At 59.8% G+C, this 57,246-nt stretch carries 50 protein-coding genes and 2 pseudogenes; 22 read left to right on the top strand and 30 right to left on the bottom strand.

Annotation, left to right across the window (positions count from 1 at the left end; all coding sequences use genetic code 11):
• From HGSM_RS14605 to HGSM_RS06120, 5 genes and pseudogenes are all read right to left on the bottom strand, one after another.
• Positions 1 to 230: pseudogene (locus tag HGSM_RS14605) on the bottom strand (OB-fold nucleic acid binding domain-containing protein); the annotation flags it as partial.
• Positions 231 to 238: 8 nt separating this feature from the next.
• Positions 239 to 946, bottom strand: a complete 708-nt coding sequence (locus HGSM_RS06135) for a DUF3710 domain-containing protein (RefSeq protein ID WP_019147870.1) — start codon at positions 944 to 946, stop codon at positions 239 to 241.
• A gap of 103 nt (positions 947 to 1,049) precedes the next feature.
• On the bottom strand, positions 1,050 to 1,526 hold the full coding sequence (gene dut / locus HGSM_RS06130; RefSeq protein WP_019147869.1) for a dUTP diphosphatase: 477 nt from the start codon (positions 1,524 to 1,526) through the stop codon (positions 1,050 to 1,052).
• A 176-nt stretch (positions 1,527 to 1,702) separates the two neighbouring features.
• Positions 1,703 to 1,999, bottom strand: a complete 297-nt coding sequence (locus HGSM_RS06125; protein ID WP_019147868.1) for a DUF4193 domain-containing protein — start codon at positions 1,997 to 1,999, stop codon at positions 1,703 to 1,705.
• Positions 2,000 to 2,212: 213 nt separating this feature from the next.
• Positions 2,213 to 3,087 (bottom strand): annotated as a pseudogene (locus HGSM_RS06120) (inositol monophosphatase family protein).
• A 122-nt stretch (positions 3,088 to 3,209) separates the two neighbouring features.
• Here HGSM_RS06120 and sepH point away from each other — a divergent pair.
• Entirely contained in the window at positions 3,210 to 4,691 is a 1,482-nt protein-coding gene (sepH, locus tag HGSM_RS13670; protein ID WP_019147867.1) for a septation protein SepH, read from the top strand.
• 117 nt (positions 4,692 to 4,808) lie between these two features.
• Here the strand turns inward: sepH and HGSM_RS06110 are convergent, their stop codons facing one another.
• The 3 genes from HGSM_RS06110 to HGSM_RS06100 all read right to left on the bottom strand — a co-directional run bounded on the left by HGSM_RS06110 (position 4,809) and on the right by HGSM_RS06100 (position 9,442).
• Positions 4,809 to 6,026, bottom strand: coding sequence for an alkaline phosphatase family protein (locus tag HGSM_RS06110; RefSeq protein ID WP_081581353.1), 1,218 nt, complete (start codon positions 6,024 to 6,026; stop codon positions 4,809 to 4,811).
• Entirely contained in the window at positions 6,023 to 6,610 is a 588-nt protein-coding gene (locus HGSM_RS06105) for a DUF5998 family protein (protein ID WP_019147865.1), read from the bottom strand. The genes HGSM_RS06110 and HGSM_RS06105 overlap by 4 nt, the downstream gene beginning before the upstream one ends.
• A gap of 66 nt (positions 6,611 to 6,676) precedes the next feature.
• Positions 6,677 to 9,442: a bifunctional acetate--CoA ligase family protein/GNAT family N-acetyltransferase gene (locus HGSM_RS06100; RefSeq protein ID WP_019147864.1), complete on the bottom strand. Its 2,766-nt coding sequence runs from the start codon at positions 9,440 to 9,442 to the stop codon at positions 6,677 to 6,679.
• A gap of 268 nt (positions 9,443 to 9,710) precedes the next feature.
• Here HGSM_RS06100 and HGSM_RS06095 point away from each other — a divergent pair, with 268 nt between their 5' ends.
• On the top strand, positions 9,711 to 12,191 hold the full coding sequence (locus HGSM_RS06095; protein ID WP_019147863.1) for a DNA gyrase/topoisomerase IV subunit A: 2,481 nt from the start codon (positions 9,711 to 9,713) through the stop codon (positions 12,189 to 12,191).
• A 124-nt stretch (positions 12,192 to 12,315) separates the two neighbouring features.
• On the opposite strand, the gene HGSM_RS06090 is transcribed toward HGSM_RS06095, so the two are convergent.
• Both HGSM_RS06090 and HGSM_RS06085 read right to left on the bottom strand, forming a co-directional pair.
• Positions 12,316 to 13,362, bottom strand: a complete 1,047-nt coding sequence (locus tag HGSM_RS06090) for a GNAT family N-acetyltransferase (protein ID WP_019147862.1) — start codon at positions 13,360 to 13,362, stop codon at positions 12,316 to 12,318.
• A gap of 118 nt (positions 13,363 to 13,480) precedes the next feature.
• Complete coding sequence (locus HGSM_RS06085) at positions 13,481 to 15,610, bottom strand: DNA gyrase/topoisomerase IV subunit B (RefSeq protein WP_019147861.1); 2,130 nt, start codon at positions 15,608 to 15,610, stop codon at positions 13,481 to 13,483.
• A gap of 157 nt (positions 15,611 to 15,767) precedes the next feature.
• Between HGSM_RS06085 and HGSM_RS06080 the strand changes: the two genes are divergently transcribed.
• A complete protein-coding gene (locus HGSM_RS06080; protein ID WP_019147860.1) occupies positions 15,768 to 16,001 on the top strand; it encodes a DUF7455 domain-containing protein in 234 nt (77 codons plus the stop codon).
• Between the two features lie 215 nt (positions 16,002 to 16,216).
• Here the strand turns inward: HGSM_RS06080 and HGSM_RS06075 are convergent, their stop codons facing one another.
• The 3 genes from HGSM_RS06075 to HGSM_RS06065 form a co-directional block, all read right to left on the bottom strand.
• Positions 16,217 to 17,680 (bottom strand): RNA polymerase sigma factor, encoded by a 1,464-nt coding sequence (locus HGSM_RS06075; protein ID WP_081581379.1) that lies wholly within the window; start codon positions 17,678 to 17,680, stop codon positions 16,217 to 16,219.
• Positions 17,681 to 17,969: 289 nt separating this feature from the next.
• Positions 17,970 to 18,371 carry a universal stress protein gene (locus tag HGSM_RS06070; RefSeq protein WP_019147858.1) on the bottom strand — a complete coding sequence of 134 codons (402 nt, stop codon included), beginning with the start codon at positions 18,369 to 18,371 and terminating at the stop codon, positions 17,970 to 17,972.
• Positions 18,372 to 18,436: 65 nt separating this feature from the next.
• On the bottom strand, positions 18,437 to 19,759 hold the full coding sequence (locus tag HGSM_RS06065) for a DUF4192 domain-containing protein (protein WP_154646259.1): 1,323 nt from the start codon (positions 19,757 to 19,759) through the stop codon (positions 18,437 to 18,439).
• Positions 19,760 to 19,936: 177 nt separating this feature from the next.
• On the opposite strand from HGSM_RS06065, the gene HGSM_RS06060 reads away from it, so the two are divergent.
• Positions 19,937 to 21,100, top strand: a complete 1,164-nt coding sequence (locus HGSM_RS06060; RefSeq protein ID WP_019147856.1) for a polyprenyl synthetase family protein — start codon at positions 19,937 to 19,939, stop codon at positions 21,098 to 21,100.
• A gap of 118 nt (positions 21,101 to 21,218) precedes the next feature.
• Here the strand turns inward: HGSM_RS06060 and HGSM_RS06055 are convergent, their stop codons facing one another.
• On the bottom strand, positions 21,219 to 21,644 hold the full coding sequence (locus HGSM_RS06055) for an Rv2175c family DNA-binding protein (protein WP_019147855.1): 426 nt from the start codon (positions 21,642 to 21,644) through the stop codon (positions 21,219 to 21,221).
• Between the two features lie 140 nt (positions 21,645 to 21,784).
• Between HGSM_RS06055 and HGSM_RS06050 the strand changes: the two genes are divergently transcribed.
• Entirely contained in the window at positions 21,785 to 24,121 is a 2,337-nt protein-coding gene (locus tag HGSM_RS06050) for a Stk1 family PASTA domain-containing Ser/Thr kinase (RefSeq protein ID WP_019147854.1), read from the top strand.
• Positions 24,122 to 24,228: 107 nt separating this feature from the next.
• Here the strand turns inward: HGSM_RS06050 and HGSM_RS06045 are convergent, their stop codons facing one another.
• The 3 genes from HGSM_RS06045 to HGSM_RS06035 form a co-directional block, all read right to left on the bottom strand.
• Positions 24,229 to 25,599 carry a class II 3-deoxy-7-phosphoheptulonate synthase gene (locus HGSM_RS06045; protein WP_019147853.1) on the bottom strand — a complete coding sequence of 457 codons (1,371 nt, stop codon included), beginning with the start codon at positions 25,597 to 25,599 and terminating at the stop codon, positions 24,229 to 24,231.
• A 1-nt stretch (position 25,600) separates the two neighbouring features.
• The gene (locus HGSM_RS06040; protein ID WP_019147852.1) at positions 25,601 to 26,812 is read right to left on the bottom strand and encodes a pyrophosphate--fructose-6-phosphate 1-phosphotransferase; all 1,212 of its coding nucleotides are present in this window, start codon (positions 26,810 to 26,812) and stop codon (positions 25,601 to 25,603) included.
• A gap of 162 nt (positions 26,813 to 26,974) precedes the next feature.
• Entirely contained in the window at positions 26,975 to 27,751 is a 777-nt protein-coding gene (locus HGSM_RS06035; protein ID WP_040594690.1) for a lysophospholipid acyltransferase family protein, read from the bottom strand.
• A 73-nt stretch (positions 27,752 to 27,824) separates the two neighbouring features.
• Between HGSM_RS06035 and HGSM_RS06030 the strand changes: the two genes are divergently transcribed.
• Positions 27,825 to 28,385, top strand: coding sequence for a hypothetical protein (locus HGSM_RS06030; RefSeq protein ID WP_019147850.1), 561 nt, complete (start codon positions 27,825 to 27,827; stop codon positions 28,383 to 28,385).
• Positions 28,386 to 28,545: 160 nt separating this feature from the next.
• Here HGSM_RS06030 and HGSM_RS06025 read toward each other — a convergent pair whose 3' ends face one another.
• Positions 28,546 to 29,490, bottom strand: coding sequence for an ROK family glucokinase (locus HGSM_RS06025; protein WP_019147849.1), 945 nt, complete (start codon positions 29,488 to 29,490; stop codon positions 28,546 to 28,548).
• Positions 29,491 to 29,679: 189 nt separating this feature from the next.
• On the opposite strand from HGSM_RS06025, the gene HGSM_RS06020 reads away from it, so the two are divergent.
• A complete protein-coding gene (locus tag HGSM_RS06020) occupies positions 29,680 to 31,491 on the top strand; it encodes an AMP-dependent synthetase/ligase (protein ID WP_019147848.1) in 1,812 nt (603 codons plus the stop codon).
• A gap of 113 nt (positions 31,492 to 31,604) precedes the next feature.
• Positions 31,605 to 31,880 carry an Lrp/AsnC family transcriptional regulator gene (locus tag HGSM_RS06015; RefSeq protein ID WP_019147847.1) on the top strand — a complete coding sequence of 92 codons (276 nt, stop codon included), beginning with the start codon at positions 31,605 to 31,607 and terminating at the stop codon, positions 31,878 to 31,880.
• A 75-nt stretch (positions 31,881 to 31,955) separates the two neighbouring features.
• On the opposite strand, the gene trpD is transcribed toward HGSM_RS06015, so the two are convergent.
• Together trpD and HGSM_RS06005 are read right to left on the bottom strand one after the other, a co-directional pair.
• The gene (gene trpD, locus HGSM_RS06010; RefSeq protein ID WP_040594689.1) at positions 31,956 to 33,026 is read right to left on the bottom strand and encodes an anthranilate phosphoribosyltransferase; all 1,071 of its coding nucleotides are present in this window, start codon (positions 33,024 to 33,026) and stop codon (positions 31,956 to 31,958) included.
• Positions 33,023 to 33,493 (bottom strand): response regulator, encoded by a 471-nt coding sequence (locus tag HGSM_RS06005; protein ID WP_313278299.1) that lies wholly within the window; start codon positions 33,491 to 33,493, stop codon positions 33,023 to 33,025. Before HGSM_RS06005 ends, trpD begins: the two co-directional genes overlap by 4 nt.
• 196 nt (positions 33,494 to 33,689) lie before the next feature.
• On the opposite strand from HGSM_RS06005, the gene ctaE reads away from it, so the two are divergent.
• The 5 genes from ctaE to HGSM_RS05980 all read left to right on the top strand — a co-directional run bounded on the left by ctaE (position 33,690) and on the right by HGSM_RS05980 (position 38,657).
• On the top strand, positions 33,690 to 34,331 hold the full coding sequence (ctaE, locus tag HGSM_RS06000; RefSeq protein ID WP_040594688.1) for an aa3-type cytochrome oxidase subunit III: 642 nt from the start codon (positions 33,690 to 33,692) through the stop codon (positions 34,329 to 34,331).
• 86 nt (positions 34,332 to 34,417) lie between these two features.
• Complete coding sequence (qcrC, locus tag HGSM_RS05995; protein ID WP_019147843.1) at positions 34,418 to 35,197, top strand: cytochrome bc1 complex diheme cytochrome c subunit; 780 nt, start codon at positions 34,418 to 34,420, stop codon at positions 35,195 to 35,197.
• Complete coding sequence (qcrA, locus tag HGSM_RS05990; RefSeq protein ID WP_019147842.1) at positions 35,194 to 36,222, top strand: cytochrome bc1 complex Rieske iron-sulfur subunit; 1,029 nt, start codon at positions 35,194 to 35,196, stop codon at positions 36,220 to 36,222. The genes qcrC and qcrA overlap by 4 nt, the downstream gene beginning before the upstream one ends.
• The gene (qcrB, locus tag HGSM_RS05985; RefSeq protein WP_019147841.1) at positions 36,219 to 37,859 is read left to right on the top strand and encodes a cytochrome bc1 complex cytochrome b subunit; all 1,641 of its coding nucleotides are present in this window, start codon (positions 36,219 to 36,221) and stop codon (positions 37,857 to 37,859) included. Before qcrA ends, qcrB begins: the two co-directional genes overlap by 4 nt.
• Before the next feature lie 174 nt (positions 37,860 to 38,033).
• Entirely contained in the window at positions 38,034 to 38,657 is a 624-nt protein-coding gene (locus HGSM_RS05980; protein WP_019147840.1) for a superoxide dismutase, read from the top strand.
• 870 nt (positions 38,658 to 39,527) lie between these two features.
• Here the strand turns inward: HGSM_RS05980 and HGSM_RS05975 are convergent.
• From HGSM_RS05975 to ctaC, 3 genes are read right to left on the bottom strand one after another with little or no spacing between them, the layout of a single operon-like run.
• Positions 39,528 to 39,929, bottom strand: a complete 402-nt coding sequence (locus HGSM_RS05975) for a cytochrome c oxidase subunit 4 (protein WP_019147839.1) — start codon at positions 39,927 to 39,929, stop codon at positions 39,528 to 39,530.
• Positions 39,926 to 41,611, bottom strand: a complete 1,686-nt coding sequence (gene ctaD / locus HGSM_RS05970; protein WP_019147838.1) for an aa3-type cytochrome oxidase subunit I — start codon at positions 41,609 to 41,611, stop codon at positions 39,926 to 39,928. Before ctaD ends, HGSM_RS05975 begins: the two co-directional genes overlap by 4 nt.
• Positions 41,611 to 42,507: an aa3-type cytochrome oxidase subunit II gene (gene ctaC, locus HGSM_RS05965; protein WP_040594687.1), complete on the bottom strand. Its 897-nt coding sequence runs from the start codon at positions 42,505 to 42,507 to the stop codon at positions 41,611 to 41,613. Before ctaC ends, ctaD begins: the two co-directional genes overlap by 1 nt.
• Positions 42,508 to 42,763: 256 nt before the next feature.
• On the opposite strand from ctaC, the gene HGSM_RS05960 reads away from it, so the two are divergent.
• Together HGSM_RS05960 and HGSM_RS14600 are read left to right on the top strand one after the other, a co-directional pair.
• Positions 42,764 to 43,942 (top strand): cysteine desulfurase family protein, encoded by a 1,179-nt coding sequence (locus tag HGSM_RS05960; RefSeq protein WP_019147836.1) that lies wholly within the window; start codon positions 42,764 to 42,766, stop codon positions 43,940 to 43,942.
• On the top strand, positions 43,939 to 44,193 hold the full coding sequence (locus HGSM_RS14600; protein ID WP_019147835.1) for a sulfurtransferase TusA family protein: 255 nt from the start codon (positions 43,939 to 43,941) through the stop codon (positions 44,191 to 44,193). The genes HGSM_RS05960 and HGSM_RS14600 overlap by 4 nt, the downstream gene beginning before the upstream one ends.
• Positions 44,194 to 44,355: 162 nt before the next feature.
• Here HGSM_RS14600 and HGSM_RS05950 read toward each other — a convergent pair whose 3' ends face one another.
• Both HGSM_RS05950 and HGSM_RS05945 read right to left on the bottom strand, forming a co-directional pair.
• Positions 44,356 to 44,706 carry a HesB/IscA family protein gene (locus tag HGSM_RS05950; RefSeq protein ID WP_019147834.1) on the bottom strand — a complete coding sequence of 117 codons (351 nt, stop codon included), beginning with the start codon at positions 44,704 to 44,706 and terminating at the stop codon, positions 44,356 to 44,358.
• 197 nt (positions 44,707 to 44,903) lie between these two features.
• Positions 44,904 to 45,992: a glycerate kinase gene (locus HGSM_RS05945; RefSeq protein ID WP_019147833.1), complete on the bottom strand. Its 1,089-nt coding sequence runs from the start codon at positions 45,990 to 45,992 to the stop codon at positions 44,904 to 44,906.
• Positions 45,993 to 46,037: 45 nt separating this feature from the next.
• Here HGSM_RS05945 and nadA point away from each other — a divergent pair, with 45 nt between their 5' ends.
• Positions 46,038 to 47,255 (top strand): quinolinate synthase NadA, encoded by a 1,218-nt coding sequence (nadA, locus tag HGSM_RS05940; protein ID WP_051009740.1) that lies wholly within the window; start codon positions 46,038 to 46,040, stop codon positions 47,253 to 47,255.
• Between the two features lie 94 nt (positions 47,256 to 47,349).
• A complete protein-coding gene (locus HGSM_RS05935; RefSeq protein ID WP_040594792.1) occupies positions 47,350 to 47,886 on the top strand; it encodes an acyl-CoA thioesterase in 537 nt (178 codons plus the stop codon).
• 106 nt (positions 47,887 to 47,992) lie between these two features.
• On the opposite strand, the gene HGSM_RS05930 is transcribed toward HGSM_RS05935, so the two are convergent.
• On the bottom strand, positions 47,993 to 49,333 hold the full coding sequence (locus HGSM_RS05930) for a dipeptidase (protein ID WP_040594686.1): 1,341 nt from the start codon (positions 49,331 to 49,333) through the stop codon (positions 47,993 to 47,995).
• Between the two features lie 85 nt (positions 49,334 to 49,418).
• Between HGSM_RS05930 and HGSM_RS05925 the strand changes: the two genes are divergently transcribed.
• A complete protein-coding gene (locus tag HGSM_RS05925; protein WP_019147829.1) occupies positions 49,419 to 50,036 on the top strand; it encodes a DUF3043 domain-containing protein in 618 nt (205 codons plus the stop codon).
• Between the two features lie 93 nt (positions 50,037 to 50,129).
• Positions 50,130 to 51,131 (top strand): aldo/keto reductase family protein, encoded by a 1,002-nt coding sequence (locus HGSM_RS05920; RefSeq protein WP_019147828.1) that lies wholly within the window; start codon positions 50,130 to 50,132, stop codon positions 51,129 to 51,131.
• Between the two features lie 147 nt (positions 51,132 to 51,278).
• Here HGSM_RS05920 and HGSM_RS05915 read toward each other — a convergent pair whose 3' ends face one another.
• From HGSM_RS05915 to HGSM_RS05905, 3 genes are all read right to left on the bottom strand, one after another.
• Entirely contained in the window at positions 51,279 to 52,310 is a 1,032-nt protein-coding gene (locus tag HGSM_RS05915) for a quinone-dependent dihydroorotate dehydrogenase (RefSeq protein ID WP_040594790.1), read from the bottom strand.
• Positions 52,311 to 52,356: 46 nt separating this feature from the next.
• Complete coding sequence (locus HGSM_RS05910; protein ID WP_019147826.1) at positions 52,357 to 52,854, bottom strand: hypothetical protein; 498 nt, start codon at positions 52,852 to 52,854, stop codon at positions 52,357 to 52,359.
• Between the two features lie 76 nt (positions 52,855 to 52,930).
• On the bottom strand, positions 52,931 to 53,284 hold the full coding sequence (locus tag HGSM_RS05905; RefSeq protein WP_019147825.1) for a hypothetical protein: 354 nt from the start codon (positions 53,282 to 53,284) through the stop codon (positions 52,931 to 52,933).
• A gap of 60 nt (positions 53,285 to 53,344) precedes the next feature.
• On the opposite strand from HGSM_RS05905, the gene HGSM_RS05900 reads away from it, so the two are divergent.
• Positions 53,345 to 54,820, top strand: coding sequence for a leucyl aminopeptidase (locus HGSM_RS05900; protein WP_019147824.1), 1,476 nt, complete (start codon positions 53,345 to 53,347; stop codon positions 54,818 to 54,820).
• 109 nt (positions 54,821 to 54,929) lie between these two features.
• Here HGSM_RS05900 and HGSM_RS05895 read toward each other — a convergent pair whose 3' ends face one another.
• A complete protein-coding gene (locus HGSM_RS05895; protein ID WP_230197504.1) occupies positions 54,930 to 55,250 on the bottom strand; it encodes an oxidoreductase in 321 nt (106 codons plus the stop codon).
• Positions 55,251 to 55,505: 255 nt separating this feature from the next.
• Between HGSM_RS05895 and lpdA the strand changes: the two genes are divergently transcribed.
• A complete protein-coding gene (gene lpdA, locus HGSM_RS05890) occupies positions 55,506 to 56,891 on the top strand; it encodes a dihydrolipoyl dehydrogenase (RefSeq protein WP_019147822.1) in 1,386 nt (461 codons plus the stop codon).
• Positions 56,892 to 56,925: 34 nt separating this feature from the next.
• Positions 56,926 to 57,246: biotin/lipoyl-containing protein (locus HGSM_RS05885; RefSeq protein ID WP_040594685.1), on the top strand; the 321-nt coding region annotated here is incomplete at its 3' end.

The following is a 57,246-nucleotide window of genomic DNA, read 5'->3' as shown; positions in this document are numbered from 1 at the left end:
ATGGAACCCGTGCCATCGTAGAGCTCAGCTTCGAGCACAGTGCGGTGACGTGAGGGATCAAATACTACTGATCGAATGATGCCGGAGTAGGTACCGCGCTGGCGGTCCTCTGCATTCTCAATGAGCAGGCCACGGCGTTCTCGGACGTTCTGGTCGCGCTCTTCGTTGGCGGCAATCTGCTCAGCCGAAGCAAACACGTCCTTAAGCCGGGACGCCAGTGACCTACTCATGGAATGCCTCAGCCGATCTGCGTGATCTCAGGGCCGCGTTGAAGCGGGTTGAGCTCTGGCTGCGTGGGTGCAACTGGGTTCGGAAGTGAAGGAACCTGTCCTGGCAGCGTAAGCGCAAGGAGGTCGCGTGGCGGCCGGGCTTCGGTGCCACGGATTACCACAACGTTGCGGTAGAGGTCTTCAAGGTCCTTTGCAGCTTCCTTATCAAAGGCGGCACGGCCCGAGAACACCCCACGCAGGAACCAACGGGGCCCATCGAAACCGACGAATCGCGCAGGCTGGACCGCGGGAGTTCCATCCTTGAGCTTGACTGGTAACTTGACCAGAAGTTCGCGTCCCATCGTTCCCGGGACGTCGTCTGCAGCTCCACCCTGAGACTTGATGGACTCTGCGATCTCCGCACGAATCTCATCCCAAATGCCTGTGGTCTTTGGTGCTGCGAATGCCTGAAGCTGAAGAATCGATCCATTGAGAGCGATGGCGACACCGGTGACGCGCTGGGTGTTGTTGTCGACCTCCATGCGCAGTTCCGCGCCCTGCTTACCGGGCAACCAGATTGCGCCAAGGTCGAGCCTGTCGCCCCGTTCACTCACCTGAGTCGAGTCAAATGGACCGACCTCGGGGATCACGGGTTGTTCTTCTTGGACCTCAGGCGCACCGAGCTCGTCCGCAGCCACTGCTGCTTCTTGGTTTCGCCCACGTCGAAAGAACGCCACTGAATCTCTCCTTTGGAAAATTGACGGGGCGCTAAACCCCGTCGGCACACTTTAGCCTAGTCGGTGCCGTGACCAAATCGTAATAGACAACCGACTATTCGAACTAATTGTTCACGGACCGCTGACTTCCGTCCCATCCACCACTCGAACCAAAACCGCCTTCTCCTCGGTCAGAGCCTGGTAGCACCTCTGCTTGGTAGAAGGTAGCCACAGCGACCTTTTGGATGACGAGTTGGGCAACTCTGTCCCCCGCCTTGAGGGAAATGGCCTGCTGCGGGTCACTGTTGTAGAGGGCAACCTTGATCTCTCCGCGATACCCAGCATCTACGGTTCCAGGCGCGTTGACGATGGTCAGCCCGTGCTTTGCTGCGAGGCCCGAGCGAGGGTGCACGAACGCCGCGTACCCGTTGGGCAGTGCGATTGCGATACCAGTGCCCACTAGTTTGCGCTCAAAGGGAGCAAGCACAACGTCCTCAGTGGTTACGAGATCCGCGCCGGCGTCACCAGGGTGCGCATAGGCGGGAACAGGGGCAATGGGGTTGAGTACCTGGATGAGCACTTCTGGCTGGTCAAGAGTCACGGGGTCTACTCTAACTTCCTTTTGAATCGGAGCGGCGCACGCAGTCACGCAAACTGGGAAGGTTTATGCGCTGCGCCCCACGCCCCGCATGCAAAGTGGCCTGGAAACCACTGAAGGGCCCCGCAGGGCCCTCCAAGGTCAATCAGTGTGCGTTGCGGCCACCGCCGCCGTGCACGTCACGCGCACTCGGTGCAGACCTGCTGCCCGTTCTTCTCGTATGCAAGCTGCGAACGGTGGTGCACCAAGAAACACACGCTACAAGTGAACTCGTCAGCCTGGCGTGGGAGCACTCGAACAGCGAGTTCCTCTCCCGACAAGTCCGCGCCAGGCAGCTCATACCCCTCGGCTGCCTCAGTCTCGTCCTCGTCTACGACACCAGAACTCTTGTCTGAACGACGAGCCTTCAGCTCCTCAAGGGAGTCCTCGCTGATGTCTTCTTCATTCTTACGAGGGGCATCGTAGTCAGTTGCCATATGCGGATTCACGCTCCGTAGAAGTTGTCTTTTTTGCCCCGTCGAACGAGGCGCTCTGCCGAAGAACTACAAATTTGCGAGCAATTTTATTCCACCGCGCCGCGAAGTGGTAGCGATGGGATTCTCCATTATTTTTCGGGGTGTTGCACTATTAACACGAGGTGATTTACGGCACCCCTCTGCGTTGGCCGCTAGAACCAGCGGTTTACGCCGTCAGCGAACGTCGTTGATGTCTGCCGCGGCGCCTGTCTTTCGCAGAATTTCCGCGAGTTCAAGCACAAGACTGCTCGGTCCAGCCACCGTCATCGTCTTCGACGGTGGAGCGCCCTCGTGGTCGATCGTGAGCGCCCCTGCTTCCCGCGCAATCAGGGTCCCTGCGGCCATGTCCCAGGGGCTCAAGCCGCGTTCGAAATAGAGATCCAGCGAGCCTTCCGCGAGCGAGCAGAGATCAACCGCAGCTGAGCCAACGCGTCGAATATCCCGCACCGCGGGAAGCACCTCTAGAAGCACCCGTGCCTGCAGAGCACGAAGCCTCGCGTCATACCCAAACCCGGTACCAGTCAGGCACGCACCAAGTGACACAGGATTATTGATGGCGAGCGCTGTTTCGCCTCGAAACGCACCAATCCCCCGGCCCGCCCACCAGGTTGCCATGTCAGAGACCCGAACGACTGCGCCGGCCACTTGAACCCACGTTGCTGGATCTGGAGCGCCCCACACCACCGCAACAGAAACGGAGTACCCGGGCAGTCCATAAAGGTAGTTCACGGTCCCATCAATGGGATCGACCACCCAGTAAAACCGCTCGTCGATGCCTTGGAGGAGCCTTCCTCACCCAGCAGGCCATCATCTGGCCGGAGTTGGACGATTCTGCCACGCAGTTGTGCCTCAATGTCCCGGTCCATCTGGGTGACTACGTCAGTAGGAGTCGATTTGGTGTCTGCCACCGACTCACGAGGAGGCCGATGAGAGGCAATGAACTGGGCGGCGTCGTGCGCGAGGGTTCGACACAGGATTGCAAGTTCGCGGACCTGCTCCGGAGTGATCTCGAGTGGGGTGCTGAATCGGTGAGTCTCGGGTTGTGGCATGACTCAATCCTCGCATTGCGGGTGCTTGTGGGTCTCCTAACGCGGCACACCGAGCTCAATTGCACGGGGTTTCGGCCAAAACAAGGGAAAATGTAGGGGTTGCAATGTCATTGGAGGGACACATGTCCAACAGATTCACTGCCGATTTGAAGTTCGTCGGACTCAGTGAGGACGGCGAACACCTCATCGTTGAAGGTCCGCAAGGATCCGCGTTTCGCCTACGAGTCACGCCAATGGTGCGCGCCGCTGTCCGACTAGATCGCCCCGCCATGGAGCATCACAAGGCTGAGATTGACGGCTCGCTTCCACCCCGCGAAATACAGGCCCGCATTCGTTCAGGGATGTCCGCCCATGAGATCTCCCAGAAGACGGGTGTCTCGCTAGAGCACATTGCACGCTATGAAGGACCCGTTCTTGCAGAGCGAGAGTTCATCGCCGAGCGGGCTCGCACATCACCGATTGCTAGTGAGCCAGACTCGCCCACCCTGGGTGAGATTGTCACCGACCGACTGGCAACTCGCGGCGTCAACATCCTCGATCTGGAGTGGGACGCCTTCAAAAGCGATGGCCACGGCTGGCTCGTGTCAGTTTCCTACATCCAGGACCAGGAAGTGCTCACAGCCAAGTGGGCCTTCAAGCAGTCCTCTAGAACGCTGAATGCTCTCGACTCAGAGGCTCGCTCTCTCTCCGAGACCCAGATCAGCGACCAGCCCATTCCTCCGCGCCACCTTTCTGCGGTACGCAACGCTGTCTTTGACTTCGAGGCAATGCCGGTCACGGGGTCAACTCCGGCCGTTTCCGCATCCCCCTCGGCTGGATCTCCAACACGAGAGACAGAAGAGCTCGTTGACCGCCTCAATCGCATGCGCGGGACTCGGCACACTTCAGGCGAGTCGCAAGGGTCGAGGTCTGCCTCGGTCTCCCCTGTTCCTAACAACGTGTTCCAGTTCTCCTCGACCAGTTCAGAGTCCTCGCCTCCGGCAGGTCCGTCGGTGGAGGGTTCTGCGTCTACGGGCGTCTCGGCGGGCTCGGCTGGGAGTGCCCGCACGCCAAGCGCAGAGAGTTCGTCCGACCCTGTAGGCCATTCAGGCTACGGACCCACCTCAGGCTCCGGGTCCTCTTCACACTCTGCCCCCACCGCAATCAGCGCTCACGAGCCTCGTGACCTTGTCTTTGATGCACCGATCGACACTCGTCCTCCACACACGGGGCTCGTGCCAATAATTTCGCCCCGCTCCCCTGAAACGGGGCTGCACACGGCTGTCTCCCCAGCGCACCCCGGCCCGCAGTTCGAGCGGCCTGAGTACACGAACACCGAGACCTCCGCGATTGCACGGCTCATGGGCCGCAAGAACAAGGCTGCCGGACCAGCGACTGGCGCGCTTCGGACGGGCACGGTTCCTAGCGTTCCCGCGGGCTCCGCACCAACTGGGGCAGTTCCAACCGGTGTCAACCCGACCACCGGTGAGCACCGTACCACCGTGGACCCACGCCAAGAGGGCGCTGGTGACCACGATCGACAGGGCGGAAAGAAGTCCAAGGGCCGTCAGCGCAGCCCGATGCCCTCGTGGGACGAGATCATGTTTGGGTCAAAGCCCGAATAGATTGCGCATCTCCGCGCGGATCCGTACCAGGGCCAAGCACGCCGAGGTTCACCAGAATTTGGTTACAGCACGATCCTTGACGGTTACAACAGGATCTACAGCCGTATCCTCGGCTGGTTACAGCACGATCCTCGGCACAATAACTTCGGCGGGCATCAGCGAGCCGTGGACGCCCTTGAGCCCAAGTGCCATCTTGCTTGCCGTGCTGGAGTCCACCAAGGTCCAGTTTCCTGCCATTATGACCACCAGATCACCGATCCACGGCTCAACGTGTGGTGCAACGTGTCCGTATAGCCCGGACTCCACTACCTCGCTGCGGGTCAGGACGATTCCCTTTCCACGCAGTCCCTTGACCCAGCGTTCGTGCGCCTCTTGCGCATACTTGGGCGAGTTGAAGTAGATCTGGGGGCAGCGCGGCTCCCCGGCAACGGCGCGGACTCCGCGCGATAGACCGTAGTCGTCAGCGATGTCAATCCGTTGGCCAAGGTCTACGTTCACCATTCCGTGGTCGGCGGTGACGATGATTCTGGCGTCCTCGGGTTTGGCCGCGATGAGTCGTTCCAGCCCCGCGTCGAACTCCCTCAGCTCCCTGCGCCACTGCGAGGAACCAACGCCGTACACGTGTCCAGTCTTGTCTACGCCACCCCAGTAGGTATACGTGAGGCCAGGATCCGTAAACGCCTTGCGGGCGCTCGCTATCGTGTCCCGCAGAGAGTCAGCCGCCACGAAGTTGGCCCCGCGAAGAGCCGCCTGGGTCATTCCGGAGTCCTCAAAGTGCGACATACCGATCGACGTTACTCGTATTCCTGCCTGAGCTATCGACTCAAACAACACGGATTCCCGCTGGACTGACTCAGGTGAGTCCATGTTGCGCCAGGACACAAAGTTCCCGACCATTCCGGTGCTCGGGCTGAGCGCACTGTAGCCGATCATGCCCGTCTTGCCTGGGCTGGTTCCCGTTCCAAGCTGCGACATTGAGGCCGCTGTGGTGGACGGGAAACCCGAGGATGCAGTGCCACCCTGAGCAAGAAGCGAGTCAAGGAATGGCGCGTCCTTTGCGTGCTCTCGAATGTTATGAGCACCAAGTCCATCGACCAAAACCACGCAGATGTTCGCGGAGTCTTCGATCCCCCACGCGGACTGCGCTGCGGACGCACGCACTACCCCACCGGGGAGTTGCCCCCTTGACTCGAGGGTTTCCGCCACCCCGAGTGCGGATGCAACCGCCGGGAGCAGGGTCGCAAGCGACGCGCCGCCATAGGTGGGACCCACCATGCCCGACTTCTTTAGAGCGGCTGTGAGACCAGCGTCAAGCGGAGGAAAAAGATCGGTCATGAGCTCTGACCCGTGCGGACCGAAAGTTCGCGAGCAAACGCCACGGCGTCTTTGACCGCTTGCGCCCCGTCCGCCTCGGCGCTCACACGCAGCATTACGTCGTCGCTCGTCATCGCGCCCGTGTAGCCGTGGTCGGCCTCGCAGTTCGGGTCAGGGCACACGGCAGGCTCCATGTCGACGCGGGTGACGGAGCCCCAGCCGATCGCGAGGTTCAGTTCGAGGGGAGGTTCCCCAACTTCATACGTGGCTGGTTCCGCAACGACATGTGTCAGTACGACCGAGCGAATCGTCGATAGTTTGACTGTCTCCGTGGTTGCAGCCGCGCGCGATTCCATGACGCCGGTCTCGTTCGGGCCCGACTGGTCATCCACGTGTGCCAAGACCAAACGAGTAGGTGTCAGAACAAGGACCGTTACGTGTCGACGCACCTCGGCAGTCGCAAAGGTGGTCTCCATGTGGACGAGGTGCCCCACAACGGGCTCGTCCGCGAGCGCGACATTGAGCACGCTGGTCACCAACTGTGGATAGTATCCGGAGCGCTCGAGAGATTCGGTCAGGGCACGTGATTGGTCAGTTGTCTGCACCCCACTAGTCTACGTGGGAACACTGACACTACAGCCCGTGGCGCTACGCGCCACTTGCTCGTTCGGTCACAACGGGAGCGCCCTACGCATCCCGTCCTTCCGCTGCGCGGGAGCAACCACTATTTTGGCTGAGATTGCTGCGCACCCTTCGGGTCCCACGATGACAGGGTAGAGCTCGAGGGATTGGATCTGCGGGTGATCGTCAGAGAAGAGCGAGACACGCGCAATAAGGTTTTCGAGGGCCTCCGTGTCCACTGGCGGAAGCCCCTTGTAACCGAACAGCTTGGGCGCCGCCTTGATGCTGCGCACCATCTCGGAGACGTCGTTAAACGTGACCGGTGGGACCCTGTAGGAGATGTCTCCCAACAGGTCCACGGCGTCTCCTGAGAGGCCAAATGAGATCACGGGGCCGTACAGGGGGTCCTCCTGGCTGCGCACGACGACCGCCACGCCTGTGGGCGCCATCTTTTGGACCTCGAAGGTTGCCACAGCGTGGTCTGCGGAACCGCCGTCAGGAGTGTTACCCAGGTGTTTGGCCACTTCCCGGTTCATTTCGATCCAGTCCGCGCGTAGTTCGGCCGCATTCGCGATATTAAGCCGCACACCGCCGAGGTCCGCTCGGTGCCGGAGCGCCTCAGCGGAACTCTTAAGCACTACTGGGTAGCCAAGGAGTTCTGCGCTCTCGAGTGCCTCGTCGATGGACGCGACCAGGGTTGAGCCCCACACGTTAATCCCGTACGCGGCGAGCATGCGCTCCGCCGTACGCGCTGGCACGCTGCCCGGTTCTACCTCGTGCAGGATCTCCTCCACGCACCGCTTGTCAATATCCTCAAAGTGCACACGTTCGCTCTGTTCCGAACGAGACCAGTTGGCATAGTCGACCACGTTCTTGAGAGTGCGGACTGCATCTTCAGGGGTGGAATATGCGGGCACAGAGACCTCTTTGCCGTCCTGAGCCCAAGTGAACTCGGGTGTTACTCCGTGGAGACCATAAACGCTGACCAGCGTTGGCTTGCTGGTGCGATGCGCTTCGCGTGCGATGACCTGGGCAACGTCGGCCGGAAAATCGCCAATCGTTGGGACGTGTGCGATCAGGACAACGTCGCATGCGTCGGGAGAATAGACCTGCTTCAGCACGCCGCGGGCCTCAGATTCAAGGTCCATGGACCGAATCACGTGTACGTGCTCCGTCACGGTCAGCCCCGCAGCAAAGCTTGCCTCGGCGGCGATCGCCGCGAGCGCCTCCGAACTCGCGATGATTCCAACCCGGGGGCCGGCGGGGAGTGGCTGCGTTTCAAAGAACTGCAGGGTGTCAACGAGCTCGTGTGTGTTCTGAGCTCTTATGACACCGCTCTGGCGGAACATCTGATCGAGCGCTTGGCGTGGCGCGTTCGTTGGAGAAACAGCGTGCCCTCGCGGGACCGCGTACCCAGATTGGCCAGCAGTGACAACGACCACGGGCTTCTTCTGCGAAAGCCTGCGCGCAATCCTCGCAAACTTCCGGGGGTTGCCAATCGACTCGAGGTACATTCCCACGGCCTTGGACGAGTGGTCTTCCTGCCAGAATTGCATGAGGTCATTGCCAGAAATATCCGCGCGGTTTCCTGCCGCAAGGAAAGTTGAGACGCCGAGGTTTCGCCGAAGCACCGTAGCCATGAGTGTGACAGCAATGGCCGAGGATTGGCAGAAAAGCCCAGTGGAGCCATGCCTCGGGATGTTGGGGACGAGGGAGGCGTTGAACGGCGCCGCCGCCGAGTTAGAAAAAAGGCCGTAGCTGGAAGGGCCGATAATGCGAATCCCCGCCGAATGGGCAATCCGGATGACCTCGCGTTGGAGCGCGAGCCCTGCCTCCCCCTTCTCTGCAAATCCACCCGCCAAAATGACCGCAGCGTGCACGCCGAGCGCCCGCAGCTCACGCAGCACCGGGGCCACTGCGGTGTCCGCCACCGCGAGGACCGCCAGGTCAAAGGTCTCCCCCGCCTGTGCGAGGTCGTGAAGGCGTTCGTGGTGAATGAAGTTGTCGGGCTTTCCATGCCGGTCTTGGGCATCCCTAATAGCGACTGGGCTGAGCCCGACAACATGGAGTTTTTCCTCACCGCGCACGCCAATACCTGAGGCGAGCGCCGCCTGAGCGAGGCGCATCTCTTCTGGGTTGGGCTGGTCCGTGAGCGAGCCGATGAGTAAAACGCGGTTGGGCGAGTACAGCCGCTCCATGGACTTGGATTCCGCGCGATACTCGCGCTCCGCCATCACCTGGAGCGACTGGGAAGTTGGGTCCAAGTCCACGGTTACCGTGACAACACCATCGTCAACAAACTGCGACTGCGCGTAACCCGCTTCCCTAAACACGGAGAGCATGCGGCCGTTCTGCGGCAGGACCTCTGCCGAGAACTTGCGGATACCCATCTCCCTGGCAGCAGCCGAGATGTGCTCAAGCAGGACGGATCCAAGACCACGCCCCTGGAGGTGATCGGAGATGTTGAATGCTACCTCCGCCTCGTCCCCCTCGATGCGGTCAAACCGGGCGACCCCGATGATCGCCTCTGTGCCGTCAGGCTGAATCAGAGTGGCGACAATTGCGACCCGATCGACGTTGTCGGTCTCCGTAAACCTGCTCAGGTCTCGATCGGACAGGCGAGCCATTGCGGCAAAGAACCGCATGTACGTGGAGCGCTCCGACTGGCCCATGTGGAAGGTTTGGAGCAGGTCCTTGTCACTTGGCCTGATGGGGCGAACGTGCGTGGGCGTTCCGTCGCGCAGGACAACGTCTGCTTCCCAGTGCGATGGGTATGCGGCGACCTCCGGTGAGTCACCGCTTTCCGTCTGGTTCATCTCCATCTCCCAAGACTATGCGCTGAACAGGAACAATTGCTTGCTAACAAGGCTGAATCTTGACGCAAACGTGAGTGACGGGAGCGGGCAACCACAATCGTCGAAAATCAATGCCGCGAAAGCGGCTTTTCCGGCTGCGGGCACTTGTCCACACGCCAAATCGCAGAAAAGAGACGCACACAATGCGCGCCTATGCCCTCACCATGTCCCGCACGTAGGACAATGGAGGCAGTAATCTGCCCAAAATCGCTTAGGAGTCGTCTCGTCCATGGCACGCAAGGCTGCACCCGAAGACGTGGAGAATCAGGACTACACCGAGAACATCATCGACATCGACGTCACCACGGAGATGGAAACATCGTTCCTGGAGTACGCGTACTCGGTCATCTACGCTCGCGCGCTTCCTGACGCCCGCGACGGCATGAAGCCCGTCCAGCGGCGCATCCTGTACATGATGGCGGACATGGGTCTGCGCCCCGACCGCGGGCACGTCAAGTGTTCGCGTGTGGTCGGCGAGGTCATGGGAAAGCTCCACCCACACGGTGACACCGCTATCTATGACGCGCTCGTGCGCCTCGCGCAGCCGTTCGCCCTGCGACTACCACTGGTGGACGGCCACGGAAACTTCGGTTCCCTCGACGACGGCCCCGCGGCGCCCCGGTACACGGAGGCTCGCCTCGCGTCTGCCGCGATCGCCATGACCGCGGACATTGGCGAGGACGTTGTGGACTTCGTCCCCAACTACGACAACAAGCTCATGCAGCCTGAGGTCCTGCCCGCTGCAATCCCGAACCTGCTGGTCAACGGCGCCTCGGGAATCGCCGTTGGTATGGCGACCAACCTTGCACCGCACAACCTGAACGAGGTCATCTCCGCAGCCCGCCACCTGCTCAAGCACCCCAAGGCGAGCCTCGAAGACCTCATGCGGTTCATCCCAGGCCCTGACCTTCCCACCGGTGGAAAGATCGTAGGCCTCGAGGGAATCCGGGACGCCTACCGCACCGGCCGCGGTTCCTTCAAGACCCGAGCAACCACGCGGATCGAGAACATCACGCCCCGCCGCAAGGGCATCGTGGTCACCGAACTCCCCTACATGGTCGGCCCGGAGAAGGTGATTGAGAAGATCAAGGACGGCGTACAGTCCAAGAAACTCACCGGAATCACTGCTGTCACGGACCTCACCGACCGTAGTCATGGCCTCAAGCTCGTCATCGAGATCAAGACGGGTTTCAACCCGGACGCTGTACTCGAGACCCTGTTCAAGCACACTCCGCTTGAAGACTCGTTCGGCATTAACAATGTCGCGCTCGTAGAGGGCCAACCGCAAACCATGGGCCTGCACCAGATGCTGTCCGTCTGGGTTGACCACAGAGTGTCCGTGGTCCGGAGGCGCTCCCAGTTCCGCCTCAACAAGCGCCTTGAGCGCAAGCACCTCGTTGAGGGTATGCTGCTCGCCATCGTGGACATCGACGAGGTCATCGAGGTCATCCGTTCCTCGGAGGACTCCGAGACCGCACGCGCCCGCCTCATGCAGATCTTTGAGCTGTCCGAGGCTCAGGCTGAGTACATCCTTGAACTCCGCCTGCGCAGGCTGACCAAGTTCTCCCAGATCGAGCTGGAGAAGGAGAACGAGCAGCTTGCGCTCGAGATCGCTGAGCTCCGCGAGATTCTCGAGAACGACTCCAAACTCAAGTCGCTTGTTTCCTCTGAAATGGCAGAGGTCGCCAAGGTCTACGGCACACCTCGCCGCACGATCCTGCTCGACTCCGCCGGTGGTGAGGCTACGTCCGCTGCAGAGCTGGAGATAGGCACGAGTGGGCGTCGACGCAACGCTGCGGCCCCACTCGAGATCCCCGACTCCCCCTGCTGGGCGATGCTCAGTTCCACGGGGCTCATCGCGCGCACATCCGACGACGTCGAGCCTGTCCGCGAGGGCGGGCGCGCCGCGCACGACGTGCTGCACTCGGTCATACCTACCAGCGGGCGAGCGGAGATCGGCGTCATCACGAACCGCGGCCGCTTGGTCAAGGTCTCTATGCTCGAGCTCCCCACTCTGCCCCCGACACAGGGCGCACCATCGCTCTCCGGAGGGCTCCCCATCAAGGAACTCCTCGAGCTCGGTAAGGGCGAACGCGTAGTCGGACTCGCCTCACTGTCTGAGGACGCCGCGCCGCTCTCCCTAGGAACCGCTGCGGGCGTAGTCAAGCGCGTAGCCAAGGGCGACTTTGCCAAGTCCGATGAGTGGGAAGTCATCAACTTGAAGGACGGCGACGAAGTCGTATCCGTTGCCCCTGCCGAGGACGACGATGACATCGTATTCCTCACCACCGACGCGTCCCTGCTCCGATTCAAGGCGCGCAACGTCCGCCCACAGGGCCGCTCCGCAGGAGGCATGGCTGGCATCAAGCTCGCCGCCAAGCAGTCCGTCCTGTTCTACGGCGTGGTCAAGGCGGACCAAGAGGCGGTCGTGGTGACCATTGCCGGCAACTCCGAGGCACTCTCAGGAACCGATGCTGGAAGCGCAAAGGTCTCCCCATTCGACGTCTTCCCATCAAAGGGTCGTGCCACGGGAGGTGTCCGCGCTCAGCGCTTCCTCAAGGGCGAAGACACACTCATACTCGGGTGGGCAGGCCCCGCGCCGGCTCGTGCATGCTCCGCCGGTGGCCAGCCCGTCTCGCTCCCCGAGATGGATCCTCGCCGCGATGGTTCCGGCACCTCTCTGGGTGCCCCCGTCTTCGCCGTGGGCTAGTAACATGGGCCGCGTTCCGCGGCCGCTCACTGCACACTGCTTCACGACGATTGTGGGCCAGTACCGCGTAGCGGTACTGGCCCACAATCGTTCGTTCTGGGGGGCTCAGGGCCCCAAGCGTGACCTACACGTCGAGAGCCAGCATCCTCGAACTCGAAGACTCTACGAATCCGAGATAAGAGTACAGTCCGAACGCTCCTGAGGGGTTCTCGGTGTCAACGTCCAGCTCCGCATACTCAATACCGACGCTCTGGAGCTTACGCATGGTTGCCGAAAGAAGCGCGAGACCAATACGTTGGCCGCGGTACGCGCGCCGGACTCCCAGCCTGCGAATGTATCCGCTGGAGTGGCCAGCTAGCGCCCAATCCTGCTCGTACTTTTCCAGGAGCACGTATCCGACAACGAGCGGCTCCTTTCCTCCGCCCTGCGTTTCATCAACGACCACGAGGCTCCACTCTGGTACGAACATCGAGCGCCCCTGAGCCCATTCCTCGACGGTCTGTGGCTCAGATCCCCAGTGGTCCCTGAAGGCATCGTTGTTGGCCAGCCTGACGGCCTCGTCCAGGTGTTCCCCATAGGGAATGAGTTTGAGGTGTGGCGCCAACTCAAAGTCTTCAAAGGGCAGGGAGAGATCACGTTCCAGTGCCTTGTAATAGCGCCTCGCCTCAAAGCCACGCTTCTCGTAGAGCGCCCATTGCTCCGGTACGTTGTCTTGGAGGTAAGTGGCGATCCTTCCCGGCTTGGTCGAATCGGACTCCCTCAACATGTTGCTGGCGCGTGCGACCAGCCAGTCCACAAGCGCCTGGCCGAGACCAACCTGGCGTGCGTCCGGGTGCACTCCTCCGTCAATAAGGACTCGGGTTATTGATTCGTCGCCGGGCGGCATCTCAAGCACGCCGTAGGCCACGATCTGTCCGAGTTGATTGACTCCAGCAATGGAGTCGGTGTCAAAGTTCTTCCAGGACCCCTCAAACACGTCGACGGTTTCCTCAAGCGACGTCCTGTACGGTGCCTTATCGGCGTGCTCAATCAGAGTGATGAGCTCGAAAAGGTTTGGCGCATCCTCTATCTGAAGCGGGCGCCACTGCAATCCGAGGTCGCGCGGGAGGACCGGGAGCGGCTTCTCCTCAATGCGTTGCGACATAGCGGGGAGCTGGATGTGCGTGTCCATGACCTCACTCTATGCGCAGGCAACTGAAGTAGTCGCGCGAAATACCGGGCTTCGGCCGATTGCAACACTCCGGTAATCGTGCGTAATGACCCGGTAATGTGCGCGCTGTCAGGCTCCTCTAGGCGTCGATACGAGCCCTGTCGAGCTCGGAAGCTCCCGCGACGATGAAGTCCTTGCGTGGAGCCACATCAGAGCCCATGAGGAGCTCAAACACCCGCTCCGCAGCCTGAGCATCGGATGCAGTGACACGCCTCAACGTGCGGTGACGTGGGTCCATCGTAGTCTCCGCCAACTGATCCGCATCCATTTCGCCGAGGCCCTTGTAGCGCTGAATGTCATCCTTGTAGCGTCGCCCATTCTTGCGCAGTCGAGCGAGCGTGGTGTTGAGCTCGGACTCGGAGTAAGTGTAGATGTACTCGTTCTTTCGCGATCCAGCTCCAATAACTTCAATGCGGTGAAGTGGCGGCACTGCGGCGTACACGTTGCCGGCATCCACCATGGGCCGCATATACCGGAAGAAGAGAGTGAGGAGGAGGGTACGGATGTGGGCTCCATCAACGTCAGCATCGGTCATCAGAACGACCTTGCCGTACCGAGCGGCGTCGAGGTCGAACGAGCGTCCCGATCCAGCGCCCAGCACCTGAATAATCGCAGCACACTCAACGTTGCGCAGCATATCGGTGACCGAGGCCTTCTGGACGTTAAGGATCTTTCCGCGAATCGGCAGGAGCGCCTGGAACTCCGAATTACGGGCGAGTTTTGCCGTTCCGAGAGCCGAGTCACCCTCAACGATGAAGAGTTCCGACCGCGTCACGTCATTAGTCCTGCAGTCAGCCAGCTTTGCAGGTAGAGAAGAGGTCTCGAGTGCGTTCTTACGGCGGGAGATTTCCTTCTGCTTTCGTGCAGATACTCGTGCACGCATTTCGGCCACGATTTTCTCGAGGAGAAGGGACGTTTGAGTCTTGTCGTCTCGCTTAGGAGACGCAAAGAGTGCCTTGAACCCATCCTCGACCACGCGCGACACAATTGCCCGCACAGGGGCAGTGCCGAGGACTTCCTTGGTCTGCCCCTCGAACTGCGGCTCAGCCAGACGAACAGTTACCACGGCGGTAAGACCGGCGAGAATGTCGTCCTTCTCAATTCGCTCTGCGCCATCCTTGGCTGAGATCTTAAGCTTCCGAGCGTTCGTTTCCACGGCCTTGCGCATGAACTTGACCAGGCCCGCCTCGAATCCCGCAAGGTGCGACCCACCCTTGGGGGTCGAGATGATGTTGACGAACGTGCGAACGTTCGTTTCGTAGCCGGCACCCCATCGCAGCGCGATATCAACGGCGCATTCACGTTCGACTTCCTGGGACACCAGGTGTCCCTTGTCGTCGAGGACAGGAACCGTCTCCTTGAATTTCCCGGAGCCCTCAAATTTCCACGTGGACGTTGCCGGGGCATCGGGTGCGAGAAAGTCTACAAAGTCGACGGAGCCTCCGGTGTGAACGAAGGTTTCCTCGTGAGGACCGTTCTCGCCTTCAGTACCGGGCAGACCCCGTTCGTCCCGCAACGTGATCTCGAGGCCCGGAACCAGGAATGTGGTCTGGCGGGCGCGGGCCACAAGTTCCTCGTAGGAGAACTTTGCGTTCTTAGGGAAGATTTGACGGTCAGCCCAGTAGCGAACCCGAGTACCCGTCACTCCCCTCTTGGCTTTGCCCACAATCGAGAGCGCGGAGTTCTGAACAAACGGCACGAACTCCGCCTCCGGCGAGGGAACGGCCTCTGCGTCATGGAAGACTCCTGGCTCACCACGCCTGAAGGACATCGCGTGGACCTTAGATGAACGCGTGACCTCTACATCTAGGCGTGACGAGAGTGCGTTCACAACGGATCCACCAACACCATGCAGACCACCAGACGCGGTATATGAACCGCCACCGAACTTTCCACCCGCGTGCAGCTTGGTGTAGACGACCTCGACACCGGTCAAACCCGTCTTGGGCTCGATGTCAACGGGGATACCTCGACCATTGTCCGAGACGGAAACAGACGAGTCCGCGTACAGCACGACCGAGATCTTGTCGCAGTATCCAGCCAACGCCTCATCAACGGAGTTGTCGATGATCTCCCACAGGCAGTGCATGAGGCCCCGCGAGTCCGTGGAGCCGATGTACATTCCCGGTCGCTTACGGACCGCCTCAAGCCCCTCAAGGACTGAGAGGTGGCGGGCAGAGTACGAGGAGTCTGGAGTAGGTGTGGTCACAGCTAGCAATCTTAGCCGTCACCACTGACAAGGCAGGGATCCTTGCCGCAAGATACGTGATTATCTGGCAGTGTGACGTTCACCGAAGTTCTACGCCAGCGGCGAACCTAGCGCAATTAGGGAACACAAGCGAGGTGCAAAATGGTTTGATGTTGACATGGAAGAAACTCTTAGTGCACCAACAAAGGCAACGCTGACTGCTGCGGACCGGTGCGACCGCTGCGGAGCACAGGCTTACGTGCGCGTTGTTCTTGGCGCCGGTGAACTGCTCTTCTGCGCTCACCACGCCCGCGCACACGCTGACAAGTTCGCACAGGTAGCGACCGAGATCCATGACGAAACCGAGCGACTCTTCGAGGAACACGGTTCCGGCGCAAAGGCTGCCGTCTAACTCCTCCCTAACTCGCACGTGGGCCCGAACGCAGAAGCGTTCGGGCCCACGTTTGTTTCCGACCCTAGTCAAGGTTCACCGTTCAGGTACCACGCCTATGAGTGCAATTGAGCAGCCAATGCGGGTACATTAAACAGACGAAGGGCGCCCCACCACACGGTGGAGCGCCCTTCGTCTTGCCTGTGAACCTCAACGGCCCTCAGGACTGGTTTGTCTTAGTCGAGGTAGTCGCGCAGAACCTGCGAACGGCTCGGGTGGCGAAGCTTGGACATGGTCTTCGACTCGATCTGACGAATACGCTCACGCGTGACTCCGTAGACCTTACCGATCTCATCAAGCGTCTTTGGCTGTCCATCGGTCAGACCGAAGCGCATGGAGACAACGCCTGCCTCACGCTCGGAGAGCGTGTCCAGCACCTGGTGGAGCTGTTCTTGAAGGAGCGTAAAGGAGACTGCATCAGCAGGAACGACGGCCTCAGAGTCCTCAATCAGGTCACCAAACTCGGAGTCACCATCCTCACCGAGTGGCGTGTGGAGCGAAATAGGCTCGCGACCGTATTTCTGCACCTCGACGACCTTTTCAGGCGTCATGTCGAGTTCCTTGGCAAGCTCTTCCGGAGTTGGCTCACGCCCGAGGTCCTGCAGCATCTGACGTTGAACACGGGCGAGCTTGTTGATGACCTCGACCATGTGCACTGGAATACGAATCGTACGCGCCTGGTCGGCCATCGCACGGGTGATTGCCTGACGGATCCACCAGGTTGCGTAGGTCGAGAACTTGTAGCCCTTGGTGTAGTCAAACTTCTCAACCGCACGGATGAGGCCGAGGTTACCTTCCTGAATGAGGTCAAGGAAGAGCATTCCACGACCCGTGTAGCGCTTTGCAAGCGAGACGACGAGTCGAAGGTTTGCCTCAAGGAGGTGGTTCTTTGCACGACGACCATCATGCGAAATCTGCTTCAGCTCGCGCTCGTACTTGCGGTCGAACTCCTCGCCCGAGTTCAGCAGATCATCCGCGAACAGACCCGCTTCAATGCGCTTTGCGAGCTCGACTTCCTGCTCAGCGTTCAGCAGCGCGACCTTACCGATTTGCTTGAGGTAGTCCTTGACTGGGTCGGCCGTTGCACCTGCGGTTACAACCTGCTGCGCTGGGGCGTCGTCATCATCTGCGTCGGAGTACACAAACCCGGCGGACTCTTCCGCCTCCTCGGCAGGCTTGGCCTTGTCGGCTTCGTTCGTTCCCGCAGTGTCATCTGCGGACTCGTCGTCCGCGTCGTCCTGCTCGACTACCGGCTCGTCGTCGAAGTCCTCGTCGGCCTTTTTCTTACGTCCGCGCTTTGCAGGGGCCTTTGCTGCGGGAGCAGCAGCCTTCTTGGCGGTGCTACGCGCTGGCTGCGCGTCCTCGGTAGCCGGTTCTCCGGCAGCATCCTTAACCTCGACCGCGGCAGCCTTCTTGGCCTTGGGTGCTCGTGCTGTTGCGCTCGTGGAACGTGCAGACGTTGCCGCCGCTACCTTTGCGCCGGCAGTCGACATTTCAACTTCAACCCCAGCCAACACTAGAGCCTTAAAAACCGCCTTGAGGCGCTTGGGTTCGTTGATCTCAGCCTGCTCGCAGGCTGCGCGGAACACCTCCGCGTCGACCTTTCCCGTTGCAGCACCAGCCGTGAGGACGGCCTGCATGGATGGGTGTTCGAATTCGCGAGGAAGTGCATTGTTTATCGAGGTGAGCGCCACGAAAGACCTTTCGGCATCTTGGACAGGCGGTTACGAGGGTCTGCCACGGGAGCGGAGCCTGCAAACCTATATTGTACTTGCAGTTCGAGCATTGGGGCGCAACTTGGCCCCCAATTTGCCCGGTATTCCTGTGATCTTGCATGCGAATCGTGCGAGCAAGCAAGATCGCGTTCGGAAGTTGACCGGCAAGAATCTCAAACGTCCAAACGGCCCAAAAGATTCCCGCTGAGCGAAACTACCTTGCTCGTTCCGTTTTCACGGCGAGAACGGGACACGGCGCGTCGAGGAGAATGCGTTGGGCATTCGACCCGAGAATTAGCTTGCCCACTGGGGAACGGCGACGAAGTCCAATGACGATCAGTTCGGCATTTGTCTCTTGGGCAACCGCTACAAGGTCTTCAGCGACATCGTGTCGCTGAGACAGTACCTGAACATCCACCTCCACCCCTCGGCGAGTTGCATCGCTGGAAATGACCTCAAGTTCGGAATCTCGTTCCGTCCGCGCCTCGTCTGTGAGTCCAGCGGCCTTCTCGCTCACCACGATCGTCAGTGCGGTCTTCCTCCGCGCTGCCTCATCTACTGCACTCGCGATGCCCTGCCGACCTTCACGGGTTGCGAGGTATCCAACGACGATCATTTCTCATCCTTCGCTTGGGTACGTTTTCACTAACAATAGCGCCTCTTTGGCCCCACACCTCTGGGTCAAATGGCCTCCATAGAGGTGGCGAACCCTCCGAGGATCTGTTCCCTGCGTCGCCAGCCAGGAGCCAGGCCGTTCTCCAGCGCGGATCGCACAAGCCCAAGAAGCCCATAGTTAGGATCATGTTTCAGCCCCTCCGCAACGTGGCGGTGCGCTACGGCGCTGTTGCCCCTCCACCATTCACTGAGCGCCGCGAGCGCCCGGGGCGCGCTATGAGTGTTTACAGGTGCGGCGCTCAGGAGCGCTGTGAGTAGCTCAAGTGCTGCGTTGAGCGTGCACTCGTGTGGAGTCATTGCTAGGGCTGGATCAACAATCACCCCCACCGCGTTTCTGGCCAGCATGTCGACCTCTTCCTCCAGCACCTCGCGGGCAACTAACTCACCCTCGAACGAGATCACCTCGCCCCCGTAAGTTCCACAGTTCAGGGCCTCGCGTCGTAGGGCGTTCGCAAGCATGATGTGCCTTCGTGCGCCGGCGTTCCCGAGCGAAGAAATCAAGATGATGAACGAGTCACGGATTGCTAGATCTTCCAGGCCGGCCGCGATCCGTCCAATGTCCTTGGGCGTCAACGGTGGGCGTGCAGTTTTCGCCCGAATGCCCTCGCACGAACATCCATCTTCAAGACCGACCTGTGCGATAAGCAGTTCGATGGTTTCAGAGCGGTACTGTGCAAACTCGCTGTGCGTAGTGTTGTGGCGTGCAGCTTGGGTCTCGCGGAGATACGAGTCAAACACAGCCTTTCGAACACTCGGTGAGGCTTCTTCGATGATGCCGACTTGGTCTCGGCTCCTTGCAAAGTTCTTTCCTTCAAGAACCATGTGAGCGCTGATTTGGGAGTTCCTAAAGTCGTCAGTAGTGCCTGCATGCGCAGTGCAGGTGGTTCCACGGACTCCACCCACAGCGGGGACACACGTACTCGAGGCGTGCACTCCTGGAAAGATCCAGTGGGAGTGCTGTCCCGCCGTAACGACCCACGCTTCAGTGATGTCGAGGTTTCCTTCCGTGCCTCGGGACGTCAGGTCAAGAACCTCTCGAACCGTTGCCTGCGCCGCACTGTCTTGTGCAAAGTCTCCTGTGCACTCGACATAGATTGCGACAACAACGGACGATGCTCCGTCTCGCAGAGCGTGATCTACGAGCGCTTCGATGACTGGGGATCCCGGATCGAGGACGTCGTCAAGGTTCGCTCGGGCTATGAGTCCAACCTTGTTCCGTTCCCCGCGAAGTGAGATAAGAACGAGGGAGTTTTCGGGTTCGAAACCGAGCTGGTAGGGAACCAACGAGAGAATTTCGCTTGCGTGACTTACGCGAAGTGTTTTTGTCATGTCCACAAGAGTGCTACCAGTCGGGAGTCTTGTGGCGGGCACAGGGAAAATCAGTGGATAGGAACAGTTGCAAGGCCCTGTGGAATCACTGTGACTGGCACCATCACCTTGCGGAGCACAGCAAAAACATAACTACACGTAGGATGGAGAAACGGCCCTCAACACCAAGGACTTTCGATGAGTGACACTCCTGCAGCAATCCCAACGAACGCGAGCGCGGCCCATGCGCCCCAACTCGTCGAGCGGGAAAATGTGCGAGCAGGCGTCAACGCCAGGCTCCAGAACATCCTCGTCGAGCAGCGGGAGTTTCTACGCTCACTCGGCGATGACACCGACCTCCTCATCGACGCGTGGGACACGCTCGTGAGTGGAGGCAAGCGCCTCCGCGCCGCGTTCGCATACTGGGGGTTCCGCGCAGCTGAGGCCCTCGACGCGCAGAACCCCGACGGGTCTTCCCCCCACGCTCAAGAACTCCTTAACGTTGGTGCAGCGCTGGAACTCTTCCAAGCCGCCGCGCTGTTCCACGACGACGTCATGGACCGCTCAGATTCCCGGCGCGGCAAGCCAACCGCGCACAAAACTTTTGAAGCTCTGCACATCCAAGACGGTTACGTTGGCGACGCGGATAACTACGGCACCTCCGTTGCCATCCTGCTTGGCGACCTCTCGCTCGTTGCGTCTGAAACCGAGTTTCGCAAGGCAGTTGCGGGCTTCCCGGCAGAAAACCGTGTCCGCGCTCTCGAGTACTTTGACGCCATGCGCTCCGTGGTCACCGTTGGGCAGTTCCTCGACATCCATGCACAGGTCGCTCCGTGGGACCAAGACCTTGACGCCGCACAGAAGCGCGCTTTCAACGTCATTCGCACCAAAACCTCGAGCTACTCAGTGACCTATCCGATCCTCATCGGTGCCGCACTCGCTGGCGCCACCGAAGAGACTATCGGCCTGCTGACAAAGTTCGCCCTCCCCGTTGGCATCGCATACCAGCTCATCGACGACCTCCTCGGCGCGTTCGGCGATGCTGAAACCACGGGTAAGCCGACTGGAGATGATCTGCGCGAGGGTAAGCGCACCGTCCTCGTCATCGAGGCACTCAAGCGCCTTGACGATCAGGATGCAGACTTTGTGCGAAGCAGCCTTGGGCGCCACGACCTCTCTGATTCTGATGTCTCCCTGCTGCTCAAACTCATCGACGAATCTGGTGCCGCCGCACGCACCCGCCAGATGGTGGAAGAACATGCCGCCGAGGGTCTCGGCTTCCTCGCGCAAGCCGACCTCAACACGGAGGGCAAGGCCATGCTTACGGCCCTCGCGCAGTACGCGCTCAAGCGCGACTTCTAGTCAGCTTCCACTGGGAAAATAGCGCTACTCCACGGAAGAGAAAGCGACGGGGCCAGACACAAACGTGTCTGGCCCCGTCGCTGTGAGTTCAGGGAATCGTCGCTAATTCAAAGGACGACTAGAAGAGTTGCTGTGCAGCGCGGCGGACGGCGCTCTTGTTGCCTGAGCGGAGGGCGTCGATTGGGCGCATGCCCAGCGACTCTTCCTGCGTGAAGATCCACGTCAGGATTTCTTCCTCGGACATCCGCATGTCACTGAGCTGAACCACAGTGCCGCGAAGCGAAGGCAGGATGATGAGCTTCCCCGAGCCGTCGTCTTCCTTCACGTCGGCGGGGTTCGCCATGTGAGCGGGCACGAGGAACTCAGCGGGAATGCACAGAACCTTTGGGTTTCCGCGTTTGATTCCGATGATTCGCTGGTCCCGCAGCGCAGAACGAACTGCCTTTGGGTCCGTGCCCAGACGGACGGCGAACTCAGGCTGGGTCAGCCACTCGCCAACGAGTTCTTCAAGTGGATTGGTGGTGCCGGTTTGTTGATCAGTCACAGGACAACTGTAACGCTTAACTGCGATTCTCCCGCGATTCCATGACCCGTCCCACTTCACGCGGGTGGATTTTGTGTGCATGAGGCGTTGAGGTTTCATCAAAGACAAGGTTTGCAGGACCTTGCACCTACAATTGAGCCGTGGTTACCTCCGTACATGACTCGCTGATCGGCCAACTTGTTGACGGCCGATACCTGGTGCAAGAACGAATCGCACTAGGCGGAATGGCGACCGTGTATCGCGCCACCGACAAGCGCCTAGACCGTTCCGTAGCGCTCAAGATCATGCACCCCCACCTTGCCAAAGGCACGAGCGGGCAGTCATTTGTCTCCCGCTTCCGCAGGGAAGCTCGTGCCGCAGCACGCCTCACCCACCCTGGGTTAGTTGCCGTGTACGACCAAGGTGTCGACGGTGAGATCAGCTACCTGACCCTTGAGTTCGTTGAGGGCACCGATCTTCGGCACATCCTCGACACCCGCGGCACGCTCAGCGTTGGCAAGGCTCTGGCAATCACTGAGGACACTCTTGATGCGCTTGCTGCCGCCCACCGCAGCAGTCTCGTGCACAGGGACGTCAAGCCTGAGAACATCCTCATTAGCAACGCGCACGAGGTCAAGATCACCGACTTCGGACTCGCGCGTGCAGTCACTGAAGTTACATCCACAACCACAGGAACTCTCCTAGGAACCGTGGCCTACCTCGCTCCAGAGGTCGTAACAACGGGCGTCGGTGACACCCGTACAGACGTGTACTCGGTGGGCATCATGCTGTTTGAGATGCTGACAGGCCGCCAGCCATTTGTTGGCGAGGCCCCCATCCACGTTGCATACAAGCACGTCAATGAGGACATCCCCAAACCGTCAACGCTGGTCCACTGGATCACGCCAGAACTCGACGCGCTGGTCACCTCGTTCGCAGCGCGCAACCCCGAGGACCGGCCGCGAACCGCAAGCGAGGCACTCGAGGACCTCCGAGAGGTACTAGCCACACTCAAGCCCGCACAACTCCAAATGCGCGCCACTCCCCCACAGCCGGCCAGCGATGCCGGATCAGACAAGAACCCACAGACCGCCTCAGTGCCAGCCATTTCCGATGACAACGGCCTGCACCTCAGCGATGACACCGCGGCATTCGTGCTGCTGGACGAGGACCTTGAGCCAGCCGAAGACTCAGACGATGCAGTCCTTGTGGGCGAGCCAGAGAACATGCGTGACGACGCCGCTGACACGCGTGAAGCAAACCAAACGGTTCCGCTGTATGTAAGAAACACACAGTCCACAATCTCGCTGCCCATCAGCCCAAATGGGCAACCGTCGTCTTCGAGCTCACCAGTTGCGCAGTCCTCCGCGAGCTCACCCCACGCAGCAACCACAGCAATACCTGTCATCGCGGCGGAAGCGGGCGGCCGCCCCTTCGAGCCTGGCACTGATGCTGCGTTACCCGCTCACCCAGCGACCCCTGGCGGCGCCACATACTCGACTTCAACGGGCACCTCACCGCAGTCCGTGACGTCAGCTAAGTGGCCTCGCTCTTCCAAGACAGTCGCTGCCAGCAACGGTAAAAACCAGACAACTAAGAACCATGCCGGCCGGTGGATCATCGTGACCCTCGCATTGCTTGGGATTCTGGGTGGCGGCTACGGGGGTTACTACTGGTGGAACAATGTAGGACCTGGCGCCTACACCACCGTCCCCCTCGATATCGTTGGCGTCAGCAAGGAAGATTCTGCAGACCAATTTGCAGGCTCATCCCTGACACCAAAATTCTCCGAAAGCTTCCATGACACGGTGCCTGCGGGAGAGGTCATTGAGGCCACACCCGATGAGGGTGAACGCGTCCGCAAGGAATCCTCCGTCGCAATCCTCGTCTCCAAGGGCATTGAGATGCACACCGTCCCCAAGGGACTCGTGGGCAAGCAGTTCGACGTGGTTCAGGCGGATCTCGTGAGTACAGGGTTCTCCAATGTGAAGGAAACCCTTAAGTACTCGACGAACAAGAAGAAGGGCACCGTCCTCGAGCTCAGTGAGAAGGAAGGCGCAACCATTCCCCACAACACCGAACTCATGGTGACCGTCTCGAACGGCCCCGAGCCGATTTCGATCCAGCAGGTAGTTGGCGAGACCGAAGAGTCCGCCAAGAAACTCCTTGAAGGGTGGGAACTCAAGGTCAAGGTCAAGACCAAACACGATGACACTGTGCCCAAGGGTTCTGTGATCTCGCAGAAGCCGAAGCAGGGTACAAATGGCTTCCGTGGAGACACCGTCACCATCACGGTCTCACTCGGTCCGGAACTTGTGGACGTACCAAACGTAGTAGGTAAGCGCACCGCCGAAGCAACCAAGATCCTCGAAGACCGGGGCTTTGACGTCAAGGTCAATAAGTACCTAGATGGCTTCTTTGACTCTGTTCGCTTCCAAGACGCCAAGGCCGGCACACAGTTGCCAAAGGGCAGCACCATCTCGTTGACAGTGTTCTAAGGCGCCACGTTGCTCTCGAAACACGTATGAGATGGCCCCGGTAGGAAACCTACCGGGGCCATCTCATAGAAGCTTCAAACGGCACCAGCACAGTGCATCCGTGCGTACTACGAGGCCCTTGACTCCCCAAACTTCTGCAGCATCTCCGCCACATGGAAGGCCATCTCGAGGGACTGCTGGTGATTCAACCGAGGATCTACGAGAGTCTCATAACGCAAGGCGAGGGTATCGTCGAAAATCTCTTCCGAACCTCCCAAGACCTCGGTGACATCGTCACCGGTCAGTTCGCAGTGAAGACCACCAGGGATCGAACCGACCGCCTCGTGGACCTCGAAAAAGCCTTGAACCTCGTCCAAGACGTCGTCAAAGCGGCGGGTCTTGTACCCGGAGGCAGACGTGATCGTGTTGCCGTGCATGGGGTCCGTCACCCACGTGACAGGTGAGCCTTCACGCGTGACCTTCTCCGCGAGTGCTGGCAACGCCGAGCGGATCTTGCCGGCACCCATGCGGGTAATGAACGTGAGGCGACCCTCGATGCCCTGAGGGTTCAACTTCTCTTGGAGACGCAGTGCATCATCCGGAGTCGTGGTCGGGCCAAGCTTGACGCCGATAGGGTTAGACACCCGCGACAGGAAGTCAACGTGGGCACCATCGATCTTGCGAGTGCGCTCACCAATCCATAGAAAGTGCCCCGAGGAATCGTAAGGGAGACCCGAGATCGGGTTCATTCGCACCATCGCGCGCTCGTAGTCGAGCAGCAGCGCCTCGTGCGACACAAAGAACTCAACGGTCCGGAGCTGATCAAAGTCAGCGCCACACGCATCCATGAAGCGGATCGCGCGGTCGATCTCGGCAGCGGTTGACTCGTACCGCTTGTAAGCGGGGTTCTCCATGAACCCGCGGTTCCACTCGTGCACCTGGCGCAGGTCGGCATAGCCGCCCTGCGTGTACGCACGAACAATGTTCGCAGTCGCCGCAGCGATGTTATATCCCTGCACCAGACGTTGTGGATCCGGGATGCGCGAAGCCTCGCTGAACTCGAACTGGTTGACCATGTCACCGCGATACACGGGAAGAGTCACGCCATCTCGGGTCTCCTCATTCGAGGAGCGAGGCTTCGCGTACTGCCCAGCCATACGACCCATCTTGACGATGGGCATAGAGGCGCCGTGCGTGAGCACGACAGCCATCTGGAGAATCGTGCGGATCTTGTTCCGAATGCGGTCGGCGTTGGCCTCAGCAAAAGTTTCGGCACAGTCTCCACCCTGCAACAGGAACGCCTTACCGCGCCCTGCCGCTGCCAGGCGCTGGGTAAGGGTTTCCGTTTCTTGCGGAATGACGAGCGGCGCAACCCCGCCCAGCGTGTCAACAGCGGCAGCAAGCTTGCCAGCGTCCGGCCACACCGGCTGCTGGTCCGCTTGAAGCGTCCTAAAGTTGTCTAGCCCTGCGCGGAAGGCGTCGTCATTCACTGAGGTCATGTCAGGCAGTGACCTTGGACTGGCCGATGCCACCGAGGAGCTCGTCGAACCACTCCTGGTTGACGTCGAATGGCTTGCCACCGGCGATGCGTGGGAACTCGATCGCGCGCAGAACGTCGTTCTGTTCCTCGTCATGTCCGATAACACCGGACTCGCCACGCAGTGCGCACTCAACGGCGAGATCAGTCATCGACTTAATGAGGCGAAGGTCTTCTGCGTTAGCTGCAGCCGCACGGGAGTAGTAACCCGACTTCTGAACCATGACCTTCTCAGCGCCAAGCTTCTCTGCGAACTGCTTTGCAAACCACTGGCCTGGGTTGATGGTGTCCAGCTTGACGTGACCGAACGGGTCGCGCTCAACGGTGCCACCCTCGGACTCGATCTGCTCAACGATCTCGTGCATGCCTGCACCCTCCGAAAGGAAGATGTTGACGTTCCCCTTCTCGTCCATGACGGCCTTGAGGCGCTGAGCCTCAGCCTCGATGTCGACCTTGAGCTCTGGGATGAAGACGGCGTCCACGTCCCAACGTTCCTTGGTCAGGCCGAGTGCTGGTGCCCACTCCAGGGTGTTGAGGTGCTTACGGTACTCGGCAGCCGCAGCTGCGGTGAGCCAGCCACAGTGGCGACCCATAACCTCGTGCACGATCAGCATGCGAGGGCCAGAACGGTGCTCGCCGATGACGTTGAACGCAAACTGTGCGGCTTCTTCGGCTGCAGTCCATGCGCCGAGCGACTGACGAATTGGAATAACGTCGTTGTCAATGGTCTTGGGCAGTCCAACTACGGTCAGACCGTAGTCGTTCTCTGCGAGATAAGCGGCAAGGTCAGCCGCGGTGGTGTTGGTGTCGTCTCCACCAATGGTGTGGAGTACGTCGATGCCGTCAGACTTGAGCTGCTCGGCAGCAACAGTCAGAGGGTTCTCGCCCTCCTTGACGAGTCCACGCTTCACGCAGTCCGCTGCGTTCGTGAGCTTAACTCGGGAGTTTCCGATTGGGGAACCACCAAAGCGGTGCAGGATTCCAGCCTGCTTGCGCGCTTCTGGGGTGATCTCAATCTTGGTGCCGGTCAGCAGGCCGTGGTAGCCGTACTGGTAGGCGATGATCTCAACCTCTGGAGCGATCTCGGTGTAGCGCTCAATGAGGCCACCTACTGCGGACGAAAGACAAGGTGCGAAACCACCAGCGGTAAGCAACGCAACGCGACGGACCGTCATCGTGACAACCTCTTCCTGATGTCGCCCACCCGTGTGTAGCGACGTATTTTCCTGTGCCAGAACTCCAGCGATTGTTCGCTAGGCAGAGAAGTACATTTCACTGCCGTGGGAGCCTTCTCAAAGCGTGCAGCGTTGTGCCGCGACGCCCCGAATTTCCAGAACTCAGTCTACTTTGGCATCGCCTTCTTGCGCCGGTGGTTCCGGTACCTGAACTTGGGGAACAGGTCGACCACCTGGCGCGGCGGCGCCCTTTGGTTCTGAATCTCTTGGCACACCTGCCGCGATACGCGCCTTTGCCGTCGCTGCGTAGATGTCCACATACTCTTGTCCAGACAAGCTCATGAGTGAGTACATGATCTCGTCCGTTACTGAACGCAAAATGAAGCGGTCGGACTCCATGCCCTGGTAGCGGGAGAAGTCCAGCGGCTCACCAATGATCACGCCGAGTCGCATGATCTTTGGGATGCGCTTGCCGATTGGCTGTGCGAGGTTCGTTCCAACCATGGCCACGGGAACCACGGGAGCGCCAGACTCGAGGGCGAGCCTTGCAACGCCGGTCTTGCCGCGATACAAGCGGGCATCGGGCGATCGGGTGCCCTCTGGGTAAATGCCGAAGAGTTCGCCATCCTGCAATCGCTGAAGGCCGGTCCGGAGCGCCGCCTCGGAGGCCTTACCTCCGGAACGGTCCACTGGAATTGTTCCTACGCCACGCATGAACTTTGCGGTCAGTTTGCCTTTGATGCCTTTTCCGGTGAAGTACTCAGACTTACCAATGAACACGATCTCGCGATCGATAACCAAAGGCAACACAAAGGAGTCGATAACAGCCAAGTGGTTGCTAGCGATGATCGCGGCGCCCTCAGCTGGAATATTCTCGAGCCCTTTGACCCAGGGACGGAACATCAGCTTGAGGATTGGCCCCACGAAAACTCGTTTCATCAACCAGTAAAACAAACGGCCTCCTCAGACGTGCGTGTTTCGCGCGTCCCAAACCAACTCTAAAGTATTAGGCATGACGCCTCCCGAGCCCAACTCACCGAACGAGCCGAATGCGGAAGAACCATCGGAACGAGAGTCCCAACAACCAGACTACTTGACTGATCCAGCTGCTACTGAGCAAGCTTTCCAGCAAATAGTCTCCGAACTATCTGATCTTTCCACGAATGATCCAAATGACGAAACCAAGCGCGCTGTTTCTGGTCAATCCGATGCGCCAACCTTTGACTTCCCATCGGCACCGTGGGTAGATCGACCAACTGCCGCGTCCAAACGATCGACGCCCGGCCGAGGTCCACGAGACTGGGATGATGACGTCGACGCGCTCGAACAGATCGACGCATTTGTGGAACCCGATCCCAAATTTGAACTCTCGCACGACCCCGTCCGAAACCTTGGATGGTTCTTGGTGACGATCTCACTCGTTGGGATGCTCCTGACCGCGCTCTTCACCCGACCGCAGCATGGTCCGACGCTACTCATCCTTGGTGCGATGTTTATCGTCGGCGCTGGCCTGCTCGTGTGGCGCATGCCCAACAATCCGTTGAATGGGAGTGGTGGCGGGGCCCAGGTGTGACTCAACTGATTTTCGACGATTCACCGAGTAGCCGGTCCAGTCACCAACTCAGCACCTCGCGACGCACTTGTGCCAGCCCCGTCTCAGGTGCGGCTCTCTGCGGGCCTCAGGTGCGGCTCCCTATAGGAGCCGCACCTAGTTAAGTCCGCGTTGAGACCGGCTAGCGTCGGGCAAGGTCGGCTGCGCCGACCATTCCCGCTTCATTACCCATCCGTGCGATTGCGAACTGCGCCTCAGTGCGGTGACCACGGGCAGGCAAGGCCTCGAGGAAAGCTTCCTGGGCAGGCAGCAGAAGAAGATCATTTGCCGCAGCTACTCCCCCACCAATCACGATGATCTCGGGGTCGAGTAGCGCCGCAACGGAGGCGGCGCCTTCACCAATCCAACGGCCCAGTTCTGCTAGCAGCTCGATGGCGAGAGGGTCACCATCCTGCGCCGCGAGCGTCACGAGTGGACCCGTGATTCCCTTAACAGAGCCACCGGCAGCGTCGATAAGGGTCTGCGCCCGTTCTGGCTGGGTTATTGCCGCCGCACGCGCCTCTCGAACCAGCGCTGATCCTGAAGAGTACTGCTCCCAGCAGCCGTCGTGGCCGCAGCCGCAGACGTGGCCATTTGGTACGACCCGCATGTGACCGACTTCGCCTCCGACACCGAAGCCACCACGGACAAGTTTGTTATCAATGACGATCGCTCCACCAAGACCTGTCCCAATGGTCAACGTGAGCATGTTGGATGCTTCGCGTGCAACTCCGTACTGGAACTCGGCCCATCCCGCGGCATTCGCATCATTTTCCACGACGATGGGGACATCTGTACCAAGAAGCTCGCGCACATTCCGGGCAATTGGGTAATTGCGCCAGTTAATGTTGGGAGCGAAGAGCACACTTGAACGGTCAGGGCTGCAGAATCCTGCAGCAGCAAGGCCGATTGCACCAATCTCAAAGTCGGCGCTCAGCTGCTTGCACACCTCGGCAATTGACGCATCGATGCTTGCAGGATCGTCGGCCTTTGTGGCTACACGAGTCTTGGCAAGGATCTTGCCTTCCTCGTCTACCACACCCGCTGCAATTTTCGTACCACCGATGTCAACGCCAATGGCGTACATAAAGATCTTCCCTAACTGTGTAGTGCCAACACCAAAGTGTCGAAGTTATAGTGATGGCCGGTGTGCTTTTGTTTTGCAAGGTCGGATGTAGACATCCGAGTCAAAGCCTACTCAGAATCCACCTCTTCCCGCACATTCGTATTACGTTGTACGCTCTGTTCGTACTCGCCCGCTGCCATAGGAGTCAGAATGGACGAAATCTTTACCCCGCCGCTCGTCACGGTGGACCCCGAGAGAAACCTCAACGATCTACTTGCCAAGCGCGTTTCCGCATCGCCGACCGGCACACTTATGGAACGGCAATCCGCTTCCGGTGAATGGGTCAAGATCAGCGCCCAGCAGTTCAACGAGGAGGTTGAGAGCGCCGCTAAGGGCCTCATCGCGAGTGGAATCAACGCGGGCGACCGTGTTGGAATCATGTCCCGCACAAGCTACGAGTGGAGCCTCCTGGACTGGGCTATCTGGGCTGCAGGAGCAGTCTCAGTTCCACTCTATGAGACCTCCAGTGCCGAGCAGGTCGAGTGGATCGTCAACGACTCCGGCGCTCAGCTGGTATTGGCCGAGACGCCTGAACTCGAGAGCACCATTCTCGAAGCCAAGCCCAACACGCCTTCTCTCAACGAAATCCTCGTGATCTCCAATGGTGCACTAGCTGAACTGGCTCAACGCGGGACTGACGTCCCGGATTCTGAACTCGCCGCGCGTCGTGCGAGCGCAAACCTCGAGTCGCTCGCAACGATCATCTACACGTCTGGCACAACCGGGCGTCCAAAGGGCGCTGAACTGGTCCATGCGAACTTCTACCTGCTCGCTGAGAATGCCGCGGCGCAAATGCACGAGGTCATTGAGTACGGCAGCCGCCGCACTTTGATGTTCATGCCGCTCGCCCACGTGTTTGCGCGCTTCATTCACGTACTCGTGGTTCCGGCCGGCTCTGTCTTAGGGCACGTTTCCGACCTGAAGGAACTGCTCCCTGCTATGGCTTCCTTCAAGCCGTCCTATCTACTCTCGGTACCCCGCGTCTTCGAGAAGGTCTACAACTCCTCCGAGCAGAAGGCGATCGCTGGCGGAAAGGGAAAGATCTTCCACTGGGCCGCCCGTGTCGCAATCTCGTACTCGCGCGCACTAGACGAGCCTTCGGGACCATCATTCGGCCTCAAGGCTCAGCACAAGATTGCGGATGGGCTCGTCCTCAAGAAGATCCGAGCAGCACTCGGCGGGGACGCAAAGTACGCAATCTCCGGCGGCGCGGCACTCGGTGAGCGTCTGGGACATTTCTTCCGCGGAGTCGGGCTCATCGTCCTCGAGGGCTACGGGCTTACCGAGACAACGGCTCCAATTTCCGTCAACCTCCCCGGAAACTCGAAGATTGGCACAGTCGGGCCACCACTACCAGGCTGTGGCATACGCATTGCAGAAGACGGCGAGATCCTAACAAAGGGTGTCAATGTGTTCCGCAGGTATCGCGGAAACCAAGAGGCAACGAACGCAGCCTTCAACGGCGAGTGGTTCCACACCGGAGACCTTGGATCGATCGATCACGAGGGTTACCTGCGCATCACCGGCCGTAAGAAGGAAATCATTGTGACTGCTGGCGGCAAGAACGTTGCACCAGCCGCTCTTGAGGACCGTGTCCGCGCTCACCCACTCGTGAGCCAGGTCGTTGTTGTCGGTGACGCCCAACCGTTCATCGGGGCGCTGCTCACTCTTGATCAAGAGGCACTTCCTTCGTGGCTTGAAGCACGTGGCAAGGCGCAACTTACACTCGCCCAGGCCAAGAACGATCCGGACGTACTCGAGGCCCTCGACCAGGCAGTCCAGCGCGGCAACAAGGCCGTGTCTCGTGCGGAGTCGATTAGGAAGTTCTCGATTCTCGACACCGACTTCACCATCGAGAACGGATACCTAACTCCATCGATGAAGGTAAAGCGATCACTGGTCCTTTCGGACTTCAAACACGCGATTGATGACCTCTACAAGGACGTCAAGCGGATCGACTGACCTCAATCCATGATGAACCTCGCCCGTGCCGGCTTGCGCATTGTGTCGCAAGCCGGCACGGGCCATTTTGGGTCTAGAGTTATTGAGGAATCCGGTACTCGCAAAGGAGAGAAATGCCCACAGCTATCGTCATGATTGACACAGAACCAGCGCTCATACCTGAAGTTGCTTCAGAGATCGCCGAAGTGGGTGGAGTCGCTGAGGTCTACTCGGTGACAGGCGAGATTGACCTCATCGCAATCGTGCGCGTTTCAGACCACAAGGACTTTGCGGACGTCATTGCTGACAAAATCTCAAAGATCCATGGGGTGCGACGCACACAGACCTACCTAGCCTTCCGCGAGTTCTCAACAAAGGACCTCGACGAGGCCTTTGACATCGGCATCTAGGCTAAGACTCAAAGTATCGATAAGGGGCCCTTCCACTGGAAAGCGGAAGGGCCCCTTTGTCACTTGTGTGGCAACTCAAGCAGCGCGTGTTGCCTCTGTCCGCCACGAATCGAGAATGGCGAGTGCACGTCCACTGTCGACTGCGTCCTCTGCGTGCCTTATGGCCGCCCTAAACGAGTCCACAAGGGAGTCCTGGCGGGTTCCTTCGAGGGACCCATCAGCGATCAGAGCCGCTGCTGCGTTGAGAACGACTGTGTCGCGGACGGGACCAGCTTTGCCGCCAAGGAAGTCGAGTGCGACCTGTGCATTGAACTCGGCTGAGGCTCCTCGGATATCTTCAACCGTGATCGCTGGCAATCCAAGGTCCGCCACAGGATCGAGAACCTGTCGCGTGATCGAGCCGCCAAACACTGTCCACACGTCGACCGTCCCGATCGCTGCGAGCTCGTCAAGCCCCAAAGCACCTCGAAAGACCAACGCGTCGGTACCCCGCTTTGCAAACACTCCAGCAACCAAGGGTGCCATCGCTTCGTCCGCTACACCCACGGCAGTTGCGTGAGGGTAACCGGGGTTCGTGATCGGTCCTAGGAAGTTGAAGGCCGTTGGCAAGCCAAGGTCCTTTCGAACTGGACCCGCATATCGCATTGCAGGGTGGAAAGTCTGGGCAAAGCAGAAGGTAATTCCCACCGCTCGACCAATCTCCGCTATGCGAGCAGGCTTGTGGTCCAGCGGAATACCCAACGCCTCAAGTACGTCAGCGGAGCCGCTCGTCGACGAGGACGAGCGGTTTCCATGCTTGACCACAGGTATGCCGCATCCAGCGATAACAAGTGATGCCATCGTCGAGATGTTTACCGTGTTCAGCCGGTCGCCGCCTGACCCCACAATGTCCACTGCTTTGCGTGAGCTCTCGAGGTCTGGGTACTCAACGGCGTGCGCAAGCATTGCCGTTGCCAGACCAGAAAGCTCCTCCACCGTCTCCCCCTTGGCGCGCAGCGCTACGAGGAACCCGGCCAGTTGCACTGGGGAGGCTTGCCCGGTCATCATCGAACTCATTGCCCACGCGGCCGCGTCCTCGGCGAGGTCTTCGCCTCGGATGAGCGTTGCCGTTATGTCAGGCCAATTAAAACTTGCGGGTGAAGTCATTCTTGTCCCGGGACGAGGTCTTTGTTAGTTAGGAGACGCGCGACGGCACTCTGCAGCTCGAACGCGTCAAGTGGACGAGGGACTGCCTCGTCTGCAAGTGACCATGATGCGAGCCAAGCGTCCTGTGCGCGACCCGTGAGAACGAGAATCGGCGGGCAATCGTAGACGGCGTTCTTCAGCTCGCGCGCGATTCCCATACCGCCCACCTTGTGGGCTTCTCCGTCGAGAATAATGAGATCGTAGCGGTTCTTCTTCACGAGTTCATCCAGGGCAGCTGAAGTTGCCACGTCCTGCCATCGGACTGCGACGTCCTCAACGAGTTCTCCCACCGCTGAGCGCACCTCAGCGCGAACGTCAACGTTGTCGGAGTAAAGGAGTACCTCGTATGGGCTCTTGGTCCCATCCGTGCTGGTCATTGCAACCTCACATCTGCTGTACGGAGTGTGGGCGACAGTCTTTGTCGCCACACACATGAGTATCTCAAAAGAGTTGAGTCGGCAAGGAACAACGCCCGCAGACCGGACTAGTTTTCATGACAGTTAACTTTGATCCGTCACCGAATGCACACAATATTGAAGATTCATAGCCCATTGTGAGATTCAACCTCGCAAATTCGTGGGTCTTTGGGCCCAAGGATTGCGCAACATCAGCCATAATGGACTTGTGTCGACTGTAACGGCTGCTCCAAAAGCACAACACCACGTAAGCGTGAACCGCCCGAACCCTGTGTCGGTCGGGACCATCGTTTGGCTCTCGAGTGAACTCATGTTCTTCGCGGGTCTCTTTGCGATGTACTTCACCATCCGCGCCTCAATTCCGGCTGAACAGTGGAACGAGGGCACGAGTCACCTCAACCTGACTTTCGCTGCCATCAACACCACTGTCCTCGTCCTCTCCTCGGTCACCTGCCAAATGGGTGTCCTTGCGGCAGAGCGATTCCAGCCGGTTCGCACTGGTTCGATCTTCCAGATCAACAAGTGGGGCATGAATGAGTGGATGACCCTGACCTTCCTGATGGGATCGTTCTTCGTAGCCGGCCAGGTATACGAATACGCTGAGCTAGTTGAAAATGGCCTGACGATTTCGTCAAGCCCATACGGCTCTGTATTCTTCCTTGCCACCGGATTCCACGGACTCCACGTCCTCGGCGGACTGATCGCGTTCCTCTTCCTTCTTGGTCGTTCGTTCTCTGCGAAGAAGTTCGGACACCATGAAGCAACCACCGGCATTGTCGTGTCCTACTACTGGCACTTCGTCGATGTCGTGTGGATCGGCCTCTTCGCGGCCATCTACCTCCTGAAGTAATTCAGGGCTAGCACTGGAACGCGTCGTCGCGTTCCAGTGCTTACGCATTACTTACTAACCCCCTTAAGCGAGACGAGGATCGATTCGTGAAGGCACTCGCTGCCCGCCGACACCACCGGTTTACCCCAGTGGTGATCGTGATGTTCGCGCTGCTTGTTGTAGGTGGCATTTACGCCGCCTTTGCGCCAAGTTCTGCACAAGCGGACACTGCGACTAATCAAGATATTCAAGAAGGCGAAAAGCTCTTCTTGGCAAACTGCGCTACCTGTCACGGCGCCAACGCTGAAGGTTCGGACATCTATCCGTCCCTCATCGGCGTAGGTGCTGCAGCTGTCGACTTCCAGGTCGGCACTGGCCGTATGCCTATGCAGGCTTCCGGTCCACAGGCTCCAGCAAAGCCAGCCCAGATGAACGAGACCCAGACGAAGCAACTTTCCGCGTACGTTGCATCGCTCGGTCCTGGACCATCAATTCCAAGCGCTGAGCAGGTAGATCCTGAAAAGGGTGACATCGCAAACGGTGCTGCCATCTTCCGGACGAACTGCGCAATGTGCCACAACGCTGTCGGCGCAGGTGGCGCGCTGTCCGAAGGTAAGTTCGCGCCTTCTCTTTGGGAGACCACGCCAACTCACCTGTACGAAGCAATGCTCACCGGACCACAGTCCATGCCAGTCTTCAACGACGGCACCCTGACCAGCGAGGAGAAGCGCGACGTCATTGCATTCGTCGTTGACCAGCGCGAAGGCTCTGCCGGCGGACTTTCCCTTGGCTCACTGGGACCAGTCTCCGAGGGTGTATGGGTCTGGATTGTAGGTATGGGCGCACTCATCGGTGCTGCGGTTTGGATTGGAGCGAAGTCCTCATGAGCGAACTGAACAAGAACGCCTCGAACGACATCGTGGCTTCGCACGGTGACAAGTTCACCGACCCAGGCATTCCAGCGCACAAGGAGCGCATGAGCGACAAGGACCCTGCGGCTGCAAAGCGAGCAGAGCACCAGTCCGCGTTCCTCTTCACGCTCTCGATCATCGGCACAATCACAGCTGTCGTGGTCTACTTTGCGATCCGCCCAGAGGGCACCGTCACCTCAGTTCGCAATGCGAACTTGGCGCTCGGTATCGCGATCGCGTTCGCTCTCCTCGGGATTGGCCTCGGCGCCATCCACTGGGCGAAGGCACTTATGTCCGACCATGAAGTCATCGACGAGCGTCACCCGATCGTTTCCAGCGACGAAGACCGCGCAGGAGCAATCGAGGCACTCGAGGCGGGCGTCAAGGACGCTAACATCGGTCGTCGCACGGTCCTCAAGGGATCTGCGGTCACTGCGCTCGGCCTCTTCCCTTTGACGATTGCTGTTCCACTCGTCAGCTCCGTAGGTAATGACTGGGACGTATCGAAGTTCCGTCACACCCTGTGGGAGAAGGGAAAGCGCCTTACGACTGACCCAGCGGGTCGTCCAGTCAAGGCTTCTGAGATCACGGTTGGTTCCGTCGTTCACATCATCCCTGAGGTATCCGAAGAAGAGCGTGCTTCCCACGCTTGGATTAGTGAAAAGGCAAAGGCAGTTGTGCTGCTCGTTCGCCTCGACCCTAAGGACCTCAAGGAGACCGAAGAACGCAAGTCTTGGTCATACGACGGAATCGTCGCGTACTCCAAGATCTGCACCCACGTTGGCTGCCCCGTTGCTCTCTACGAGCAGCAGACTCACCACCTCCTGTGCCCATGCCACCAGTCAACGTTCGACGTTGCGGACGGCGCAAAGGTTGTGTTCGGACCGGCTAAGCGCGCGCTGCCACAGCTTCCAATTACTGTTGACGACGAGGGCTACCTCATCGCGCAGGATGACTTCAACGAGCCAATCGGCCCAAGCTACTGGGAGCGTCTCAAGTGACAACAACAACTCCTTCAAAGGTAGCTGGCGCCGCTGACTACCTCGACCAGCGGACCAGCATTGGCACCGTTGTAAAGAACTTCGCCAGGAAGGTCTTCCCAGACCACTGGTCATTCCTTCTCGGTGAGATCGCGCTCTACTCGTTCGTAGTGCTCCTTATCTCCGGATTCTTCCTCACCATGTTCTTCGTACCATCGATGGGACTGACCACCTACCACGGTCCAGTCGCGTCGATGGATGGACAGCTCATGTCGGAGGCATTCGCTTCCACCCTGCGCCTGTCTTTCGAGGTCCGCGGTGGACTCCTGATGCGTCAGGTACACCACTGGGCAGCACTGCTGTTCATGGCTGCAATCGTCACCCACATGATGCGTGTCTTCTTCACCGGTGCTTTCCGCAAGCCTCGTGAACTCAACTGGCTTATCGGCTGCCTCCTCATGATCCTCGGACTTGCAGGCGGCTTCACCGGCTACTCGTTGCCAGACGACGTCCTCTCTGGAAACGGTCTGCGCATCACCGATGGTGTGGTCAAGGCGATCCCAGTTATCGGTTCGTACATGTCGTACTTCGTCTTCGGTGGAGAGTTCCCTGGCGAGGACATCATTCCTCGTCTGTTCTCCCTCCACGTGATGGTCGTACCGGCACTCATCCTCTCGTTCGTGGGTCTGCACCTGCTCTTCGTGGTCCTCCACAAGCACACGCAGTACCCAGGCGGCGGACGCACCAACACCAACGTTGTTGGCTTCCCTCTCTTCCCTGTCTACGTAGCAAAGGCCGGCGGATTCTTCTTCGTCGTGTTCGGTGTCCTCGTACTCATGGGTGGAACTATGGCGATCAACAACGTCTGGAACTACGGTCCATACGACCCATCGCCGGTATCTGCAGGCGCCCAGCCTGACTGGTACATGCTCTTCCTCGAGGGTTCGCTTCGTTTGATGCCAGGACAAGCTGAGATCGTCATCGCGGGGTACACCCTGTCGCTGAACGTTCTGATCCCGGCGATGATCATTCCTGGACTCCTGTTCACCTTCCTCTTCGTCTACCCATTCGTTGAAGCGAAGGTAACCGGGGACAAGCGTGAGCACCACGTCCTCGACCGTCCACGAAACGTCCCTGTACGTACCGGACTCGGCGTAGCATTCCTTACCGCATTCATCGTCCTCGCTGTAGCTGGTTCTAACGACCTGGTTGCTACGCACTTCCACATGTCGCTTAACGCGATCACTTGGATCCTGCGTATTCTCCTCTTCGTTGGCCCTGTCATCGCGTTCTGGATCACCAAGCGTATTTGCCTAAGCCTTCAGCGCAAAGACCGCGAACTGGTCCTCCACGGACACGAGACCGGCAAGATCGTTCGTTTTGCTAACGGTGAGTACATTGAGGTTCACCGCCCACTGAACGAGCAGGAACGCTGGCTGCGTGTGAACTACGACGCTCACCGTCCACTCGAGATCGAACCTGCAGAAGACTCCCGCGGCGTACGCCGTAAGTCGTACAAGCAGGATCGTCGTTGGCAGAAGCTTTCGCGCTTCTTCTACGAGGACCGCGTTGAGCCTGTTCGCCCATCCGAGTTGCACGAGGTGCAAGGACACGGTGAACTTGAGGGTGGGCCTGTTGCTGCGGAACTGAATTCCTAGCACGGAGACACCTAGTATGGACGTGACCTCGACATCGTGTACACGACATTGAGGATCGCCAAAACGGCCCGCGATCCAATTCCTTCACTTTCGTGGGAATTGTTCGCGGGCCGTTTGCATTGAACTAAATAGCTCGCCATCAGGCGAGATTCTTTCTAGTTGGAGGTAATAGGCATGGCTGTCTACTCGCTGCCAGAACTGTCGTACGACTACGGCGCACTTGAGCCACACATTTCCGGCCGCATCATGGAGCTGCACCACTCCAAGCACCACCAGGCTTACGTCACTGGCGCAAACACCGCGCTGGAGCAGCTTGAAGAGGCACGCGCAAAGGGCGACTTCTCCGCGATCAACCAGATCGAGAAGAACCTCGCGTTCAACCTCGGTGGGCACGTAAACCACACCGCATTCTGGGCAAACCTCTCCCCTGAGGGTGGCGAGCCAGAGGGCGACCTCGCAGCTGCCATCGACGAGCAGTTCGGTTCCCTTGAGGCGTTTAAGAAGCACTTTGCAGCCGTCGCTGCTGGCGTTCAGGGTTCGGGCTGGGCAATCCTGGCGTGGGACTCGCTTGGTCAGAAACTCATCATCGTTCAGCTTTACGACCAGCAGGGCAATATCCCAATGGGCCTCACCCCAATCGTCCTTCTTGACGTCTGGGAGCACGCCTACTACCTCGACTACCAGAACGTCCGCGCTGACTACGTCAACGCTTGGTGGAACATCGTGAACTGGAAGGACGCAGGCGAGCGTTTCGCGCGCGCACGCACCCAGACCGCGGGACTTATCCTCCCAGCATGATTGCGGGCCTCTAAGGCCCCATAGCGATGCCTACAGCATCGCGTGTCTCCAAGTCTGCAAGCCTCTTCGGGCGCAACTGTGAGACGCTACAGAAGCTCCCCGGTCGCGGGACCTGGCCTCGCCAGGTCCCGCGACCGGGGAGCTTTTTGCATGCCAGAGTTGGCAATCCCGGCGCTACACTCCCCCACTTCATCCTCAGCAGTGAGCACTCCGCTCCCCTCGCCCCGACTTATGCCCCAAAAGCGGCCCTACCAGCGGTGTAGACGCGTTTTTGCCCTGCAGACGATCAACGCACCGGAGCTGTGCCACACGCCCCTCAGACGCGCCTACACGTGGACAAGCCGCTCTCCTGTGCCACACAGTCGAATCCGGAAGGACTCGATCGCCGCATAGCTCGGGCATCAGAAGACCGCAGTACCGCTGGTGAACCTGCCGAGACGGGCGACGCATCAAGCAGTGGCGAACCGAGTCCCCTCGCAGTATTCGAGCACCATCTCTCTCATCCTTGCTGTTCGTCGGACCATGACGAGCATGGAGAGAATCGGGATGTCGCAGGTGTCTGGGTGAGGTCTGTGCGACAAGCGAAGCTGCACAGACCGAGACAGCCGCGCACCCGCGCTCGACCCGCCCACCCCTCGCCTTGCCACGATTGCCACGATTGCCACGACAACTACGCTCGTCTGACCTACCCTCCACGTCGGCCAACAGCAATGCCGGGTTCATGCTCCAGGTGGCCGCCATGCCCGCGTTCAAGCCATACACCTGCACTGGTCGAGTGCCATCACACCCCCAGGAAACGACAGAAAGCCGGGCCCCACTGCAAAAGCAGCGGGGCCCGGCTTAGTTGTCGAGGACTAGGAAGAACCTAACTCAGTGAGCGTGGGTTCCTCGTGAGTATTCGAATACCCAACCTACGAGCGCGATGATCGAGATGACGACTCCGACGCCGAAGATCCACCATCCGATTGCCATGCCGAGGAAGCAGATAGCTGCGCCTCCGGCTACGACGATCGGCCACCAGCTCCATGGGGAGTAGAAGCCCTGTTCGCCGGCGCCCTGAGCAATTTCACCGTACGGGTCATCCTCTGGGCGTGCATCGATGTGACGCGCGGTCTTGAGGAGGTACCAGCCGACCATTGCCATAAGGGCGGAGCACAGGAAGAGCGCGAGGAAACCAACTGGCTCTTCCCAACCGGTGACGAGTCCGTAGACCAGTCCGACCACAAAGAAGAAGGGTGCGGTCAGTACGAAGATGTTTGCTTCGATCTTCACTTGTTTGCCCCCGCTCCTACAGTGTGTGCGTAGTTGTCCAGTGCAGCCACTTCTGGGTGGTGCAGATCGTACGCTGGGCGCTCAGAACGAATGCGTGGCAGCGTTACGAAGTTGTGGCGTGGTGGTGGGCAAGAGGTTGCCCACTCCAGCGATCCACCAAAGCCCCAAGGGTCGTCGACCTCTACGAGAGGTGCCTTGCGCCAGGTGATGTAGACGTTCCAGAGGAACGGCAGGGTCGACGCGGCGAGGATGAACGATCCGACGGTCGATACCTGGTTGAGGAACGTAAAGCCATCTTCCTGGAGGTAGTCGGCGTAACGACGTGGCATACCTTCGACACCCAGTACGTGTTGTACGAGGAAGGTCGTGTGGAATCCGATGAACAGGAGCCAGAAGTGGACCTTGCCCAAGCGTTCGTTGAGCATACGACCGGTGAACTTTGGCCACCAGAAGTAGAAGCCTGCGAACATTGCGAACACCACGGTTCCAAACACAACGTAGTGGAAGTGTGCAACCACGAAGTAGGTGTCGGAAACCTGGAAGTCCAGGGTTGGTGCTGCAAGGATGACACCCGTCAGACCACCAAAGAGGAAGGTCACGAGGAATCCGATGGACCAGAGCATTGGGGTCTCAAACGTGAGCTTTCCGCGCCACATCGTTCCGATCCAGTTGAAGAACTTCACACCGGTTGGAACTGCGATGAGCATGGTCATGAACGCGAAGAACGGAAGCAGAACTGCACCGGTGACGTACATGTGGTGTGCCCACACGGTAACGGAGAGCGCAGCGATCGAGATCGTCGCGTAGATCAGGCCCTTGTAGCCGAAGATTGGCTTGCGTGAGAAGACCGGGAAGATCTCCGAGACGATTCCGAAGAACGGAAGCGCAATCACGTAAACCTCTGGGTGTCCAAAGAACCAGAAGAGGTGCTGCCACAGGATGGCTCCACCGTTCTCAGGGTTGAAGACCTGCGCGCCAAGGCGACGGTCTGCTCCGAGTGCGAACAGCGCAGCTGCGAGTGGTGGGAATGCCATGAGGATCAGCAGCGAGGTGATCAGGGTGTTCCAGGTGAAGATTGGCATGCGGAACATCGTCATGCCTGGTGCACGCATCGTGATGATGGTCGTGATGAAGTTGACACCACCGAGGATGGTACCGAAACCGGTCATCGCGAGTCCGAAGACCCAGAGGTCTCCACCAGCGCCTGGGCTGTAGGTTGTGCTCGAAAGCGGTGCGTATGCGAACCAACCGAACGAGGCTGCGCCCTGCGGGGTAAAGAAACCTGCGCAGGCGATAATTCCACCGAAGACGAACAGCCAGAACGCGAATGCGTTCAGGCGTGGGAATGCAACGTCAGGTGCACCGATCTGAAGTGGAACCAGAACGTTTGCGAAACCAGCGAACAGCGGGGTCGCAAACAGGAGGAGCATGATCGTGCCGTGCATTGTGAACAGCTGGTTGTACTGTTCGTTGCTCTGTACGACCTGAATGCCAGGTGCGAACAGCTCTGCACGGATAACGAGGGCCATAAGGCCACCGATGCAGAAGAAGATGAATGAGGCGATCAGGTACATGTATCCGATCGTCTTGTGGTCAGTTGAGGTGACCCACTTTACGAAAGTGCGGCCGAGGGTCTGACGATCATTACGAAGACCCGGTACTGAGGCTACGGCGGAACCCATCAGTTCTCACTCCCCTCTGCGCTTGGTGAATACATCTGGTAACGGTTGAGATCTTCGCCAAGGCGTCCAGTCTGTCCCTTTGCGGACAGCTCGGCCATGTGAGCGTCGTACTCTGCTCGGTCGACGACCTTAACGTTGAAGAGCATGCCGGAGTGGAACTCACCGCAGAGTTCCGCGCACTTGCCTGCATAAACACCCTCACGGAGAGGCATAACCTGCCACGTGTTGGTGCGGCCTGGGATCATGTCCATCTTGTCCAAGAAGGCTGGGATCCAGAATGAGTGGTTTACGTCGCGGGAGACGAGCTTGAACTCAACGGTCTCGTTCACCGGGAGGTACAGCGTTGGGAATGACTCGTGGGTTCCACGGTCTCCAAGGCTGCCTTCCAGTTCACCGACGTTCGTTGCGTGCTGACCAGTGTCATACACGTCGTCGGAGAGGTAGTTGAAGTCCCAGCTCCATTGCTTTCCGTAGACTTCGATTTGGACGTCAGGGGTAGCTGACGTGTCACGAATGACGGCCATGTCGCGTGCGGTGTAGAAGAAGATCACACCGACCATGACGATTGGCACCAGGGTGTACAGAATCTCCAGAGGCATGTGGTAGCGCGTCTGGACTGGCAGCTGGTTGTCGCCCTTTTTCTTGCGGTAGGCAACGATGCACCAGATAGTCAGACCCCACACGAGGGCTCCAACGATCAGTGCAGTAATCCAAGTACCTTGCCAGAAGTGCGTGATGCGATCCGTCATGTTCGTGACGGGTCCATCCTCGTACCCTGGGAACCAGCCGCGCTTAGCTTCTGGTGAACACCCTGAAAGGGTCATCGCGAGGAGACTTGCTGCAGCGAGCAGCAAGCCTCTCTTTCGCGTAATGTTTGTTGGCTTTTGCGAGCGCAAAGGGGGGCCTTTCACTTCACGTCCTGCACACCGTTTGTTCTCGCACGGCCCACAGGACCTTCGTCCTCGACAGTGTTAGCGTATCGCGCATTACCCCAAGTAGAGGAATCGAAAGGGTGTTTTCCATGTGACAATTGCCGCAGAGGTTGATCTTCGTAACAGATTCCGGAGAACTGTCAGCATCCGCTGCTGGATCTGACTTTCTCCGCTAGTTCTTCACATTCAGCAATGCTTAAGTAAGGCAGGTTCTGCGCTCGTGTCAGGTGAAACCACCCCCTCCCACGCTCCCCTTGGCGGCACAGACCGCCGCCACCTCAACCTCGATGCGGGCGGTAACTCTCGCCCGACCGAACTGGGACGTACGGCCTATCTCCAAGCTCTCGAGGATGGCTGGGCCGATCCGCGACGCATTCATCACGACGGTCGCCGCGCCCGCGCACTTTTTGACGGTGCTCGCGAGGCCGTGGCACAGGTGCTCGGAGCCCGAACTGAGGAGGTCTGGTTTGCCCCCTCCCCGACCGCCGCGTTTCACGCCGTCGTCCCCGCGCTTCTCCAAGGGCGCAAGCGCGCCGGAAACACGGTGGTCACTTCCAAGGTGGAACGTTCTGCACTGCTCAATGGGCTCTCTTTTGCGGGTGCTGATACCCGGCATGTCGCCGTTGACCAGCAGGCCCGAATCGATTCTGAGCAGTTTGCGCATGAGGTCGCGCTACAAGGGGTTGCGTTTGCGGCTCTCCAACACGCAAATCACGAGGTAGCGACCGTGCAGCCACTCGAGGCTGCGCGCGAAGCCACCCGAGCAGCACAGGTCCCTCTGCTGGTCGACGCCACCTCGAGCATCGGCCATCTTCCGGCGCCACGGGACCTTTGGGATGCTCTCGTAGCTTCCCCCGCCGATTGGGGTGGCGGTCAGGGTGTCGGCGTGCTCGCACTCAAGGCACGTACCCGCACTCGGCGCACCTGGCCCGAAGATCAAGATGCTTGGTTCCCCGGCGGAACTTCGCTACCAGCAGTGTTTGCTGCGGCCGTGACACTTCAGGAGGCTGAGCGCGAGCGGCTACAGCGGGCAACGCGCGCGCACGCCCTCGTGGAAAGGATTCGCTCAGCCGCGGCCCTTATCCCTGACGTCCAGGTGCTCGGAGACCCTAGCGCTCGGCTCCCACACATGACCACGTTCTCCTGCCTGTACGTGGATTCTGAGGCCCTCATGAGCCAGTTCGACCGGATTGGCATCGCAGTTGGTTCCGGTTCGGCATGCACCTCCGCTACTCTCGAGCCAAGCCACGTACTCGCGGCAATGGGGGTCTTGACCCACGGCAATGTGCGGGTCGCGCTCGACTGGGACGTCTCAAAGGCCGACGTCGACAGATTCCTTGCGGCGCTCCCGCAGGTCATCGCCGAGGTTCGAGGTTCTCTGGGAGTCGATGGCTTGTGACCACACACATTCTTGATACCCGCGGACAACGTTGCCCTCTTCCGATCATCAACCTTGCCAAGTTCATGGCCGGCCTACCCGAGGGAGACAGCGTTGTCATCACGTCCAGCGACCCTGCGGCCGAGTACGACATCCCAGCGTGGGCACGTATGAAAGGCAGGCAGTGCTCGAGTCCAGATGTGATTCGCGACGATATGGCGCAGTTTCGATTTCTGGTCACCTTCACGGTGACGAACGCCCCAGTGGTCTAGTCGCTGTACGGGCCCCACAGACTGACACGAACACCCCACAGACTGACACGAACACTCCGCAGGCCAGCAGCATCACAGACCAAAACAGCGCAAGAGGGTTGGCGGACCGTAGTCCGCCAACCCTCTTGCGTCAGTTGTGTGCGCGCGGTACGCGCGGCTAGATCAGGCGAACGAACCGCCGCATGCGCAACCCTCACCTGCGTTTGGGTTGTCAATGGTGAAGCCCTGCTTCTCAATGGTGTCGGCGAAGTCGATGGAAGCGCCCTCGAGGTAAGGAACCGACATCTTGTCGACTACGACCTCTACGCCATCAAAGTCACGGACTGCGTCACCGTCGAGGAGGCGCTCGTCGAAGTAGAGCTGGTAGATCAGGCCGGAACAACCGCCTGGCTGCACTGCAACGCGAAGGCGCAGGTCGTCGCGGCCTTCCTGCTCGAGAAGGCTCTTGACCTTGCCAGCGGCGAAGTCCGTCAGAAGGACGCCGTGGGTAGCGAGCTCGGTTGATTCGCTCATCGTTTTCTCCGTACTGCTTGAAGAGTCTGTGGGCTCTCGGGCCACATCAAGGCGCGTCTCCCGAGAGTCTTGGTATCAGCGTAAACCGTGTTCGCCCTCCGGTTATTCCGAGTGGCGCACACTATTTCCGCGCTTACCTAGAGCCTAGTACCGCCTAGGCACCGGGTGCCAGATCGGCCGCCGGGACATGATCTAGATCACCTCGCGGGCGACCACGACTTGGCGAGTCGAGCCGCGAGGCTCCCGAGTTCGTGCGCGTCCTCCAGTTGGTAGCTCGAGGCGATTCCCTGGGCTGCGAGTTCGCGCGTACTCATCATGCGGTCTCTCGTTATGACTATGCACGGAACGCCCACCCGCAACGCGATCGGCGCGATCAAGCCTGCGGTGGAGGTGGGAAAGGTGCGAGAGTCGAGTTCGTCCTGGTACACAACCACCACGTCCGCCTCCATCACGCGGTCGTGCACACCGAACTGGGCACCAAACGCCTGGGAGAGCGGGAGCGCCCGAGCGCCCGCAAGCAGGAGGGCGAACCCAATCCCTCCGGCGGAGCCTGCAGCGTCATGGCGAGACAGGTCCTTGATGTCTGCGGCTCTGCTTGGCAGGACGCCACGGCTTGGGGCGCTCAGTCCCAGCCCCATCCCGGCGTGGGAGGCGCTGGGAGCGTGTGGATCGTCGAGAATCTTGATGAGGGCGTGGAACAGGCCCGACACCTCCTTTTCACGGTACTGAGCGGCCGATGGATCAACATCCCCCAGCAGAGCGGCCGTGCCGCTCATGCCGTGCATGCCGAGGAGCGGCATGGATTCGTCGTAGGTGATGACGAGGTCCGTCGCCGCAATTGCGGTGCTGACCTCGCGCGCGTTGCGCACGTATTCCTCAGGGTTTATTTTCGACGACTCACCGGGCAAGTCCTGCGGGTCCGGCTCGGGTGCACATGCAGCAGCGAGGGCCGCAAGGAACGAGGCCCCAGCGTCCAGCTGGCCGTATCGAGGAAGGGACACAACGATTCGGCCCATCTTGGCCTCGAGCGCTACGGCGATGTCGGCAGCGGCAGTTGCGGCTGCGCTTTCTCCCCCACCGACCTGTACGAGCGCAGTACCGTCGAACCCGCCCACACCGGTCGAGTTGCGCGACCACACAGTCCGCGCCGCACCCGCATGGGCAGCCATGGGCATCGCCGAGACAGCACAGTGTGGAGCCGCCTCCAGCCACGCTGCCGCTACAACGTCAGACTCCCAACCGTCGGTGAAATCGATGTCATGATCAGCGGCAACGAAAATATGCATGAAAACACTCTAGCCACCGGTCAGGCCCTGAACCTAAGCGAGGTTATGTGGGAAGATAGTGGGGTGACGACGACTGTTGAAAACACCTTTTCCGAGCCACGCCCCTCGGCGCTCCTTCTGCTTGGCCAGAAGCGCGATCTCGAATCTGAGCGCGGCGTCGAATGCTCGGGGGCGCTGCCATCACCAAGCGACCCTGACCTGATCGAACGCGCCAAGAAGGCGCGCGCGTCGCTAGGCGACCGTGCGTTCATTCTCGGCCACCACTACCAGCGCGACGAGGTCATTGACTTTGCCGACGTAACTGGAGACTCGTTTAAGCTCGCACGCGAGGCCGCTGCCCGCCCCGAAGCCGAATACATCATCTTCTGCGGCGTTCACTTCATGGCCGAAAGCGCCGACATCCTGACCTCTGACGCCCAGAAGGTCATCCTCCCTGACCTCGCGGCCGGCTGCTCCATGGCAGATATGGCAGCGATCGCGCAGGTTGAGGACTCGTGGGACGACATTGTGGACGCGGGCATCGCCGACAAGACGATCCCCGTGACGTACATGAACTCAACCGCAGCAATCAAGGCTTTCACTGGCCGCCACGGCGGCACCGTGTGTACCTCCTCCAATGCAGAGGTCGCACTTCGCTGGGCATTCGACCAGGTTGGCGGCGTAGACGGCGACGGCAAGATTCTCTTCCTTCCGGACCAGCACCTCGGCCGCAACACCGCTGTGGAGAAACTCGGCCTCTCACTCGACGATTGCGTTGTGTATGACCCGCGCAAGGAGAACGGTGGCCTCACGCAAGAGGAGTTTGACAACGCACGCATGATCCTGTGGCGTGGGCACTGCTCCGTGCACGGACGATTCTCGGTGAAGAACGTAGAGGACATCCGCGCCAAGGTTCCCGGCGTCAACGTGATCGCTCACCCCGAGTGCAAGAACGAGGTCATCGCTGCCTCCGACTACGTGGGTTCCACCGAGTACATCATCAAGACGCTCGAGGCCGCTGAGCCTGGTTCTGCATGGGCAATCGGGACCGAACTCAACCTAGTTCGCCGCCTCGCACGCCAGCACCCTGACAAGAACGTGCACTTCCTCGACGACACAGTGTGCTTCTGCTCCACAATGAACCGCATCGATCTCCCTCACCTCGTGTGGGCAATGGAATCACTCGTTGAAGGTCGCGAGATCAACCAGATCATCGTTGACAAGGACGACGCACACTGGGCTCGCGTAGCCCTCGACCAGATGCTCGCACTGCCGGGACTCTGATCGGCTGCGGCAATCCGCAGCAGGCTTGACCATGGGGAGGCTACTGCGCTCCGGAGTGCTCACGAGCACGCGGGGCGTAGTAGCCTTTCTCTTTGTGACACGATTCCTTGATCTCGCCCGCACCACGTACCTTCCCCGTAAACCCATCGATGGGTTTACGGTCATGGACACATCCATCACCGTTACGCGCGTGCGCCCCACTGATATCGACATCTACCTCCACGTAAACAACGCCGTTTACCTGAACATGATGGACTCCGCCCGGTCGAACTTCCTTGCCGACTGTAACGGCATGAAGAAGCTCAACAAGAAGGGCTGGTACCCCGTCGTCGCCGCCTCATCGGTCAAGTACAAATCCTCGCTCCTCCTTGGACAGAAGGCTGAGATTTCGACCCGAGTCGTAGGCTGGGACCCTCGCATCGCCTACCTCGAGCAGGTCATCCGCCACGAGGGAAAAGTGGTGACCCACGCCTACATCGCCGCCCGCTTCCTGGCCAAGTCCGGCGGAAAGGTGAGCTCGCAGGAGATCCTCGAGTTCCTCGGCGGACCCGATGAGAGCCCAGAACTACCAGCAGACTGCCTCGCGTGGGCCAGAGCCACCGGCGTGTACTTCCGCGAGAACGCCAAGTAGTCCTAAGTGTGGCTGGGCCTAGCGGCCCCAAAGAACCTAATGAACGACGATGGTGGTCACACCCATAAGGGTGCGACCACCATCGTCATGCAGTGGGTAGTCCGGTCTAGCGCTTCATACCCGCAAGCAGCAGGGCCTCTGCGAGGACGACCTTCTGGAGTTCCTCGAGGTGCACCGACTCGTTTGCACCGTGTGCGCGCGAGTCAGGGTCCTCAACGCCCGTCACGAGGATTTCCGCTGCCGGGAATACCTCAAGAAGGTCTGCAATGAACGGAATCGAGCCGCCAATGCCGATATCCACAGGCTCCACGCCCCACGCCTGCGCGAACGCGTCACGTGCTGCGTGCATCGCCGGAGTGTTCTCAGGCGCTAGGAATGGCTTCCCCAACTCGCCCTTGTGCACGGTGACCTTGGCCCCGAACGGAGCATTCTCCTCGAGGTGTCGAGCAAGCGCCTCGTACGCAGCGGCAGGATCCTGACCTGGCGCGATGCGCATCGAGATCTTTGCGGATGCCTTGGGCGTCATCGTGTTCGAAGACAGCGCAACCGTGGGGGCGTCGATTCCGATCACGGAGATCGCTGGCTTGGTCCACAACCGCGACGTCAAAGGACCGGTTCCGGCGAGTTGCACGGAGTCCAAGACACCTGCGTCAGCCCGCAGGTCCGCCTCGTCGTAGTCGACGGTAGGGTCCGGAGCGTGAACGAGACCGGCAACGGCAACGTCACCAGAATCGTCGTGAAGCGTGGAGATCAAACGGGACATGAGGGTCAGTGCGTCAAGCACTGGACCACCGAACATGCCGGAGTGGACAGCGTGCGTCAGTACCTGAACGTCCACGACGCAGTCAACCAGACCACGCAGAGACGTGGTCAGCGCAGGCACTCCGACCTTCCAGTTGGCGGAGTCGGCAACCACAATCGCGTCGGCGCGCAACTGCTCCTTGTACTTCTCGAGGAAATCGACAAAGTAAGGAGAACCGATCTCCTCTTCACCCTCGATGAACAGCGTGACGCCGATGCCGAGGTCGCTGCCAAGAGTGCGCAGGGCGCCAAGGTGCGCGATCACGCCCGCCTTATCATCCGCGGCACCGCGGCCGAACAGGCGGCCGTTCTTCTCGGTAGGCTCGAAGGGATCGGTCTCCCAGGTAGCTGGGTCACCTGGAGGCCGCACGTCGTGGTGCGCATACAGGAGGACCGTAGGCTGTCCCTCGGGGGCTGGTATCCGCGCCACGATCGCTGGGCGCGACTCGCCCGCGGTCAGGATCTGGACGTCCTCGATGCCCTCCGCGCGCAGGAGCTGCGCGATAGCCTCTGCACTGCGCTGCAGGTGCACCTGATCGAACGCGTCCGCAGAAACGCTAGGAATACGAACGAGCGACTCAAGGTCGGCTCGGAGCGCAGGGAAAAGCTCCTGCACTCGCTCTGAATACTGTTGGTGTTGGCTCACCCCACAAGCCTACTCTCCACTCTTGGCGGAAAAGGTGACCAAGGCCGTGCACAACACCACCTTTTGCTCGCCTAAGATAGAGCCTGTGAGATCAGATAAAAAGGCAAAGCAGACCACCCCCGGCCTCACCGAGTCGGCACAGGAAGACAAGTCGCTCGTGAACGCGCAGGAAAAGACGGAGGGCAAGGGCCGCCCAACTCGCTCCCGCGCAGAAGCCGAGGCCGCACGCAAGCGCCCCCTCGTCCCAGACGACCGCCGCGCGGCTGCTAAGGCGCAGCGCGCCAAGGCGCGGGAAGCCCGTGACGTGGAGTACAACGCCATGAAGTCCGGCGACGAGTCAAAGATGCCGTACCGTGACCGCGGCCCCAAGAAGCGCTACATCCGAGACTTTGTGGACGCCCGCTGGAACGTTGGCGAGTACTTCCTCATCATCGCCGGTGTGTTCCTGCTCCTGACACTGCTCGGAAGCATCTACCCAACCATTGCGATCATCGCGCTCCTCTCGATGTACCTCGTAGTACTGATCGCAATCGTGGACGCGTTCATCCTGTGGCGCCAGCTCAAGAAGCGCCTCATTGCCAAGTTCGGCGAAGAGGCAGCCAAGGAGCGTGGACTGATGATGTACGCGGTCATGCGCGCGTTCCAGTTCCGCCGTGGGCGCCTGCCCAAGCCAGTGGTTAAACACGGCGAATACCCAGCCTGATCTGGGAGCACAAACCGCACGAAGGGCGGACCAATCTCGGGATTGGTCCGCCCTTCGCACATTTCTGGACCAGCTCTGCTTTAGGCTGGAACCATGCAATACAAATACCTAGGCAACTCTGGCCTCAAAATCTCCGAGTTCATCTACGGCAACTGGCTGACCCACGGGTCACAGGTTGAGAACGAAACCGCTATGCGCTGCGTCGCTGCAGCTCTTGACGCCGGTATCACCACGTTCGACACCGCGGACGTCTACGCAAACACCAAGGCCGAGTCGGTCCTTGGCGAGGCTCTCAAGGGCCAGCGCCGCGAGTCACTCGAAATCCTGACCAAGGTCTACTGGCCAACCGGTCCAGGCGGACACAACGACACCGGCCTCTCCCGCAAGCACATCATGGAGTCGATCAACGGCTCGCTGACCCGCCTCGGAACCGACTACGTCGACCTCTACCAGGCACACCGCTTCGACGCCTCGACCCCACTCGAAGAGACCATGCACGCGTTCGCAGACGTCGTGCGCCAGGGCAAGGCCCTGTACATCGGCGTGTCCGAGTGGACCGCCGACCAAATCCGTGAGGCCCACAAGTGGTCCAAGGAACTCGGCTTCCAGCTCATCTCCTCGCAGCCCCAGTACAACATGCTGTGGCGCGTCATCGAGGAAGAGGTCGTACCAACCTCCGAGGAACTGGGTCTGTCCCAGATCGTGTGGAGCCCACTCGCTGAGGGCCTACTGACCGGCAAGTACCTCCCTGGTCACGAGTTCCCAGCCGGCTCACGTGCGGCGAGCGAGGGCGTTTCCAAATTCATCCGCTCCAAGATGAACGATGATCTCCTCACGCGAATTCAGAACCTCAAGCCTGTTGCAGAGCAGCTTGGTCTGACCATGCCACAGCTGGGACTTGCTTGGGTTCTGCAGAACAAGAACGTGGCCGCGCCAATCATCGGTGCTTCGCGTCCAGAGCAGATTGCTGAGAACATCAAGGCCGGCGGCGTTGAGATTCCAGCAGAGCTTATGGCAAAGATTGATGAGATCCTCGGCGATCACATCAACCGTGACCCAAAGCAGACCCTGGCTGACCAGCCAGGCGAACGCTGAGCTTAAGTTCTCCAGATAAGACTGTGGGCTCGCATCCAAGATGGATGCGAGCCCACAGTCTTACGCACGGGCGGGAAAATGGTGTTTCGCGTAGTCCGAGCCAGTGGAAATGCGGCATGAGAGCCGCACGTCTGGTTGTGCGATCCGCTACTTCCCGAGCAGCGCCCGGTTAATCTTGCGAGCCCAGAACGGACCGTCGTAGATGAACCCCGTATATCCCTGGACGAGGTTAGCGCCGGCATCAAGGTATCGCTGCGCGTCGGTAGCGGTGGAGATGCCACCGACTCCGATGATCACTGGGTCCTTACCCAACTTCTCGCGGAGTAGGGTCACCACCTCGATGCCGCGCTCGAGCTCTGGCTTACCAGAGAGCCCTCCCGGGCCGAGATCGTGGTTAATCGTTGTGTTGACGGCGACCATGCCATCGAGACCCAGCTCAAGTGACAGCGCCGCCACCGCCTCAATGTCCTCATTAGCCAGGTCCGGTGCGATCTTGACCAGGAGTGGGACGCGCCGCAAGCCCAGGTCAACAGTGGACTCATTGGCTGCAGCTCGCACTGCGGTCAGGATTGGGCGCAGCGCATCCACTGACTGAAGGTCGCGAAGGCCCGGCGTGTTTGGTGAGGACACGTTCACCACAAGGTAGTCGGCGTAGGGGGCCAGGAGGCGCGCGCTGAACGCATAGTCCGCTGCGGCGTGCTCGGCTGGGGTGACCTTGGTCTTGCCAATATTCACGCCAACAAAGATCGACTTGCCCTTGGCGGTCGAACGCAGCTTGCCGAGTTCGACTGCGGCGGCCTCCGCACCCTCATTGTTGAAGCCCATGCGGTTGCGCAGCCCACCCATGGAGATTTCGCGCCACATGCGTGGCTTCTCGTTTCCGGGTTGTGGCTGCGCGGTGATCGTGCCAATCTCAACGAACCCAAAGCCAAGCATGGTCAGGCCTCGTACGGCCTTGGCCGTCTTGTCAAAGCCGCCCGCCAAGCCAAACGGCGCCGGCACGCGGCGCCCGAACACCTGAGCTCCCGATCCCTGCTGGAGATACGGCGCAATTGCCCCCTCGAGTACCCCCGAGAGGACGGGGGTCTTACCCACAACGCTGACTCCCGTGTACACGAGGTGGTGGGCCTTCTCCGGGTCCATCTTGGAGAATACGTGCTTGAAGATCTGCTCGTAGATCACTGTGTCCTTCTTGTTAGTGCTGCTGCGTGCTCAAGGAGCCGGATTAGTTGAGCGCCGAAGGGCGTGTGCGCCAGAGCCAGTACACACCCACGAATGGGAGCACCAATGGGATGTACCCATAGCCCTGACCAAAGTTGGACCAGACGGACTTGTCCGGGAACCAGCCAGCTTCAAAGATCGATGAGATTCCGACTGCGAGGACACCGATCGCCTCGAACAAAACCGCACCCCAAGCAACTTTACGCCAGACGTTTCCCCCTTTGGCTAGGGCAAAGGTTGCAACGAGATAGATCACGCCCGCAAGGAGCGAGAGCCCGTACGCGAGTGGTGCATCCGATCCGTGATCGAGGAGTTGCCAGGTGCCACGCGCCGTGGCTGCGATGGCCAAGATGGCATACACGGTGACCAGGATGCGGCCGAAACCCTTGCCCGTGCTTCCAGCCATGTCTTGGGAAGGCGCAGCGTCCAGTTTTGCCTGGAGACGCTCCTGGAGCGTGGAGGCGCTGCGCTTAGTGGATTCGTGCGGCTCGGGGGCAGCCATGATTACGTCCTCTACGTGTGGTGGTGTTGACGCGTCAAGAGTGTAGTGACGGGCAGTTACTGCCCAATTTTACGGGCTAGCCCCACAACTGGATAAGGCGCATCTGCAAGAAAATCACTGTGAAAGCGGCAACAGCTAGGACTACGGAGCTCCACTTGGTGCGTTCCGCAAAGGCCCAGACCGCCGCAGCGGGCAGGATGATGAGGATCGTAAAGACGTAGCCCCAAAATTCCCACGGTTCGAGGTCTCGCGACTGCCCGATGAGCAGAATCGCGCTTGTGATCGTCTGGATAACCAGGATTGCTTCCACGACACCCGCCGCAAAGAGTTGCTTGAGGATGACCGCCCGGTCCTTCATGGCAAAGAAGAGCGCCCATGCAAGGACAAAAGCTGCGGATAGGAAGACAAGTGCGCTGAGAATGGGAAACACACCCTCGAGGTTACCCGAAGAGCCCGGACAACCACATCGTTCGCTATGTAAGATCGAGGGGTGGCTGAACTTACTTTTACTTCCAAAGACCCAAGCACCGTCAATGCCAACGTCCTCGTACTGGGCGTCGCATCGGTAGACGGCACCGCAACCATCGTTGGCCCATCGAGCCTCGATACCTCCGCACTGGCTGACCTCGACCTCAAGTCGATCGGTGCTGGCGCCAAGGCAGACACCGTTGTCCGCATTCCTGCCCCGAGCGGCTTTGCGGCAAAGACCCTCGTCCTCGTTGGACTTGGCGAGGACCACTACGGCCGCGTTGAGCAACTCCGCCGCGCAGCCGGCTCGGTGACTCGCTCGATCACTGACGTCGACTCCATCTCGTTCGCTCTCCCAGCAGTAGAGGAAGAGGAACTCGTCGCAATCATTGAGGGCGCCCTGTTCGGCGCCTACGCGTTCCGTTCTTACCGGACCGGCGACGCCGCCACCTCCGGAACCCCCGTATCTGCGATTGAGATCATCTCCCCCATCGCACGCCAGAGCGCCGTCAAGAAGGGCGCCGCTCGCGCGGAGGTCATCGCGGACGCTATCAAGGGCACCCGCGACCTCGTCAACAGCGCTCCGAACGAACTGTTCCCTGCCGCGTTTGCTGACATCGCCAAGGCCACCGCAAAGGGCACCGGCGTCAAGGTTTCCGTCCTTGACGACAAGGCGCTTGTCTCCGGCGGCTACGGCGGACTTGTGGGTGTCGGCCAGGGTTCCACCCGCGGCCCACGCCTGGTCAAGGTCTCCTACAGCCCGCTACGTGCCAAGCGCAAGATCGCCCTCATCGGTAAGGGCATCACGTTTGACTCCGGTGGAATCTCGATCAAACCAGCCGCTGGCATGGAGGCAATGAAGTCCGACATGGCCGGTGCCGCAGCCGTTCTGCACACTGTCATTGCGGCCGCTAAGCTCAGCCTCCCCGTCTCCGTCACCGGATACCTGTGCCTCGCAGAGAACATGCCTTCGGGTTCGGCAATGCGCCCATCCGATGTCATCACGACCCGTTCTGGCAAGACCGTTGAGGTTCTGAACACCGACGCAGAAGGACGCCTAGTCCTCGCGGATGGCCTCGCTGCCGCTGTTGAAGATGGTGCTGACCTGCTCGTGGACATCGCGACCCTCACCGGCGCGCAGATGATGGCCCTCGGAAACCGCGTGTCCGCTGTCATGGGTACAGATGGTGCTGTGGCTGAGGTCCTTGCTGCCGCTGAGGTAGCAGGCGAGTCCGTTTGGCACATGCCTCTCCCTGAGGAGCTCCGCCCAACCCTCGACTCCCAGGTAGCAGACCTTGCAAACATGGGTCAGCGCTGGGGTGGCATGCTCGTCGCCGGTCACTTCCTCAAGGAGTTCACCGCCGAGCGCCCATGGGCACACATCGACATTGCGGGACCGTCCTACAACGAGAACGCCCCATTCGGCTACACCCCGAAGGGTGGAACCGGACACGGCGTCCGCACTATGCTGGCTGTGCTGGAGAACGCAGCGGGCTAAATCGTCGTAAATAAGCAGGTGGGGTGGGCGGAACATTTTCCGCCCACCCCACCTGCTTTTACACACAAATTATCGACGATCATGGGCGCGTTCCAGCGTCCGGCGCGGCCTATCGGGTGGGCTTGTTCTTGGAGTTCCAGTCGCGCATGCGCTGCGGATAGCCGGTGAAGTTCACGTCATAGACGGGCAGGCCCAACTCGCCCGCGATTTTGCGGGCATCAACCGCCGACGGGACGCGCCTGCGCGTCCACTCCCCCGTGGTCGCAATAAGAAGGATCGACACTGGCTCGTTAGAGTTTGGCGGCTCGATGTACGCCTCCACGCCGACCCGAGATCTCGCGAACGAAGCGAGGTGCTCCATGGTCTCGCGCTTGCGATCACCTGACGAGGGTGCTGTGGGAGTGGCGGTCGGCCCGGTTGGACCCTGCACCTTAGCTCCGAAGACCCGAGAGAAAAAACCCATAACGAATACGATACAACGCTGCGGTGACCACATCAGATGTAGGAAGACTGCGCTAGCCGCGAACAGAACACGCGGGTAACGAACAGAACCGCATAAACCCTAGTTTCTGTTCGCAGGATCACATGTGACACGCGCGATTGGTTGCAGTTTCCACTTTGGGTTCACGCGGCTTAGTGACAAGATGGGAACGTATCTAAACCCCTTGTTAATAAGGAGAAGAACGTGGCCGAAACCCCCGGCACCGACTTTGACATCGTCGTCTTGGGCGGAGGTAGCGGAGGCTACGCCACCGCTCTCCGCGCTGCACAGCTCGGACAGAACGTCGCATTGATCGAAGCAGACAAGCTTGGCGGAACCTGCCTCCACTACGGATGTGTTCCAACCAAGGCTCTCTTGCACGCGGCAGAGGTAGCGGACAACGTCCGTGAAGGTCACCTCTTCGGCATCAACGCCACCCTCAATGGCATCGACATGGCTGGAGTTAACAGCTACAAGTCCGGTGTTATTTCGGGTCTCTACAAGGGACTGCAGGGACTTGTTAAGTCCCGCAAGATCACCTTGATCGAGGGCTACGGCAAGCTCGTTGCGCAGAACGCAATCGAGGTCAACGGACAGCGCATCACCGGTAAGCACATTGTGCTCGCAACCGGTTCGTACTCGCGCTCGCTTCCTGGCCTGACCATCGAGGGTCGCGTCATGACCTCCGAGCACGCGCTCGCAATGGACACCGTCCCAGGCTCCGCAATCATCCTCGGTGGAGGCGTCATCGGCTCCGAGTTCGCTTCCGTATGGAAGTCGTTCGGCGCTGACGTCACCATCATCGAAGGCCTGCCACACCTCGTGCCAAACGAGGATGAGGCTATCTCGAAGAACCTCGAGCGCGCATTCCGCAAGCGCGGAATCAAGTTCAACCTTGGCGACCGCTTCGCCGGCGTAACCCAGGACGCAAACGGCGTTCACGTGACGCTCGAGTCCGGCAAGACCTTCGACGCCGAGTACCTCCTCGTTGCGATCGGTCGTGGACCACGTACCGCTGACCTTGGCTACGAAGCAGCAGGCATCACGATGGACCGCGGATTCGTCATCACTGACGAGAAGCTCCACACCGGCGTTGGCAACATCTGGGCAGTTGGCGACATCGTCCCAGGCCTCCAGCTCGCACACCGCGGTTTCCAGCAGGGAATCTTTGTGGCTGAGCAGATCATGGGTCTGAACCCACAGCCAATCGTCGAGTCCGGCATCCCACGCGTCACCTACTCCGAGCCTGAGATTGGCTCCGTCGGCATCACCGAGGCGCAGGCTAAGGAGAAGTTCGGCGCAGAGAACGTCGAGGCAATCGAGTACAACCTTGCTGGTAACGGCAAGTCCAAGATCCTCAACACCGCGGGCTTCATCAAGCTCGTCCGCCAAAAGGACGGGCCAGTTGTTGGTGTCCACATGATTGGTGCCCGCGTCGGCGAGCTCATCGGCGAAGGCCAGCTCATCGTGAACTGGGAAGCATACCCAGAGGACGTCGCACCACTTATCCACGCACACCCAACGCAGAACGAGGCCATGGGCGAGGCATTCCTTTCCCTCGCAGGCAAGCCTCTCCACGCACACAACTGATCCCACGCACGCATTCACAGAAATTGGAGAGGTAATGTCCAACAACGTTGAACTTCCCGCTCTCGGCGAGTCGGTTACCGAAGGTACCGTCACCCGCTGGCTGAAGAACGTCGGCGACACCATTGAGGTCGACGAGCCTTTGGTCGAGGTTTCCACCGACAAGGTAGACACCGAAGTCCCATCCCCGTTCGCTGGCACCATTGAGCAGATCCTGGTCCAGGAAGACGACACCGTAGAGGTCGGAACCGTCCTCGCAGTCATCGGTGACGGTTCCGGCGCCGCTCCGGCTCCAGCCGCCGCACCAGCACCTGCTGCTGCGCCAGTTGCAGCTCCTGCTGCACCGGCTGCTCCAGCT

The sequence above is a fragment of the Timonella senegalensis JC301 genome (assembly GCF_000312125.1).
GTDB classification, from domain to species: domain Bacteria; phylum Actinomycetota; class Actinomycetes; order Actinomycetales; family Cellulomonadaceae; genus Timonella; species Timonella senegalensis.
This window is presented reverse-complemented; position numbering and strand designations above follow the sequence as displayed.

Coding starts and splice junctions, on each gene's coding strand:
- HGSM_RS06035 (WP_040594690.1), bottom strand. CDS start 27,751: ATGAAACGAGTTTTCGTGGGGCCAATCCTCAAGCTGATGTTCCGTCCC.
- HGSM_RS06020 (WP_019147848.1), top strand. CDS start 29,680: ATGGACGAAATCTTTACCCCGCCGCTCGTCACGGTGGACCCCGAGAGA.
- HGSM_RS05980 (WP_019147840.1), top strand. CDS start 38,034: ATGGCTGTCTACTCGCTGCCAGAACTGTCGTACGACTACGGCGCACTT.
- HGSM_RS06060 (WP_019147856.1), top strand. CDS start 19,937: ATGAGTGACACTCCTGCAGCAATCCCAACGAACGCGAGCGCGGCCCAT.
- ctaD (WP_019147838.1), bottom strand. CDS start 41,611: ATGGGTTCCGCCGTAGCCTCAGTACCGGGTCTTCGTAATGATCGTCAG.
- qcrA (WP_019147842.1), top strand. CDS start 35,194: ATGAGCGAACTGAACAAGAACGCCTCGAACGACATCGTGGCTTCGCAC.
- HGSM_RS05945 (WP_019147833.1), bottom strand. CDS start 45,992: ATGCATATTTTCGTTGCCGCTGATCATGACATCGATTTCACCGACGGT.
- HGSM_RS06100 (WP_019147864.1), bottom strand. CDS start 9,442: ATGAACCAGACGGAAAGCGGTGACTCACCGGAGGTCGCCGCATACCCA.
- HGSM_RS06095 (WP_019147863.1), top strand. CDS start 9,711: ATGGCACGCAAGGCTGCACCCGAAGACGTGGAGAATCAGGACTACACC.
- sepH (WP_019147867.1), top strand. CDS start 3,210: ATGTCCAACAGATTCACTGCCGATTTGAAGTTCGTCGGACTCAGTGAG.
- HGSM_RS06025 (WP_019147849.1), bottom strand. CDS start 29,490: ATGTACGCCATTGGCGTTGACATCGGTGGTACGAAAATTGCAGCGGGT.
- HGSM_RS06030 (WP_019147850.1), top strand. CDS start 27,825: ATGACGCCTCCCGAGCCCAACTCACCGAACGAGCCGAATGCGGAAGAA.
- HGSM_RS06040 (WP_019147852.1), bottom strand. CDS start 26,812: ATGACGGTCCGTCGCGTTGCGTTGCTTACCGCTGGTGGTTTCGCACCT.
- HGSM_RS06075 (WP_081581379.1), bottom strand. CDS start 17,680: ATGCAGGCCGTCCTCACGGCTGGTGCTGCAACGGGAAAGGTCGACGCG.
- HGSM_RS06090 (WP_019147862.1), bottom strand. CDS start 13,362: ATGGACACGCACATCCAGCTCCCCGCTATGTCGCAACGCATTGAGGAG.
- HGSM_RS06070 (WP_019147858.1), bottom strand. CDS start 18,371: ATGATCGTCGTTGGATACCTCGCAACCCGTGAAGGTCGGCAGGGCATC.
- trpD (WP_040594689.1), bottom strand. CDS start 33,026: ATGACTTCACCCGCAAGTTTTAATTGGCCTGACATAACGGCAACGCTC.
- nadA (WP_051009740.1), top strand. CDS start 46,038: ATGTGGGAAGATAGTGGGGTGACGACGACTGTTGAAAACACCTTTTCC.
- HGSM_RS06080 (WP_019147860.1), top strand. CDS start 15,768: ATGGAAGAAACTCTTAGTGCACCAACAAAGGCAACGCTGACTGCTGCG.
- HGSM_RS06045 (WP_019147853.1), bottom strand. CDS start 25,599: ATGACCTCAGTGAATGACGACGCCTTCCGCGCAGGGCTAGACAACTTT.
- HGSM_RS05950 (WP_019147834.1), bottom strand. CDS start 44,706: ATGAGCGAATCAACCGAGCTCGCTACCCACGGCGTCCTTCTGACGGAC.
- HGSM_RS06015 (WP_019147847.1), top strand. CDS start 31,605: ATGCCCACAGCTATCGTCATGATTGACACAGAACCAGCGCTCATACCT.
- HGSM_RS06110 (WP_081581353.1), bottom strand. CDS start 6,026: ATGACCGATCTTTTTCCTCCGCTTGACGCTGGTCTCACAGCCGCTCTA.
- HGSM_RS06065 (WP_154646259.1), bottom strand. CDS start 19,759: ATGACAAAAACACTTCGCGTAAGTCACGCAAGCGAAATTCTCTCGTTG.
- HGSM_RS05910 (WP_019147826.1), bottom strand. CDS start 52,854: ATGGCTGCCCCCGAGCCGCACGAATCCACTAAGCGCAGCGCCTCCACG.
- HGSM_RS06125 (WP_019147868.1), bottom strand. CDS start 1,999: ATGGCAACTGACTACGATGCCCCTCGTAAGAATGAAGAAGACATCAGC.
- HGSM_RS05920 (WP_019147828.1), top strand. CDS start 50,130: ATGCAATACAAATACCTAGGCAACTCTGGCCTCAAAATCTCCGAGTTC.